The following is a 55,265-nucleotide window of genomic DNA, read 5'->3' on the forward strand; positions in this document are numbered from 1 at the left end:
CATGATCCGCGCGTTGGCGCAGCGACGGCTGGTCAACCTGCACGAAGTGGTCTTCGCGCGCGCCACCGAACCGATCCCCGCGCGGCTGATCGGCGAGATGCTTGCCACCTCCGGCTATGGCATTCAGCGCGGGTTCAACCTGCACGCCACGTTCGGCGAACTCATCAAGGAAGGCGTCTCCCGCGGCGAGGTCAGCACCCGTCACGACGCAGACACCTTGGCCGACATCATCGTTGGCGCACTCTCGGGTGGCATCGTCAACTGGACGCTCGATCGCACCTACTCGCTGGAAACCAACCTGCACAACCTCGGTGTCGCGCTGGCCGACCTGCTCAAAGCCTGATTATTTCGTCGAGCCTGTAAATCCGCAGACAAAGTGCGAGTGAGGGCCTGCAAATTTACAGGCTCGACGAAGCTGGCCGACCTGCTCAAGAAGTAGGGGCGTAGTCACGGCTCCGGCGGCGAGTTGACCGCGCGAAATCTACTCAGGCCAGCTGCAATTCAGGATGTTGTCGACGTAGTCGTCACACACGAACGACGGGTCGTAGTGCTTGAGCACGTCAGCATTGACGGTCCCGAAGGTCGTCGTCGGGCGGTGTTTGGTCCCCTCTGCGAAGGCGAGCAAGATGCGGCGTTTGTAGTCGGGCCGAGGGTGGGCCGCCGTCACCGCGGCCAGCGCGTCCGGGGAGAGTTTGTCGCGCCCGATGGCCAGATTGTCGGTCTCCACACCGGCGGTGATCAGCGCGACTTCCGGATCGAGGTATGCGGGAATCGCCGGAGTGGTGTGCAAAGCGACACCCAGCCAGACCTTGCGGGCATCGCTTTCACTCAATCCGTGCTGCCGCAAGAAATCGCTTGCGGCATTGGCGCTGTCGATCTCGAAACGAATCCTCGAGCTCCGGTACAGTTCGGTCAGGCCGAGGTCGTGGAACATCGCTCCGACGTAGAGTAACTCCAGATCGGGTGTCAGCCCGAGGCGACGGCCATGCAACGCACCAAAGAAAAACACCCGCCGGGAATGGTCGAATAGCAGATCGTTTTCGGTGTCGCGGATGTACTCAGTGGCATCGCTCACCAGCGCCGTGTCGGGGACGGTGACGCCCGCAATCGTGGTGTTGGACGGAATGGTCACGTGGTCGATCTCCTCGGTAATGATGCTGGGTGGATGCTCGGCTCGAGACGGGTGTCATCGCAACCGGCTGGTACCAGCCTGGATTACCGGCGGCTCTCCGCGAATCACTATTCGGCCGTCTAGTCCACAGATACAGACATCACGGCTTCGGCAGGGACTCCCAATCGCGGGACACCCGCGAACCGAACCGCGGCGCACGTCGCTCGACGAACGCGGCCACGCCTTCACGAGCATCGTCGGTACCCATCACGCGGTGGTGCAGCTGCGTTTCCAGCGAGGCGACCTGCCGTGGCGTGTAGCCGTGAATCGCGGTGTCCCACAACAGCCTTTTACTCAATGCCGCCGACATCGGAGCCACGTTGACCGCGATGTCGCGGCCCATCTTCAGCGCGGCGTCGAGCACCTGCGCTGCCGGCAGGGCCCGATTGGCGATGCCGAACGCCACCGCCTCGGGCCCGTCGAACGTGCGCCTGGTCAACAGCACCTCGGCGGCCACTCCGAGATTGGTCAGATGCGCCAGCGTCCAGTGCACCATGCAATCGGGTATCACTCCCCGGCGCACCTGCACCACACCATATTTAGCGTCCTCGGCGAGGATGCGAATATCGGCCTGCAGCGCGATGGTCAGCCCGATTCCGATGGCGTGCCCGTTGACGGCGGCGATCACCGGTTTGCGCAATTCGAACGCCGCCGGGTCGATCGGCGACGCGGAGAAGGCCGCATCATCTTGCGGGCTGTCGAACGGTGTTGCGCCACCGGAGAAGTCGGCGCCCGCGCAAAAGGCCCGGCCCGCCCCGGTAACCACGATGGCCCGAACGTCGTCGTCCTCGTCGCACTCCCGGTACGCCCGGCTCAACAACGCGCCCATCTCCGCCGTATAGACGTTGAGGTGCTCGGGCCGATTGAGCGTGAGCACCGCCACGCCCGCGTCGACGTCGACCACCAGATCGGTGCTCATCGTCGGGCGGGGCTCCGGTGCAGGGCGTCGATCAATGCGGCGAGATCGGTACTCGGCGGCGTGTAGCCCGGGAAATAGCAACACACTTCGTCGGCGCGATCGCCGAATCGCTCCGCGATCTGCCGGGCACACTGCTCGGGAGTTCCGACGATCCCGATCCGGGCCACCATGTCCTCGGTGATCGAGGCCCGCATCTCGGCGAAGCGGCCTTGCTTGGACAGCGCGTTGAGTTCCGGCTGCATCTCCGCCCAGCCCTCGACCTCGAGCACCGGGAGATACGCCGGCGTCGAGCCGTAGAACGAGATCAACGAGGCGACACCGTTGACGGCGGCGCCCAGGTCTTCCTCGTTGCTGCCGACCGCGACCATCGCCTGCGCGATCACCGGAAAATCGTTGGCCTTTCGATCCGAGCGGCGCAGGCCCTCGTCGATCGCGGGGATGGTGCGGTCGGCGAAGTGGCGCGTGCTGTTGAACGGCATCACCAGCAGGCCGTCGGCGACTTCGGCCGCGGTCCGCGTCATGATCGGCCCCAGCGCACCCATCAACACCGGCGGCGGTCCGAACGGGTTGGGGCCCGGGCTGAAGTTGGGCGTCATCAGGGTGTGAGTGAAGAACTCGCCGCGAAAATTGAGGGGAGACTGGCCTTCCCACGCCGCGAATATCGCCTTGATCGCCGCGATGGTTTCGGCCATCCGCGCCGCCGGCCGATCCCACGTGCTGCTGTAGCGCTTTTCGGTGTGGACCTTGATCTGCGAGCCCAGGCCGAGCCGGAATCTGCCGCCACTGAAGACCTGCAGATCGTAGGCGGCGTGCGCCATATGCAACGGGCTACGCGGCGCGGCGATCGCGACGTTGGTCATCACCTCCAGGCCCGTCTCCTTGGCCGCGATGACCAGCGGGAAGAACACGTCGTGCGGGCCCTCGAAGGTGAACAGGCCGTCCGCGCCGGCCTCGGCGATCGCGGCCGCACTCGCCGACGCCATGGTCGGAGATCCGTTAACTTGCAGATGTACTTTCACTCAACCATCCAGTCGCACAATCATTTTCCCTATAGGAAAGCACACCGCTATTGCGACAGTTGGAACTCCACCATCTCGGCGATCGCGTCGACCGCCTCGCCCAGTGCCACGAGCCGGTCGACCGCCGAGGGAGCCGACAGCACGGCGTAGCGGTCGGCCGCGCCGATCGGGATACGCGTGGCCAAGGTGTACAGCCGCTCGCCCGCGTCGGCTTCGGCCGGGCCCAGCAGCACCTCACGTTCCGGCAGGTCGGTGCCGCGCGCTTCCGCGATCCGCTCGAACAGGGCCATCATCCGGTCCTCGACGTCGACCAGCTACGCCTGGGTGACCGGCTGCCCCGCCTCGTCGGGCCACGGCGACACCGAGGCTCGCGGGTAGGGATCGTCTGGTAGCCATTCGCGCACCCGTATCCGCTCGCCGGTCCGGCAGCGCAGCGAGTAGCGGTCCGCGCCCTGTTCGACGCAGTCGTCGATCCTGCACAGCACACCGACGTCGCAGCGCGAGTCGCCGCCACCGACCTCACGCCCCCGCGCGATCAGTACCACGCCGAAGGGTTCACCGGTGTCGACGCAATGCCGCACCAGTGCGACGTAGCGAGGCTCGAAGATGCGCAGCGGCAGATCCTGATTCGGCAGAAATGCCGACTCCAGCGGAAACATCGCCAGCTCCATCAGATCTCCAGTTCGCCCACCAACGCGTCGACGACCGCGCGCAGATCGCCGTCGTGCTCCTCGGCCACCCGCCGCTGCCGCTGATAGGAAGCGCCGTGGCGCCAGATCTCCTCCACCGCCGCGAGTTCGTCGGCGCAGTGCAGCAACTTGGCGACCGGCTCCAGCCGGGTGAGCACATCGACGAGATCGTCGGTGACCAGGCGCTCGTTGCTGTCGGCGTCCTGGATGATCACTGCGTCCAGACCGTAACGCGCCGCGCGCCACTTGTTCTCCTGGTTATGCCATGGCGGCATGGTGGGCAACGACTCGTCGGCTTCCAGCCTGCGATCCAGATCGACCACCAGGCAATGCGTCAGCGCCACCAGCGCGCTCAGCTCGCGCAGGTTGGACACGCCGTCGCAGACCCGCACCTCGATGGTGCCCAGATGCGGCGAGGGCCTGATATCCCAACGGACTTCGTCGACATGGTCGATGATGCCGGTCTTCTTCTGGTCGTAGACGAACCCTTCGAATTCCGGCCAGGTCTGGAACTGGAACGGCAACCCGGCAGTGGGCAACTGCTGGAACATCATGGCCCGGTTACTGGCGTATCCGGTGTCCACGCCGCTCCACCACGGCGACGACGCCGACAGCGCCAGCAGGTGCGGGTAGTACCGCAGCAGCGAGGTCATGATCGGCATCACCTTGTGCGCCGAGGAGATCCCGACGTGCACGTGCACACCCCAGATCAGCATCTGCCGTCCCCACCACTGGGTGCGCTTGATCAGCTCGGCGTAACGCGGTGCGTCCGTAAGCTTCTGGCTGCTCCACTGCGCGAACGGGTGCGCGCCGGCACAGAACAGCTCCATGCCGCGGTCCCGGACGATCCGCCGGGCGGGACCCAGGGTTTCGCGCAGATCCTCGATCGCCTGCCCGGTGCAGTCACAGATGCCGCTGACCACCTCGACGGTGTTGCGCAGCAATTCCTTGTGGACGCGCGGGTTTTCGCCGATCTCGGCGATGACGGAGGTGGCCTCGTTGCTCAGGTCGCGAGTCTGCGCGTCAACGAGCGCGAACTCCCACTCCACGCCGAGCGTCGGTCGTGGCGACCGGGCGAAATCGATGTGCGAGAGGGGCCTGCTAGCCGGCACCAATGACACCGCACGCCACTCGCTTGCCGGCGTCACCAGTGCTCATCGTCATCGCATCCGGGCCCGGCGCTCCGTTGGTCTGGCTGTAGCGCTCCGGCGGGATGTTGCCGAAGTTGTCGGCTCCGGCATGGATCATGATCGCCGTCTTCTCACCGGTCAACAGGTCTTCCATGGTGAAGGCATCGGTGGTGGTCACCAACATCCCGGCGCCGTCTTTGCGAACCTCCAGCGAGGTGAGATCCCCGCTAGCGGGCTCGTTCGAGTGGCCAGGCGCCTGGTAGTGGCCGCAGGCGGAGTTGAAGTCACCGGGTGCGCCGCCGGTAGGAGCAACCGAATTGGCCTCGCACTTGCCGACTTTGTGGATGTGCACGCCATGGAAGCCGGGCGTGATGCCGCCGACGCCGGTCGTCGCGATCGTGATGGTGGCATAGCCGTTGCTGAATTCGAACGTCGCGGTCGCGACCTGGGTGCCGTCGGGCGCCCGCAGATGGGTGATGATGCTTTGCTTGCCCTCACCCGCCGCCTTTCCGGAGGAGGGCGCGGGCGATCCCGTCCAGACGGCCGGCGTGGTACCCGGGACGGACGACGCGTGCTGGGGCGAGGAGCAGCCACTCAGCAAAGCGACACTGGTGGCGGCGGACAGTGCGGACAAGATGGCAACGGCATTGCGGTGACCGGCAAGCGTAGGCATAGCGAGAGCCTAACCCGGCTCAGGACTCTGAGTCAGCCCGCAACCAAGACGATTACGCCGGGCGGTTCTCCGCTGAGCGCGGGGGTGCGGGGCTCGACCGGCGCTCCCAGGTTTTTGCCGACCGCGTCCGCGGTGGCGTGCTCGCCGTCGGCGTCGGTGAAGTACACGGTCGTGACGGTCACTTCGGGTAACGACAGGTTCCCGACGTCGACGACCTTGAAGCCGCCGGCCTTGAGTTGGTCCGCGGCCTTTCCGGCGACGCCTTCTTTGCCGGAGATGTTGTACACGTGGATGTCGGCGTCGGTGGCCGCGGGCTTCGGGCTGGTAGAGGTCGACGCCGGACTGCTGGAGCTGGTCGCACTCGACGCCGCCGAGGCCGAGTCGTCGTCGGACTTGCCGGACGAGCTCAGTGCCTGCCACCCGAGCAGCAAAAAGATGACGCCGAGAAATAACAGCACCATCACCATGGCCCGCAGTGGGAGCCCCGTGGAGTCGGGAACACGCTCTTTCATCGAGCCCTACTGTAGCTAGTCAGGTCACCTCGAAGCCGAGGCGCCGCGCGGCACGCGCCTTTTGACGGCTGGCCCGCAACCGCCGCAACCGCTTCACCAGCATCGGATCGGCGGCCAGCGCCTCGGGCCGATCCACGAGCGCGTTGAGCACTTGGTAGTACCGCGTGGCTGACATTGAGAACAGCTCTTTGATCGCGTCTTCTTTGACACCGGCGAATTTCCACCACTGGCGCTCGAAGGCCAGGATGTCGTGTTCGCGTCGGGTCAGCCCATCGGCGATTTCAGCATCGTCCCCCGATCGATTTGCCCGCGCCATGGCGCTGTCCATATCGCTTCCCCTGGACCCTTCCGCCGAATTCCCTGTAGCTCTAATGACTTGACTTACACCGCGGCATGTTTCGGCGAATATTGAATCACGCCGCGAACCCTCAAGCCCTCATCCAGACCCGCGAGTCGGCGGATTGCCTACATTGCTTACTTCGCGGCCCCTGGTTCGATTGCCCGCCTCCTCCGCCCGCCGCTTTACGCCGCGCATCGTCACCGGGCTTGGTTGAATTGCCCGCCTCCTCCGCCCGCCGCTTTACGCCGCGCATCGTCACCGGGCTTGGTTGAATTGCCCGCCTCCTCCGCCCGCCGCTTTACGCCGCGCATCGTCACCGGGCTTAAGCTAGCCGACCATGGCAGTCGTACCCATCCGCATCGTGGGCGATCCCGTGTTGCACACCCCGACCGAACCGGTGCCCGTCGACGCCGACGGTTCGCTACCGGCAGACCTCGCGGGACTGATCTCCGACATGTACGACACCATGGACGCCGCCCACGGCGTCGGGCTGGCCGCCAATCAGATCGGACGCGGACTGCGGCTGTTCGTCTACGACTGCGCCGACGACCGCGGCATGACCGAGCGCCGCCGCGGGGTGATCATCAATCCGATCCTGGAAACCTCCGAGATACCCGAGACCATGCCCGACCCGAGTGACGACGACGAGGGTTGCCTCTCGGTTCCCGGCGAATCGTTTCCCACCGGGCGCGCGAAATGGGCGCGGGTCACCGGGCTGGACTCCGACGGCAAACCGGTCACGATCGAGGGCAGCGGACTGTTCGCCCGGATGCTGCAACACGAGACCGGGCACCTGGACGGATTCCTCTACCTGGACCGCCTGATCGGCCGGCACGCCCGCGCCGCCAAACGGACCGTCAAATCGAACGGCTGGGGCGTACCCGGGCTGTCCTGGATGCCCGGCGAGGGACCGGATCCGTTCGGTCACTGATGGTCTCGTGGCCGGACCTCGGAACGCGGGTGACGGTTCGCTACCGGCGCCCGCCCGGATCGGCCCCGCCGCTCACGGACGCGGTCGGACGCCTGTTGGCGGTGGAGCCGTTGGTACGGGTGCGGACGAAGACGGGCGCCGTAGTCGAATTCGCGGCTGTCGACGTGGTGGCGGTGCGCGTGCTGACCGACGCACCGGTGCGCACGTCGGCGATCCGCGCGCTCGAGTACGCCGCCGCGGCGGCCCGGCCTGCCACCGAACAGGCGTGGCTGGACGGCTGGCTGCTGCGGGCGGGGAATGAACCCGGCCTTGCCGCCAATTCGGCAGTGCCGCTAGACTTTTCCGCCCGGCTCAGCTCGGTGCCCGAGATCGTCGCCTGGTACGACCACCGGGGCCTGACGCCGGTACTGGCCGTCCCGGACCGCCTGCTGACCCCGCCGCGCGCCGCAGTGGCCGAGCACACCGAGCGGGTGCTGGTGCGCGACGTTCCGAGCGTCACGCCAGAGCAGCGGCCGGCCGATCCGAAAGCACTTGCGGTGGTGACCGATGCACCCGACGGCACTCGGTGGGTGGGACTTTCGGCGCCACGTGAAGCCCTCTTGGCCTGGGGTGCGCACCGCGGCGCCACCCGCGCATACATCGCGATCGCGGAGCACGATGCCGGCCTCGCCGAGAGTCTGGGCTTCCGGCTGCACCACCGCCGTCGCTACTTCGATGCCCGCTCGAGCGCCTGGGATACCGTCTAGCCATGCCCGACCCGACCGTGCGACTGGCGACCTGGAACGTCAACTCCATCCGCACTCGCCTGGACCGCGTCGTCGACTGGCTCGCCCGCGCCGAGGTCGACGTGCTGGCCATGCAGGAGACCAAGTGCACCGACAGCCAGTTCCCGGCCCTGCCGTTCGTGGAACTCGGCTACGAGGTCGCCCACGTCGGCTTCAATCAATGGAACGGCGTGGCGATCGCCTCTCGCGTGGGCCTGGACAACGTGCAGATCGGATTCGACGGCCAGCCCACCTGGAGCAGCAAGCCGGAGGTGGCCGCGGCCACCGAAGCCCGCGCCCTAGGCGCCACCTGCGGCGGCGTCCGGGTGTGGAGCCTGTATGTGCCCAACGGCCGCACCCTGGCCGACCCGCATTACACCTACAAGCTGGAATGGCTTGCGGCCCTGCGTGATACGGCCGCCGGCTGGTTGCACGACGATCCTGCCGCGCAGATCGCGATGGTCGGCGATTGGAACATCGCACCGACCGACGACGACGTGTGGAACATGGAATTCTTTGCCGGCGCCACGCACGTTTCCGAGCCGGAGCGCCAAGCGTTCAACGCCATCGTCGACGCGCAATTCGCGGACGTCGTAAGGCCTTTCACGCCGGGTCCCGGCGTTTATACCTATTGGGATTACACCCAGCTGCGGTTTCCGAAGAAGCAAGGCATGCGCATCGACTTCATCCTCGCCTCACCGGCGCTGGCCGGCCGGGTGGCCGATGCGCAGATCGTCCGGGAGGAACGCAAGGGCAAGGCGCCCAGCGATCACGCACCGGTTTTGATCGACCTGAATCCTGAATAGCCGGGGAAATTCCGGCCCATTACGCGTTGTCTGCGCGTTTGCGACGTGGCAGCATTCCCCACTGTTAGATGCGTGAACAATTTTCGTGGGAGCTGTTAACCGCCTGTTCGGCGGGTATACATGTTGCTACGCGGTTTGCAACGAGAGCGACCGGGGCAGGAACCAGGGAGTCATCATGGGTGTCGTCGGAGGGGCAGTCCGTAACGCGGGGAAAACGGTTAATCGCGCGGCAGATGCGACCACCGCCGCCGCGGGTGCTGTCGGGGGCGCAGCCATCAACGGAATCGTCGGTGGTGTCACCGGCGCGGCGGAGGGCATCAAGCGCGGCATCAGCTCGGGCAGTCATTCGACTCCGGCGGCCGCACTGGCCATCGGCGCGCTGGGCGTGGCCGGGCTGGTCGAGTGGCCGATACTGCTGGCCGTCGGCGGTGGCGCACTCGTGTTGCACCGGCTGAGCCGCACAAACGGTGCGCCTGCGAAAGCGCAACTCAAGCCGGTGCCCAGCGAGTCGGCGCCACCGAAAGCCGCCCCGCGTAAGTCGGCAGCCAAGGCACCCGCCAAGAAGTCGGCGGGGCGTCGGGCCGGCGCCGCCGAGTTGCGCAGCACCAACTGATTCCGGAGCCGACTTACGCCGACGCGCGCCGGGCCCGGCCGTGTGGCCGGCCGGCAGCGTGCGCGGACGGGTCCGGGCAGATCGTCGCCCTAGGCCTCGAAACGATGCGCGACGAAAACCGCGGCGGCCTGCGGTACGTCAGATCGGGCTGAACGATCTCCACAATCCCGACGCGCCAGAGAAGCGCATAAAGTTCGAGCAACGGCACGCGCAGCACCGAAGCAACAGATGAAAATATCGGATCGGCCAGGGAGTCGGTCGTCGACATAGGTCTGACGGTGACCAAGTCACCCGGCGAGTTGGGAAACCCTTCGTTACTGAAAGGCAAATGATGGCGGAAAAGAAAACTCGCCGGTCAACATCTCAGCGCGAAGCAGTGGAGAAAATTCGCGAAGGCGAAACCTTCGTCGTGAAGTTACCCCTGGTCGGTCGCACCGAGATCCCACGGCCCGAACAGCTGGCCTATTACGGCGGTTTGGCCGCCCTGGCCGCCTTCGAACTGATCGACTGGCCGGTCGCGTTGGTTATCGCCGCCGGGCACATCCTGGCCAGCAATCACCACAACCGGCTGCTGGAGGAAATCGGCGAGGCGATGGAAGAGGTCTAGCTGTGATGTCCAGGGCCGTCTTCCGGGGGAATCTGCTCGTGAATCGTCAGCAACAGATGATCGAACTGGCTCTGCACGGCCGCTGACGTCGCCGGCAGATTGCCGACCTCGCGGATCAGTTGCTTGGCCAGCGTGCGCAACTTGATGTTGGTCTCTTGCGAACGCCACTGCAACACCCGAAAGGCCTGGTCAGGGCTGACCCGATAGACCGCCATCATCACGCCCTTGGCCTGTTCGATGGCCGCGCGGTTCTCGAACAGATCGGGCAGCGCCTCGTCGAGCACTTCCTGACGGCTTTCGTGACGGGCTTGGTCGAACGTGCCGGTCAGGTCGATGTAAAAGCCCGACGTCCCCCGCACCGCACCCGACTCGGCGTCCACGATGCGGTCGGCCACCACGATCGCCTCGTGCACACCGCCGGAGGTGTCGACAAAGCGGTGACGACTGGAGAACGACTCGCCCGAGTGCAATGCGTGGTGGAGGAGATCCCGGACGCGCTCCCGGTCGTCGGGATGCTTATGCGACAACATCAGTTTCGTCGTCGGGGCCACCGTCCCGGGTTCGTAGCCGTGCATCCGGGCGACCTCGTCAGACCATTCCCACCGCTCACCGTCGAACCAGAACCGGAAGCTGCCGACGTTCAGATAGGTATGCGCGGCGCCCCCGGTCCCGCTCGCAGGCTGACTCCGCGTCGCGGTGAATGTGGCGCCCGGCTGCTTGGGCTGCTGCACCTGGTCATCATCGCACTACGGGGAATTCACCGTCGAGCAATCCGCGCAATCTGAGCACTTCGTCGTGCCCGTGCGGCGCGGATGGTCCGCAGTGAGGGTAACGTCGCGTGCGGGCGTTCTAGCCACCGAAAAGTAAACAACCGCGGGAGCGCACGCCAGTGCGCTGAGAGGACGGCTCGGGGCCGTCGACCGTACGAACCTGACCGGATAATGCCGGCGTAGGGAGATGAAAAAAATGACCGCAATCGTCGAACCATCCGTGACCACCGGGCCGATCTGGGGCAGCACCAAGGCTTACCGCGAGCTCGCCGAGGTTGCCGGGGCCCGCGTGCCGTTGCGCCGGGTGAATCTGTCCAACGGGGAGCACTTCGACCTGTACGACACCTCCGGGCCGTACACCGACCCGGACGCCGTGATCGACCTGACCGCCGGGCTGCCGCCGCGCCCCGGCGTGATCCGCGACCGCGGCACTCAGTTGCAGCGGGCCCGCGCCGGCGAGATCACCGCCGAGATGGCGTTCATCGCCGTCCGCGAGGGCATGCCCGCGGAGCTGGTGCGCGACGAGGTCGCCCGCGGCCGCGCGGTAATCCCGGCCAACCACAACCATCCCGAGATCGAGCCGATGATCATCGGCAAGACCTTCGCGACCAAGGTCAACGCGAACATCGGCAACTCGGCGGTAACCTCGTCGATCGCCGAGGAGGTCGACAAGATGGTGTGGGCGACGCGCTGGGGCGCGGACACCATCATGGACCTGTCCACCGGCAAGAACATCCACGAGACCCGCGAGTGGATCCTGCGCAACTCGCCGGTCCCGGTCGGCACCGTGCCGATCTACCAGGCGCTGGAAAAGACCAACGGCGACCCCACCGAACTGACCTGGGAGCTCTACCGCGACACCGTGATCGAGCAGTGCGAGCAGGGCGTGGACTACATGACCGTGCACGCCGGAGTGCTACTGCGCTATGTGCCGCTGACGGCCAAGCGGGTCACCGGAATCGTGAGCCGCGGCGGGTCGATCATGGCGGCCTGGTGCCTGGCACATCACCGAGAGTCGTTCCTGTACACCAACTTCGAAGAGCTGTGCGACATCTTCGCCCAATACGACGTCACCTTCTCACTCGGTGACGGACTGCGGCCGGGATCGATCGCCGACGCCAACGACGCCGCGCAGTTCGCCGAGCTGCGCACCCTGGGCGAGCTGACCAAGATCGCGAAATCCCATGGCGTGCAGGTGATGATCGAGGGGCCCGGACACGTCCCGATGCACAAGATCGTCGAGAACGCGCGGCTGGAAGAGGAGCTGTGCGAGGAGGCTCCCTTCTACACCCTGGGGCCGCTGGCCACCGACATCGCGCCGGCCTACGACCACATCACCTCGGCGATCGGCGCGGCCATCATCGCCCAGGCCGGCACCGCGATGCTGTGCTACGTCACCCCGAAGGAGCACCTGGGGCTGCCGGACCGCAAGGACGTCAAGGACGGGGTGATCGCCTACAAGATCGCCGCCCACGCGGGCGATCTCGCCAAGGGTCATCCACACGCCCAGGATCGTGACAACGCACTGAGTCAGGCGCGTTTCGAGTTCCGGTGGAACGACCAGTTCGCGCTGTCGCTGGATCCCGACACCGCGCGGGAGTACCACGACGAGACGCTGCCCGCCGCTCCGGCCAAGGCCGCCCACTTCTGCTCGATGTGCGGGCCGAAGTTCTGCTCGATGCGCATCACGCAGGATGTTCGCGACTACGCCGCCAGACACGGCCTGGAGACCGAAGAGGACATCGAGGCCATGCTCGCCGCCGGCATGGACGAGAAGTCTCGCGAATTCGCCGAGCACGGCAACCGGGCGTATCTGCCGATCACGACCCAGTGACGATCCCGAGCGCGGCGGAGCCGGGCGAATGGGGGCACACCCCCACAAGTGGGAGCTACCCCCACCCGCTTGCGGGGGAGGGTCGTCGCTCATCCCACCCAGTGAGTTTCCTGCCGCTGCCACCGCCCGGGCAGACGCCGCTGCGGGTGTTGTCCATCGCCGGCTCGGACTCCGGCGGCGGCGCCGGTATTGAGGCCGATATGCGCACCATCGCGATGCTGGGTGCGCACGCGTGCATCGCGGTGACCGCGGTGACCGTGCAGAACTCCTTGGGAGTAAAGGGCTTTCATGAGGTCCCCGACGAGGTGGTCGCCGGCCAGATCGAAGCCGTGGTCACCGACATCGGCATCCAGGCCGCCAAGACCGGGATGTTGGCCTCGCCGCGCATCATCGACACCGTGGCCACCACCTGGCGCCGGCTCGGGTTGACGGTTCCGCTCGTCGTCGACCCGGTGGCGGCGTCCATGCACGGCGATGCGCTGATGGCGCCTGCGGCTCTGGATTCGCTTCGCACTCAACTATTTCCGTTGGCCACGCTGGTGACACCGAATCTCGACGAGGTACGACTGCTGGTCGGCATCGACGTGGTGGACGGCGAGTCGCAGCACGCGGCGGCCAAGGCCCTGCACGCGCTGGGCCCGCAGTGGGTGCTGGTCAAGGGCGGCCACCTGCGCTCCTCGCAGCGCAGCAACGACCTGCTCTACGGTGGCTCTTTCGGAGGCGCGCATTTCCACGAGTTCGATGCCGAGCGCATCGCCACCGGCAACGACCACGGAGGCGGTGACACGCTCGCCGCCGCGATCGCCTGCGCGCTCGCCCACGGGTTCACCGTCCCCGAGGCCGTCGAATTCGGTAAGCGCTGGGTTACCGAATGCCTGCGCGCCGCTTACCCACTCGGCCGCGGCCATGGCCCCGTCTCCCCGCTGTTCCGGCTGTCGTGAATCTCGACCAGATCGCCGGCATCGCGCACCAACCCAAGGGCACGGCGCGCGGTGTCGCAGTGCTCACTCATGGTGCCGGGGGGAACCGCGAATCTGAACTGCTGCAGAGGATTTGCGACGAGTGGGCGCGACGCGGCTGGCTGGCGATCCGGTACAACCTGCCCTACCGCCGGCGCCGGACCAAGGGGCCACCGTCCGGCTCCGCTGCCACCGATCGCGCCGGAATCCACGAGGCGATCGCGTTGTGCCGCAGCCTTGCCGACGGTCCGCTGATCGCGGGCGGACATTCCTACGGCGGCCGGCAGACGTCGATGGTGGTCGCCGAATCGAACCCGCCCCAGGTCGACATCCTGACGCTGTTTTCCTACCCGGTCCATCCACCGGGAAAGCCGGAAAAACCGCGCACCGAGCACCTGCCCGACATCCGAGTGCCCACCGTGTTCACGCACGGAACGTCGGACCCGTTCGGCACGCCGGCCGAGGTTCGCGATGCCGCGGCGTTGATCGCGGCACCGACCGAGGTCGTCGAAATCAGCGGCGCGCGACATGACTTGGGCTCCAAGACGCTCGATGTGCCCGCGCTCGCGGTCGACGCGGCGCTGCGACTCTTGCGCTGATCGCGGGCCATTGCGCGGCGGCTTCGCCGAGTCCGGCGAGGTCCGCACCGATCGGCGTCACCTTCGTCCATTCGGCCTGCAGGTCGCGAACGCGGTCGGGATGAATGACGGCCAAGCCGATCAGGAGCATGACCTGACGCGCACCATGATTTAGACAGCCCCAACTGGACAGTCCTAACTGTCTAGTTTATGGTGGGGATATGGATGCCATCGGCGAGTCCGCTGCGACGGCAGCTCGCGATATTCGAGTGGTATTCAGCCGCCTACGACGCCGGCTGAGGGATGTCGAGGTCCGCAACGACCTGACCCCGTCGCAGACAGCGGTACTCACCCGACTCTGGAAGGAAGGGGCGTCGTCGGCCAGCGCGTTGGCCGGCGCCGAGCGGGTTCGGCCCCAGTCGATGGCAACCATCCTGGCCGCCCTGCGCCAACGAGGATTCATCGAACGAGCGCCGGACCCCGAAGATGGCCGACGCCAAGTGGTCTCGTTGACCGAGGCGGGCCGTCAGCGCGCCGAGAGCGATCGCCAGGTGCGGGAAGAGTGGCTGGCACGGGAGTTGCAAGAGCGCTACTCCGAAGCCGAGCGCCGCACCATCGTCGACGCGCTGACACTGCTCGAACGCTTGACCGAATCATGAAAGGGCAATGTTCACAATGGAATTAGGTGTGCACTATATCGACTTTCTGCCCGGCGACACCGCGGCTCTGGGACCGACATTGGCCGACGCGGCCAAAGCCGCCGAGCAGGCGGGCGCAACGATGTTTACCCTGGCCGATCATTTCCTGCAGATGGAAAACACCGGACGACCCGCCGAAGATCCGTTCCTCGAGGGTTATACATCGCTGGGTTTCCTTGCCGGTCAGACGAATACGATCAACCTAACGTTGTTGGTCACCGGGGTCACCTACCGTTATCCGGGCGTGCTGGCCAAGACTGTCACCACGCTCGACGTGCTATCGCAGGGCCGCTCAATGCTGGGCCTGGGTGCGGCATGGTACGACCGCGAGCATGCGGCCCTGGGCATTCCGTATCCGCCGCTGGGCCGGCGATTCGAGATGCTCGAGGAGACACTGCAGATCTGCGCGCAGATGTGGAGCGACGACAACGGCCCGTACCACGGTGCGCATTATCAGCTGGCCGAGACGATCTGTGAGCCGCAACCGATTCGCCGCCCGCCGATCCGATCGGTGGTGACGGCGAGAAGAAGACGCTGCGACTGGTCGCGCAGTACGGCGACATCTGGAACAGCATGTCGCCCGATATCGACGAGCTCAGACACAAGATCGACGTGCTGAACCACCACTGCGACAACGTGGGTCGCGATCCCGGCGAAATCACCAAAACATCCGGAGGCCTTGCCCTGACCGACCCGTTCGAGGACATCGACGGGTACAGTGAAGGCCGTGGAGCGCTTCGCCGAACTGGGGATCGAGCTGATCAACGTCGGCCCCATGCCGGGAAACCCCGACCCGGTGGGCTACATCCGCCGAGTCGGTGACGAACTGGCTCCGCGACTCGCCGAGATCGGTTGAACGCCTGCGTATTTAGGCAGCGATGGCCGACGGCGCCACGTCGTCGACGACGAGTACCACGGCCGGGGCTCCCGAATACCTATCGTGATACCGTTCGCGCTCCACACTCCCGGTAATTGCGCTCAAGATCCCGACGACGATGCCGACCACGATCAGCACCGCACCGATGGCTATCCCGGCAATGGCCAATCCACGGCCACCTTCACCTGTCTGCTTGATTTTGCCCAGCGCGATGATGCCGAAGATGATGCCCAGGATGGGCCCGATGCCGCACAGCCAACCCAACAGCGAACAGACCAACGACGCGATGGCCATGCCATTGGTGCCGACGGCTTGCGGATACATCGGCCCCGGCGGCGCCGCATAACCCGGTCCCGGTGGGGGCGGGTAACTTCCTCCCGGCGGAGGCGGGTAACTGGAACCCGGCGGGGGCGGGTAACTGGGACCCGGCGGAGGCGAATAACCCTGCCCCGGCGGGGGATACCCGGAGTCGCCCGGCGGCGGCGGATAGCTAGGCGGTTCTTCCGTCACGGACGCCTCCTGAGGTCAAGTGGCCCACACTCTACGCCTAGCTCAGGCGGGATAGCGCGAATAGCACGCATCCATGTTGCCTGCCACGCCACCGCGGAACGCCGCTATGCGTGTGAAGCCGGCCGGCACGCTCGTCCCGTCCGCATCGCTGGCGACCATGTGGTTGGTGAGCAGGCCGGAGACGGCCTCGTCGAGATCACCCGCGGTCAGCACCAACTCCTTGTGCGACGGGGTGTCGATCGGTTCGGCCATCTTGCGGTGCACCACTCCGGTCAGGCACGCCGTCCGCAGCGCGGTCCACGGGCTGCGCATCGGGAGACCGCGTTCGTGCTGTACCGCAAGCGCATATCTCGACATCAGGATCGACAGCGCGGTGTCGTCACCTTGCGGCAGGGTGTGTTCCTTCTCGTCGGAGACCTTCGCCATCGCCGCCAGGCCGGCCAGGTCGACCATGATGGTGTTGGTGGCCGGGCAGTACGACGCTGGCGGACTGGGTTTCGCGTCCGGGCAGTCGGTCGTGTGGAAGGACAGCGTCGGCGCACTCTTCGGCGAGAAGATCTTTCCCAACAACTCCATCTGCGTCGACAGCGTGTCTTGGTTGATCGCGACCTCACCGGTCTCCTGGTCGCCGTTGGGATCGGTCTGCAGGGCCTTGGGCAGATCACCACGGCGCTGTGCGATTTCCTGGCGGTTGATTCCCGCGCAAGCCGAAGCGCCGGTGATGAAACCCATCTGGAAGGCGCTGACCCGGTCCAGCGCCGAGCCGTGCTCGTCGTCGTTCTCGGTCTCGGCATCCATCACCGGGTCGCGGGTGACGATGATCCCGGCCAGCACATGGTCGAGGCCGTCGGCGGTGCTCAGGGTGAAGCGCGGCGACTTCCCGGCGGCAACCCAATACAGGTAGACGCCGGCGAAGCAATCGGCCTGCTGCTCACGAACGATCGTAGGGTCTTTTTTCGTCACCAGGCTCGCCATCTGCTGCAAGGCGTGGCCGAACTCATGGGCGAGCACACCGGTGACGGACATGTCACCGAAGTACTTTTGCGCGACGGGCATGAAGACGCCACGGTCCCAGGCGATCAGGTTGCAGCGGGACGTAAAAAAGGCGTTGACAAGCTTGTACGTGCCGTTGTGGCAAACGATCGGACTGCTCGGATCGGTGGAGTCGTAGGAGACCAGTTTGTCGACGGGACGAAACATTCCCTTCAGCGCCTGGCTGTACGTCGATTTCCAGTAGTCCTCGATATCGTTGACCGACAGCAACGACAACTTGTCGATCGCCCCGTTGTCGGTGTTGATCACTGTGCCGGTCGGCGCGGGCCCACCGGAGCGGATCCCGCTGGGACCGTCGGTCGCGGGGAGGTCGCCCACCCGGAATGGGTCGTTGAGCATCGACAGGGCCCGCCCCTCGAGGACCGTCGAACACCCCGCCACCACGAACATCGTCGCTGCGCAGGCAATTGCCACTCTCAGCGAACCACTCCAGGCCCGCCGGCGACCACCGTGGGACCGACGTCGACTTTGCCCGCGGTTCATCATGCCCAACCTCATCCCGACCGGCTGCACGGCAGCATCAAAGGGTTCTCATTCTAGGTGCGCTGGTTGAACAGCGTAACGAAAATGAGGCACCCAGCAAACTTCGCTAAGGTAAACGGGTCCGATGCCGCTTGTCGTGGGACGGGACGCCGTTGACGCCCGAAATCGACATGGCGTAGCTGCCCACCGCGTATGCCACGCCAGAACCCATGACGGCCAACGCTTCCCGGTTGATGTTGTCGATCGTGTCACGGGGACCCTGGAAGTTGGGGTCGAACCCGACACCGGCCTTGCCGCCCCACAGCCGTGCTTGCACAGGGGTTTTCAACTGCGAAGCGCCGGTGCTCATGCCGCCGATCGGTATGCCCGTGACCATGAAGGGGTGGTAGTCGGTCCGGGTACCCAACGGCATGTCGGCGGGCCGCTTCCCGGCCAGGTTGAGATAACCCGACAGCGTGCGCTCGATACCGGCCGACCCCTCGGGTACGTCAGCGGCCGAGATCCCCTGTCCGGGCGGACCGGACTGGTCGCCGTCATCGGTGAAGAAGCCGGCGTTGGGCGAACCGAGCAGGTTGAAGTTCAGGTACATCGCGATGTCGTTGAGCTGCTCGTCGTCCAGGCCGAACACGTAATCCATCACGCCGTTGAGCCCGTCCTCGTCGGCTCCCCAGAACACGAAGCGCACCGCGTTGTTCACCGGCGCCAACGGGCCCAGTTGCAGCGCGGTTTCCAGCACCGCGGCCACCCCGGATCCGTTGTCGTTGATGCCCGGACCGCTGCGCGGCCCGTCGAGATGGGCGCCGACCACGATCACGTCGTTGGTCGAGCCAGTTTTGGTCTGCGCCAGCACATTTCGGGAAGTGATCTTGACGTTCTCGGCGTCCAGCACCAGACGAACCGGTGCGGTGGCGTGGGCCAGCGCACTGCCACCGTAGCTAGTCACGACGGCGACCGGCATCGTCAGCTGCTTGTAGTAGCCCGGGCTGAACAACGTGGACGGAGCGCCCTGGCCGGCGGGCGCACTGACCACGATCAGCGCCGCGGCTCCCCTGGCCCGCGCGCTGTTCTGCTTGTCGACCACCGAGCAGCGCGCGTCGTCGACGACGGCGATCGCGCCCGCGGGCAGCCCGCCAGGGTAGTCGCCCGGAGCGCAGCCCGACGGCTGGGTAGGCGCGACCGGCTGGCCGCTCAGGCCACCGGGCGGCGTGCGCACCAGTAGCGAGGCCTGGTCGACCGAATAGGTGCTGCCGGCGATCGTCAGCGACGGCTTACCCGGGGACACCGCGTACAGGCGGTCGAACTGTGGCGTGACTACATCGAATCCCTTGCCGCGCAGCGCTTTGGCGACCTACTCGACGCTGCCTTCGTATCCCGGCGTCCCCGCGGCCCGGTTTCCCTTGTTGGCGTTGGCGAGATCCTGCAGCGCGCGCAGGTGAACGAACATTCCGTCGGCGGTGACCTTTCCGGCAAGCGCGCGGGCGAGGTCGGGCGCGGCACCCGGCGGAGCCGGCCGCGGCGACGAGCACCCCGCCACCAGCCCGATCAGCACCAACACCGAGCACAGGCGACGGATCATGGCCCCGATCATGGCTTTGCGAGCACGTGGCGGGTGCGGTCTTCCATGACGGGAACCCCGTTGTGTCCGGTGAGGTCTTGGGCGTACAGCGCGACCGCGAAGGCGACGCCGGCACCGTTGATGCCCAGCGAGGTGCGGTCGACGTGATCGAGGGTGTCGGTCTTTTTGTGATAGTTCGGATCGAACGGCTCGTCGGCCGTCCCGCCCCACAACTTGGCTTGGTCGGCGGACTTCTTCGCCTCCGCACCCGAGAACAGACCGCCCGCCGGGATACCGGCCAGGGTGAACCCGTCATAGTCCGACCGGCCGTCGAACTGCGTGTCCTGCGCGGTCTTGCCGGCCGACTTCAGGTAAGCCACCAGCGTGCGCTCGATGCCGGCCGAGCCCTCCGGGACCACGGGTTGGCCGCGGGTTTCCGTCGGCAGCGACTGGTCACCGTCATAGGTGAAGTAACCGGGGTTCGGCGACGCGAGCATGTCGAAATTCAGGTAGAGCGCAATGTTTTTGAGATCGCCGAAATTCAGCGACTCGACGTAGTTGCGCGATCCGATCAATCCGAGTTCCTCGGCACCCCAGAAGGCGAAACGCACCGCGTTGTGTACCGGCGGTGAATTCCCAAGCTGCACTGCGGTTTCCAGGATCGCTGCCACGCCAGAGCCGTTGTCGTTGATCCCCGGCCCCTCGGCCACGCTACCCGCCATCACCACGTCGGTGGGCGAGCCCGTCTTGGTCTGGGCGATGATGTTGCGCGCCTTGAAACTCTGACTGCTGGCGTCCAGCTTGATCGTGACCGGCCCCGGCTGGGCGCGCAGTTGCATTCCACTCGACTTGGTAATGCCGACCGCCGGAATCTTCACCGCGGTATTCGCCCCCAGCGTGCCGCCCATCTGCTCCTCGTCGACGTTGTCGGCGACGATCATCGCGGCGGCGTCCTCCTTCTGCGCGAACGGGCAGGTGCCGCGGTCGACCAGGACCACCGCGCCCTTCACCGGAAGGTTGTCGTAGTCCGAGGCCGCGCACGCTAGTCCGTTGCCCGCCGACACCACCAGCAGCGGGCCGCTCACCCCGTCGGGTCCGGTGCCGAGGCTGAACTCGAGCGCGTGCGCCTCGACCGCCTTACCGCCGACCGTCACCGAGGGCTTCTCGGCGTGAAAAACCCGCGCCGAAAACTCGGGTGTCTGCACATCGAAACCACTGTGGCGCAACGTGTTCACCACATAGTCGACGCTGGCGTCGTAGCCGGGCGTACCCACCGCCCGGGTGCCGTTATTGGCGTTGGCGATGTCTTGAAGCTTGGTCAGGTGCCCCATCATCGCGTCGGCGGTGACCTTGTTGTGGACCGTGGTGGCGAACTCCGCCGCGGCCGGATCGCTCGCCTGCTGGGAGTTCGCCGACCGGTGCGGGCACCCGGTCAACACCGCGGCGAGGGCGACCGCGGCGAGCATCACCGCCGGCGTTCGGGAGTTGTTCACCATCGCGCCCAAGGTTAGACGCCCGACGCTCGTCAGCGCACTCGGCTCACCGCGGCGTGAGGTCAGACATGCAGCCCCGTGAAGGGGGCAAACGGAATGTTGCGCACCACAAACCAAACCGAAACCAACGACAGCGCCACCACGGCCGACCAGCGTTGGTGTTGCCAGCTCCTGATCCGGCGGCCCGTCACCCGCCCGTAGGTCCAGACCAGGTACGCCCAGACCAACAGCACGACCGCCGCCAAGCCCAACGCATTGAACCTGGCGGCGGCCATCACGTTGCCGTGCAAGAGCGAATAGAGCATCCGCAGGCTGCCGCAGCCGGGACAGTCGATACCAAGCAGAGCCTTGGTGGGACAGACCGGCAGCGGGCCACCCGGGGTAGTCGGATCACCCATCCAGGTGGCCGCGCACACCAGCGTCGCCGACGCGGCCACCATCAGCGGGGCGCCGAGACGCAGCGGGAGCGACCGCTGGGGGATCACCGTAAGTGCAACTCCTTTAGAGCATTGCGGCCAGGGCCGCCGGGGCCGACGTGTCGGCGGTCATCGCGATGATCGCCAGCACGATGCCGTAGAGGACGGCGCCGACAACCGCGGCGATGACCGACCACTTCACCCATTTCTTCGCGGCATCGGCTGCGGCCTGTGCCTCGGCGTACTGACCCTGCGCCCACAGTCCACTCACCTGAGTGGATTTGACGATGGCCACGATGCCGAATGGCAGACAGCAGAACAGCGTCGCCAAGATGGACCACACCAAATAGTTGTCCGGCTGTTGCCCGGCAGGCTGCTGCGGCGGGTACCCCGGGGGTGGCGGTTGTGCAGTCATGAATTCTCCAGTCGCGAGAAGTTAGCTGGCGTGAAGCGGTGCCTACCATACCTGAGCTGAGTCGCGAGGGCACTAGGTACGCAAAAATCGGTTCTCCGGCACCCCCGACATCGACGCCGCTGCAGGGGCCCTCCCGATGCCCGGGTCAGCTCGAAAGCCGGCGGACTGACGAAATGCGTTGTGTGGGTCGCATTCCCGCCGACAACGAGAATTGCCCAGGCCAGCAGGGAATAATGCTCAGCAAGACATCGACGGAGCGGAATATATTGCACAGCCAAGACATACCCCACGATTCGGGTGGCCGCACCGCCGCCGCGACCGCCGAAAGGACTCGTTCAATGCCCCCCGGAACCAACCCGCTGCGCGTCGCGACAGCCGCGGTACTCGTGGGCGGTTTTGCGTTTGCGGGCACTGCGGCGGCGGCCGCCGACCCCAACACCGGCAACGCCGCGGATATCAACACACTAGCCAGCGTGCTGTCGAAGGGATACGGCCTGAACAACTGCACCGCCCAGGCGGTTCCCGGCGGCGCGCTGGCCTACCTGCAGTGCGGACAGAGCCCCGACCCCGCCGGGCCGATGCTCGGCAAGTATTTCCTGTTCGGCGATGGCGGCGCTCTGACGAGCTCGTTTCAGCGCCTCATCGCGGGTGATGCCCTGAGCAACTGCGGGGATGCGCCCTCGCCGACGCCGTGGCATCAAGGCAATTCCGGCATCACCGCGGGATCGGTGGCATGCGGGACATTTCAGAGCCATGCCGAGATCATCTGGACCAACGAGGCCAAGGCCATGCTGGGCGTGATCCGCGCCGCCGGCGGCGACGTCCCGGCGCTCTACAAGTGGTGGCGCGACAACGGCTGAGCCTTGCGGTTGGCCGCAACGGGCTCCGTGCACCAGCCACCGAGAATGTTGCCGGTGCAAATGGTATGCGACGGAATGGGTTGCATGACCGCGGTTTAGCCCTACGATCAGTCTGGCAACAATTTGCTGGGACCCCCGGGTTCCGGCGGTCCGACAAACCTCAGGAGTCGAGGATGCTTCACCCGACCAACTTGCTGCGCGCCGCGATGACCGCAGCTCTTACGGCTGCCTTGTGCTGCGTCGGTACTGCCACCGCGACCGCGGACACCACCGGCAGCTCGGCGGATGTCAACACGCTGGCCAAGGGCTACGGCCTCAACAATTGCCAGTCGTCTGCGTTGACGGGTGCCGAGGTGGCGGAACTGCAGTGCGGGCAGAACCCCGACTCCAGTGGGCCGGCTTCCGCGGTCTACCAGCTCTTCAAGAGCGCCAACGACCTCAGCGGCGCCTACGCATCCAGCCTCAAAGACGTGACCCTTTCCTCGTGTAGCGGCAGCGGCAGCAAAGAACCCGGACCCTGGCACCAAGCCAGTTCCGACCAGGCCGGTGGCCAGATGGCGTGCGGGACCTACAAGGGCGTCAGCCTGGTGCTGTGGACCGTCGACGGCAAAAACGTGCTGGGTTCCGTTTTTTCCAAAGCCGACGTCCCCTCGCTGTACAAGTGGTGGCAAGCCAACGCCTGATCGGGCTTGGGCCGCAACGGTTTCCACGCCCGTATCTGGGGGAATGATGACGGTGTAAACGGTATTCGCCGGAATGGGTTGCATAGCCGTGGTTTACCCCTACGATCATTCTGGCAAAGACAAATATCGTCGGCGCAGCCTTCCGGGCGGTTGCCAAATTTTCAGGAGTCGAGGATGTCTCACCCGACCAAGACGCTGCGAGCCGCGACGGCCGCAGCCTTTACAGCGACCTTCTTCTGCGTCGGCACTCCCGCCGCGATGGCCGACAACAACACCACGCTCGTTAGCGCCCTTTCGAAGGGTTACAGCAGCAGCAACTGCTCGTCTCAGGCGGTGTCTGAGGTCCAAGGCTCGTTTACCGCCACGGTGGTCGCGGTTTTGCAGTGCGGACAAAACACCGACTCCAGCGGCCCGATGGGCGGCAAGTACTTCCTGTTCGCCAACAGTGCCGACACGGCCAGCTCGTTCACCAAGCTGACTAGCAGCGACACCCTGGCCAACTGCGGGGACGCCAAGTCGCCGACCACCTGGCACCAGGGCAGCTCCGACTCGGCCGGTCAGGTGGCGTGCGGGACGGATTCGGGCCAGGCCGAGGTGCTCTGGACCGTCGACGCCAAGAACGTGTTGGCCTTCGTCCGCGCGTCCAACGGAGACACGGCGGCCCTGTACAAATGGTGGCAGTCCAACGGCTGAGTTCTAGAGTTGGGCGGCAACGAGTTCGGCCACCGCGCTCATCCCCGCGCCGTTGGGATGTAGCGGGGCCGGCCGACGCGGCAGCGCCACAACATATTTCGCCGGCCTAGTGGTCCACGGCTGCGCAGACCATGCGTGATGTTCGCGGCTGGCCGCGCCGGCGCCGACGACCTCGCAGCCGGTCGCCGCGGCCGCCTCGGCGGTGAGCCGTTCCAGGGTGGCGGCCACGTGGCGGCCCAGGTCGGCATCCGCGTCCGATATCGGCGGTGCGGATACGCCGGCGGGCGGCAGCATCGTCAGGTAGTCGACGAAGAAAACCCGTGCCCGTGGCGCCTGCGCGCACACCGCTTTGCCTACCGCACACAAGGAATCGAACACGTCCGTCAACGCCCGATCGCGCATGCCACGGTCCAGCAATTCGGCGATCCGGGTGCCCAGCAGCGGCAGCCGCCGGGCCGGCCGCGGCAGGGCGGCCGCCATCAGCAGCGGAACGTAACCGACGTCGTTGCCGCCGATCGTGATCGTGACCAGGTCCTCGGAGCCGTCCAGCGCGGCGATCTGGGGCGGCGCTTGGTGCTGACGGTCGGCGAGGATGTGCGCGGTGGTGGCACCGGAAAAGGTGACATCGACAAAGTCCCGGCCCTCCTCGAGGTTCAGCCGCTCGGCGAGCAGATGCGGATAGTTGAGCGCCGATCTGCCCGACCATCGGAGGGCACCCTGAGCGCGCGGCTGAATGCCCGGACCGGCGGCCATCGAACTGCCTAGCGCCACATAGCGTTTCGATGGACTCTTGGCTTCGCTCATCGTCCGGCGGTTTTCATCGCTCAGGCTCGGTGGCCCGCTCCTCGGCAGGCCGGTCCCCGGCCCGCGTCGTCGCCGGGCGTGGACTGGATGCCTGCGCCCAGAAGCGTTTGGGGATCCGCCCGGCGCGCCGCGCCAGATAGCCGGCGGTGACCGCCGCCGACATCGCGGCGGCCATCGCGGGCGGGTCGGTGGCCCGAGTCACCGCGGTGGCCAACAGTACCGCGTCGCAACCCAATTCCATCGCCAGCGCGGCGTCGCTCGCGGTACCGATGCCGGCGTCGAGGATCACCGGAACGCCGGCGCGGGCGACGATCATCTCGATGTTGTGCGGGTTGGTGATGCCCAGGCCGGTTCCGATCGGCGAACCCAGCGGCATCACCGCCGCGCATCCGGTGTCTTCCAGCCGGCGGGCCAGCGCCGGGTCGTCGTTCGTATAGGGCAGAACCACGAATCCGTCGTCAACCAATTGCTCTGCGGCCCGGACTAACTCGACCGCGTCGGGCAACAGTGTGCGCTCGTCGGCGATCACCTCGAGTTTGACCCAGTTGGTGTTCAGCGCCTCGCGGGCCAGCTGTGCGGTAAGCACCGCTTCGGCCGCGCCGCGACACCCCGCCGTGTTGGGCAGCGGCGTGATGCCGAGCCGGTTGAGCAGGTCCAGCAGTCCGGTGCCACCCTCGGCGTCGACCCGGCGCATCGCGACCGTCGTCAGCTCGGTACCCGAAGCCCTGAGCGCCTCCTCGAGCACCGAAAGGCTGGTCGCTCCCCCGGTTCCCATGATCAGCCGGGACGCGAAGCTGCGGTCCGCGATTGTGAGCTTGGAATCAACCACCCTGCACCGCCGTCACTACCTCGAGTCGAGCACCGTCGAAAAGCTTTGTGGTCCAACTGGACCGGGGCAGTACCGTATTGTCCATCGCCACCGCGATACCGCGCTCGGGAAAGCCCAGCGATTCCAACAACCCGGCGACGGTGGTCCGGCCGTCGACCTCCACCGAATTTTCGTTGACTACCACGATCATGAGTGGACCCCAACCGGAACTAGTTCGGACACAATCTGTTCGGCCGTCCACGGCGCCAGCAGAAAACCCGACCGACCGTGCCCGGTTGCGATCAGGGTGCGTTCGTCCAGGCGATGCACAAGGGGCAGGTTATCGGGTGTCATCGGGCGCAGCCCGGCGGCACACTCGGCCAGCTCGTATTCGCCGAGTGCCGGCAGCACCGCGCAGGCGTCGTCGAGCAGGTCGCGCACACCGGACACCGCCGGGGCGGTGTCGCGACCGTGCTCGTACTGCGTCGCGCCCACGACCACTCCGTCCGCGCGCGGCACCACGTACACCTGGCGTCCATGCACGCGCGCGCGAATCACCCTGCTCAGCAACGGCATACAGCCCTTCCGCCAGCGCAGGCGCAGCACCTCACCCTTCACCGGGCGCACCGGAAGGCCGGGCCACAGCGCCGGTGCGTCGATGCCGTTGGCGATCACCACCGCGTCGCCCTCGACCCGCGACAGGTCGTGCGCCGGCGCCGCCCACCCGACGCCGAGACGTTCGCAGTCCGCGGCCAGCGCCTCCACCACGGCCCGGTTGTCGACGGCGAGTTCGGTCGGCGCCCGAAATCCGTGCCGGACGCCTTGCGCCAGAAGGGGTTCGACGTCGCGGGCGGCCGGCTCCCAGAACACCGGATGTCCCTGTTCGGCCAGCCAGTCCGCGACGGTGCGCAGGTCTGCGACGTCGGCCCGATCCACGGCCACCACCAGCGACTCGCGCGCCGTGACCACCTCCGCCGGTAGCCCGTCCAGGTAGCCGCCGTCGCGCCACAGCCGCAGCGACTCCAGGCCCAGCCGCAGCAGGCGTTCCTCGCCCGGCCAGCCCTCGCTGTGTGGGGCCAGCATGCCGCCGGCGACCCAAGACGCGCCGTGGTCGCCCGTACGGTGCACCCGCACCGACCACCCAGCCTGCGCGGCCCGGCGCGCCACCGACAGCCCGATGACGCCGCCGCCGATGACGGCCAGTGTCCCGCTCGGTGCACCTAAAGGCATCTCCGCTCCCTTCGCCGGCATGATCCGGATCAGGTGTGACGGTAAGGACAGCTCCGGTTGCTCCGGCTGTGCCCACTCTCAGCCCCGCAGATCGCCCGGGACTCCCGTGTCTTGGTTGTTCGGGTTCTACGCTAGCGCGCTAGCGTCGCGGTGTGCACGATCGTGTTGCCCGTATTGCCGCTGCCCAGCTCTATTTGTGTACTGACGCACGTCGCGAGCGCGGCGATCTGGCCGAATTCGCCGACGCCGCCCTGGCCGGCGGGGTCGACATCATCCAGCTGCGCGATAAGGGATCGGTCGGTGAACAGCGGTTCGGCCCGCTGGAGGCGCGCGAGGAGCTGGCCGCCTGCGAGATCCTCGCGGACGCGGCGCGCCGGCACGGCGCGCTGTTCGCCGTCAACGACCGGGCCGACATCGCCCGCGCGGCCGGGGCCGACGTGCTGCACCTGGGCCAGGGCGACCTGCCACCGGCGCTGGCCCGCGAATTCGTCGGGCCGGAACCGCTGATCGGCCTGTCCACCCACGACGCCGGCCAGGTCGCCGACGCCGCCGAGTCCTTGGAAACAGGGGAAGTCGACTACTTCTGCGTCGGCCCGTGCTGGCCCACCCCCACCAAGCCCGACCGCGCCGCCCCCGGCCTGGGACTGGTCCGCACCGCCACCGCGCTGGGCACCGGCAAGCCGTGGTTCGCGATCGGCGGCATCGACGCGCGGCGGCTGCCCGAGGTGCTCGAAGCCGGGGCCCGGCGGATCGTGGTGGTGCGTGCGATCACCGCGGCCGACGACCCCGAGGCCGCTGCCCAGCGGCTCAGATCAGCGCTTCAAGCAGCGAGCTGATCCGGGGGCTCAGTTGCGACGGCGCCTGATCGGCATCACCCGGCATACACCAGACGAAGACTCCGGTGTCGATCTCCAGCGTCCGCGGCAGGTGCTGGCGCCGTTGGTCGCCATTCCCCAGCGGAACCAGCGCCTTCGCGGTGCGCAGTCGCTCCCAGCTGGCAGCGAAACCGGGATGCAGCGGCAGGTCGGCCACCTCGTTCTCGGGGACCCAGCGCATTTCGGCGCTTTCCCGGTTGGGCACCGTGTGCAGCAACTCGCCGGCGTCGGCGACGACGGTGGTGTAGGTCCAGTGCGTACCGGCGATGCCGGCCACCTCGGCCGTGACCAGCGTCGCCCGCACCGCCAGCCGCTCTGCGAGCAGACCGGCCTCCTCGTGAGCTTCGCGAACCGCCGTCTCTTCCGGGGTTTCGTGGCTGTCCCGGGCGCCGCCCGGCAACCCCCAGGTCCCGCCCTGATGGCTCCACACCGCTCGATGCTGCAGCAACACCGCGGGGGTTCCGTCAGGCTGGGGCGCCCGCAGCAGCAGACCCGCCGCGCCGAATCGACCCCAGTAGTGGGCGCCGCTGTCGGATATCACCCATCCGTCACCGTCGCCATGCACGCGTTCAGGATATGCAGGCGATCAACGAAATTGGGTCCGCCTCCCCCCCCATCCGCCCTGACATCCTCTTAGAATTCGCTTATACAGGTACGAGCGGCACATTCCGGAGACCGAAAGTCGAGGTCTGAAAACACGTGACGGTTGAGCTGGCGCACCCGTCGACCGAACCGCTGGGGTCGCGGTCGACGGGCGAACCGGCCCACCCCCGGTGGTGGTTCATCTCAACCACCCCGGGCCGCATCCTCACGATCGGCATCGTCCTGGCGGCGCTCGGCGTCTCCAGCGCCTTCGCCACTTCGACGACGATCAACCACCGCCAGCAGGTGCTGTCCACGGTGCTCAACCACACCGAGCCGCTGTCGTTCGCGGCCGGGCGGCTCTACACCACGTTGTCGGTGGCCGACGCCGCGGCGGCCACCGCGTTCATCGCCCAGGCCGAACCGTGGCCGGTGCGGATGCGTTACGAGCAGGCCATCACAGACGCGGCGGTCGCCGTGGCCCGGGCCTCGAGCGGTCTGACCGACGAACCGCTGGTGCAGCTGCTCGGCAAGATCAACGCCGAGCTGGCCGTCTACACCGGCCTGATCGAAATAGCGCGGACCAACAACCGGGAGGGCAACCCGGTCGGTTCGTCGTACCTGTCGGAAGCCTCGGGCCTGATGCAGTCGACGATCCTGCCCGACGCGGCACAGCTCTATCAGGCGACGTCGGAGCGGGTGGACGCGGAAACCACCGCGTCCACGCACTTTCCGGCTCCGGTGGTCCTCGTCATCGCCACCACCGTGGTGTTCGGCGTGTTCTCGCACCGCTGGCTGGCGCGGCGGACTCGGCGCCGGATCAACCCGGGGCTCGTCGTGGGCGCTCTCGGTATTCTCGTGATGGTGGTCTGGGTCGGAACCGCGCTAACAATTTCGACAACCGCCAGCCGTAGCGCCAAGGACACGGCGGCCGAGTCGCTCAAGACCGTGACCAGCGTGGCGATCACCGCGCAGCAGGCCCGGGCCGACGAGACACTGTCGTTGATCCGGCGCGGAGACGAGCAGGTCCGCAAACAGTCGTTCTATCAACGCATCGACTTCATGCATCAGCAGATCGACCAGTACATGGCCCGCAGCGATGCCGTCGACAAACCCGACCTGCAGGGCGCCAACCAGCTGTTGGTCCGCTGGCGGCAGGCCAACGACCGCATCAACTCCTATATCTCGGTCGGCAACTATCGGTCCGCCACCCAGATCGCGCTGGGCAGTGCCGAGGACGACTCGACCCCCGCGTTCGACAAGCTCGAAGATCAGTTGGGCAAGGCGATGACACAGTGCCGGGCGCACCTGCGCAACGACGTGATCAACGCGCGCAGCGGGCTGTCCGGCGCCCAAGTCGGCGGCGTGGTGCTCAGTCTGGGCGCCGCCATCGCGGTCGCCCTGGGCCTGTGGCCGCGGCTCAAAGAGTATCGATAATGAACCTTCTGCCCAGGATCCGCCGGGCGTCCGCCGTGCTGGCCACGGCGATCGTGCTGGCGGGTTGCGGGCACACGGAATCACTGACCGTGGCCACCGCGCCGACGTTGCCGCCGCCCACCCCGGTCGGCATGGAGCAGCTGTCCGCTGAGCCACCGCTGCCGCCCGACGAGACCGGCCAGGATTGCAACGCCACCGCCAGCCTGCGCCCGTTCGCCACCAAGCCCGAGGCCGACGCCGCGGTGGAGTCCATCCGGGCCCGCGGCCGGCTGATCGTCGGGCTCGACATCGGCAGCAACCTGTTCAGCTTCCGCGACCCGATCACCGGTGAGATCACCGGTTTCGACGTCGACATCGCCGGCGAGATCGCGCGCGACATCTTCGGCGCCCCGTCACATGTCGAGTACCGGATCCTGTCGTCCGACGAGCGCATCACCGCGTTGCAGCACTCCGAGGTCGACATCGTCGTCAAGACGATGACCATCACCTGCGAGCGCCGCAAGCAGGTGAACTTCTCCACCGTCTACCTCGACGCCAACCAGCGGATCCTGGCCTCACGCGACTCGCCGATCGCCAAAGTGGCCGACCTGTCCGGCAAGCGGGTCTGCGTGGCCCGCGGCACCACGTCGTTGCACCGCATCCGCCAGATCGATCCGCCCCCGGTGATCGTGTCGGTGGTGAACTGGGCGGATTGCCTGGTGGCCATGCAGCAGCGCGAGATCGACGCCGTCAGCACCGACGACTCGATCCTGGCCGGGCTGGTCGAAGAAGACCCTTATCTGCACATCGTCGGACCGAACATGGCCACCCAGCCGTACGGCATCGGCACCAACCTGGACAACACCGGGCTGGTCCGGTTCGTCAACGGCACGCTGGAGCGCATCCGCCGAGACGGCACCTGGAACACCTTGTACCGCAAGTGGTTAACGGTTCTCGGCCCGGCGCCCGCCCCACCCGTGCCTAGGTATGTGGACTGATGACCGAGGCCGATTACGACGCCGACGCCGAGGACCTGGACCCCGGCACCCAGCCACCGGACACCCAGACCGGGGCGACGACGGGTCGCGCGCATGCCACCCAGGCGCTCTTCCGTCCCGACTGGGACGACGATGACGACGACGACCTGCCGCACATCACCGTAGACACCGAGCCGCAAGAGCGAACGGTCGCGACCCGGGTGCTGACGCCGACCCGGGAGCTCGGTGGCGGACTGGTGAAAATCCCCCGCATCCGCGACATCGACCCGCTCGAAGCCCTGATGACCAACCCGATGGTGCCCGAGGGCAAGCGGTTCTGCTGGAACTGCGGCAAGCCGGTGGGCCGGTCCGGCCCCGAGGGCGAGGGCGCATCGGAGGGCAAGTGCCCGTCCTGTGGAAGCCCGTATTCGTTTCTGCCCCAGCTGAATCCGGGCGATATCGTCGCGAACCAGTACGAAGTCAAGGGCTGCATCGCGCACGGCGGGCTGGGCTGGGTGTACCTGGCCGTCGACCACAACGTCAACGACCGGCCGGTGGTACTCAAGGGCTTGGTCCATTCCGGTGACGCCGAGGCGCAGGCCATCGCGATGGCCGAACGGCAGTTCCTTGCCGAGGTGGTCCATCCGCAGATCGTGCAGATCTTCAACTTCGTCGAGCATGAGGACCGGCACGGGGACCCGGTCGGCTACATCGTCATGGAGTACATCGGCGGGCAGTCGCTCAAGCGGGGCAAGAATGACCCCAAGCTGCCGGTCGCCGAGGCCATCGCCTACATGCTGGAGATCCTGCCCGCGCTGAGCTATCTGCATTCGATCGGCTTGGTCTACAACGACCTCAAGCCAGAGAACATCATGCTCACCGAGGAGCAGCTGGAGTTGATCGACCTCGGCGCGGTGTCGCGGATCAACTCGTTCGGCTACCTCTACGGCACCCCCGGGTATCAGGCGCCGGAGATCGTGCGGACCGGCCCGACGGTCGCCACCGACATCTACACCGTGGGGCGCACGCTGGCGGCGCTGACGTTGAACCTGCGCACCCGCAATGGCCGCTATGTGGACGGGTTGCCCGAGGACGACCCGGTGCTGGCCACCTACGACTCGTTCGGCCGGCTGCTGCGCCGCGCCATCGATCCCGACCCGCGGCGCCGGTTCGGCTCCGCGGAGGAGATATCCGGTCAGTTGATGGGTGTGCTGCGCGAGGTCGTCGCCCAGGACTCCGGGGTGCCGCGGCCCGGGTTGTCGACGCTGTTCAGCCCGAGCCGGTCCACCTTCGGCGTGGACCTGTCGGTGGCGCACACCGACGTCTACCTCGACGGGCAGGTGCATTCGGAGAAGCTGACCGCCCGGGAGATCGTCACCGCGCTGTCGGTGCCGCTGGTCGATCCGACCGACGTCGCGGCGCCGGTGCTGCAGGCGACGGTACTCTCCCAGCCGGTGCAGACCCTGGACTCGTTGCGCGCGGCACGGCACGGCTCGCTGGCCGCCGAGGGTATCGACGTATCGGAGTCCGTCGAGCTGCCGCTGATGGAGGTCCGCGCGCTGCTGGATCTCGGGGATGTTGCCAAGGCGACCCGCAAGCTCGACGACCTGGCCGAGCGGGTGGGCTGGCGTTGGCGGTTGGTCTGGTTCCGGGCCGTCGCCGAGTTGCTCACCGGCGACTACGATTCGGCCATCAAGCATTTCACCGAGGTGCTGGATATCTTCCCCGGCGAGCTGGCGCCGAAATTGGCATTGGCCGCCACCGGCGAACTCGCCGGCCATGTTGACGTGGACAAGTTCTACAAGACGGTGTGGCGCACCAACGACGGCGTGATCTCGGCGGCCTTTGGGTTAGCGAGATCCCTTTCGGCCGCGGGTGATCGAACCCGCGCGGTGCGCACACTCGACGAAGTGCCGCCAACCTCAAGGCATTTCACCACCGCACGGTTGACCAGTGCGGTGACCCTGCTGTCCGGCCGCTCGACGAGTGAGATCACCGAGGAGCAGATTCGCGACGCTGCCCGGCGAGTCGAGGCACTGCCGCCCACCGAGCCGCGGGTGTTGCAGATTCGCGCGCTGGTGCTCGGCGGTGCGATGGACTGGCTTGAATCAAATCAGGCCAGCACCAACCACATCCTCGGCTTCCCGTTCACCTCGCACGGGCTGCGGCTGGGCGTCGAGGCGTCCCTGCGTGCGCTCGCGCGGGTCGCTCCCACTCAGCGGCATCGCTACACGCTGGTCGACCTGGCCAACCGCGTGCGCCCCACCAGCACCTTCTAGCGCCCCACTCTTCGGGCCCCTGTCGTCGAGTGCGCGCCCAGGGCGGGATTTCGGTGGTGGATTCAAGGTTTGGTTGCAACAGTTGTGTCTGTCGGGGTGGACAGTAGCTTGTTGAGGCGGTTGGTGGGGTTGTCCCAGTTGAAGCGTTTTCGGGGTCGTCCGTTGAGTTCGTCGGCGACGTAGGCGAGGTGTTCGGCGTCGTGCACCGAAAGGTCGGTGCCCTTTGGAAAGTATTGCCGTAGTAGGCCGTTGGTGTTCTCATTGCTACCGCGCTGCCAGGGTGAGTGGGGATCGCAGAAGTAAACCTCGATGCCGGTGTCGATGCTGATGCGGGCGTGGTGGGCCATTTCGTGGCCTTGGTCCCAGGTCACGGTGCGGCGCAAGGTGGCGGGCAGGTCTTTGACCGCGGCGATCATGGCCTCGGCGACGGCCTCGGCGCTACGGGTATGGGGTAGGTGCAGCAGTCGGACATATCCGGTGGAACGTTCAACCAGCGTGCCGATTTGAGAGGCCTGGTCCTTGCCGATGATCAGGTCTCCTTCCCAATGGCCTGGCACGGCGCGGTCGTTAGCTTCGGCGGGCCGCTCACTGATGTTGACCATGCCTTGGATACGGCCGCGGCCGTCACCGGCGCGGGCCCGTCGGCGCGGTTTACGCAACGCGCGCCCGGTGCGCAGGCATGTCCTCAGTTCCCGGCGCAGTTCTCCGCGCCCTTGCACGTAAAGCGCCTGGTAGATGGTTTCGTGGGACACCTGCATCTCCGGGCGGTCAGGATAGGTCGCGGTCAATACCCCGGCGATCTGTTCGGGGCTGTACTTGTTGACCAACAACGCTTGCACCTCGGCCCGCAATTGCTCACAGCGGCCCAACTTGCCGGTCTTGGGTCGACGCGCCCGTTGCTCGCTGCGCCGCTGAGCGATGCGCGCCGAGTAGCCCGACTTCGCGTCCCAACCGGCCCGGCGGGCCCGAACCGATACCGGGCGCGATAACGGCCCACATGCCCTCGCATGACACCGTTGTGGGCAATCTCGCGCATGATCGTCGACGGCGCCCGGCCCAACCGGCGCGCCATCGAACGGATCGACTCACCGTGCGCGGTGCCGATCATGATCTGTTCACGCTCATCCGCCGACAGCCGCGGCCGTCGCTGTCCTTGAGGCTTTGACCATCGTGGATTCACACCACCAAACCTGCGAAACCACTTGCTACCGCACGTCGCCGACACGCCGACCGCCACCCCGGCATCCTCCGAGGACCATCCCGCAGCGATCAAATCCCAATACCGCCGCTGCACCACCAACAACTGAGGCTGACCCGTCATCAACACCCCTAACTACGAAGTGTTGCAACCACCCCTTGAACTCAAGGCCGAAATCCCGGCGTGGACGCGCACTGAAAACCGCGAACGCACACTCGACGTCGCGATCGCGGCACGGACCCGGCGCACCACAGCAGCGGGCCGGTCCTCCGCCACAACCCGGACGACGATCCAGCCCATTTCGGCCAGCATCTCGAGCCGCCGAATGTCTTTGATGTATTGCCGCCGATCGGTTCGATGGTGGTCGCCGTCATACTCCACCGCGACCATGCAGTCCTCCCAGCCCAGGTCGAGGTAGGCGACCGGTATCCCGTCCACGCCAAGCACCGGTATCTGCGTCTGCGGCCGCGGCAGACCCGCATCGATCAGCAGCAGCCGCAGGTAGCTCTCCCGCGGCGATTGCGCGCCCGCGTCGACCAGTTTCAGCGCGGCCTCCAGCCGCCGCAGCCCCGGCGTCCGCGGGTGGCACGCGGCAACCCGAAGCACGTCGTCGACCTTGAAACCTGTTGCGCGCGCGAGCGTATCGAGGCGGGCAACAGCGGAATGGACAGCGCCACGACGGCCGATGTCAAACGCGGTGCGCTCGGGCGTGGTGACCGCCCGGCCGTCGACGACCTGTGTCTCGCCGTCGACCAGTCCGTCGCGCCGGGTCAGCACGCCGTCGGGCACGCGCGTGTTGGCGTGGATCAGCTCGACCGGGACATTGTCGGGAATCCATTGGGCGCCGTGTACCGCCGCGGCCGCCGCGCCCGCGATCACCCCACGGCGATTGGACCAGAGCCAAGCCGCGACTATGCGTTGCTGCAGCGATGCCTCGACGTGGTTCGCCAGATAGACGTTGGGAAAGACCGCACGGTAATGCGATCGCAGCTGATGCCTGTTGAGCGCGCCTAGCGCCAACGCCTCGCTGCCGATGAATGGTTGACTCGCTTCCCACATGAGGCGAACCATTGCACGTCCGCGTCCCGGGCGATTTCGCCTATACACAGGGCCGTCGAGTGCGCGTCCTCGGCGGAACATCGGCGGAATTCTCGCCGTGAGCGCGCACTCAAAACCGTCAGCACACACTCGATTCCGAGAATTCGGGGGGCTTGTCACAGCTGATTCATAGCTCCATGTGCACACTCAAAGCATGGGCCAGCCCGCGCAGTGGATGACGGTGGCTCGCGTGCTGCGACGGGCCGGGTTCGGGGTGACCGGGCCAGAGGTCGACGCGGCCCTCGGCCGGGACTGGCCCGGCTACGTCGACGCCATGCTGGCCGGCGACCCCGCCACCGATCCCGGTGCCATCGCCACCCCGGTGCCGCGGCTGGAGCCGCTGCACGCGCCGGGCAAGGGTGCGACACCGGCGGCCCGTCAAGCGTTCAACCATCAAGTCTCCGAACAAGAAGGCGTTCTGTCGAGCTGGTGGCTGCGGCGCATGGTCACCGTCGGGCAGCCGGTGCACGAGAAGCTGACCCTCCTGTGGCACAACCACTTTGCGACCTCCGCGCAGAAGGTCCGGTCCGCCACGCACATGGCCGCACAAAACGAGAAGCTGCGCACCCTGTCGCTGAGTGATTTCCGCACGCTGGCCTATGCGATGCTGACCGACGCCGCGATGCTGCGCTGGCTCGACGGCCAGGCCAACACCGCCAAGGCGCCCAACGAGAATCTCGCCCGCGAATTCATGGAGCTGTTCGCGCTGGGCCATGGCAACGGCTACACCGAGGACGATGTCCGCGCCGGCGCCAGGGCATTGACGGGCTGGATGATCGGCCCCGACGGCCAAACCTCGCTGACCCCCAAACGGCATGATTCCGCCGACAAGACGCTGTTCGGGCTCACCCGCAACTTCGACGCCGCCGGATTCTGCGATACCGTGCTGGCACAACCGAAGTCGGCGGAATACATCGCCGGACGACTGTGGCAACAGTTGGCGTCCGACGAACCGGCCTCGCCTCAGCTGCTCGACCGGCTGGTCTCCGCCTACGGCCCCGAGCGCAATCTACGCGCACTGACAAGGGCGATCCTGACCGACGACGAGTTCACCGCCAACCGCGCCACGGTCGTCAACACCCCGATCGAATGGCTGGTCGGGGTGATGCGGGCACTGCGGGTCCCCGTCGAGAAGCCGGAGGTGCTGAAGATCGCCGACGCGACGTTGAAAGCCCTTGGGCAACGGCCGTTTTACCCGCCGAGCGTCGGCGGCTGGCCGCACGGCCAGGTATGGCTGTCGACCGCAAGCGCCGAGGCACGGCTACGCGCCGCCAGCCGGCTCGCACATCTCGGCGACTTGTCGGGGATCGAGAGTGTGGCCCCCGCCGACCGCATCGACGCGGTCGGTTATTGCCTCGGCATCGGCTCCTGGTCGGATCGATCGGCCGACGCGCTCGAGCCCCTGGTCCGCAAGCCGCCCCAGTTGGCCGTGGCCGCGGTGAACACGCCCGAATACTTGACGTCGTAACGAGATTGCCATGCCCGAGCTCAATCGCCGCAAATTCCTGATCGCCAGCGCCGGCGTGGGCGCGGCCGGCCTGCTCTCCGGGGCGGTCGCGGTCAGCTGGCCCGACCTGATGCGCGCGGCCGAGGATCGACCGCTGGCCGACGGTGCCGGCGTGCTGGTGATCGTCACGCTCTACGGCGGCAACGACGGCATCAACACGCTAATCCCCTACGCCGACAACGCTTACCATGACTCACGTCCTGAGCTCGCCTACGCGCCGGGCGACGTGTTACACCTCGATTCTCAGCTTGGGCTTAATCCCGCGATGAAGGGGATGGCCCAGTTGTGGAACCAACGCCAGCTCGCAATCGTGCGCGGTGTCAGCTATCCGCAGCCCGATCATAGCCACTTCCGGTCAATGGACATCTGGCAGACGGCGTCGCCCGCCGAGCCAGTCTCGACCGGGTGGATCGGCCGCTGGCTGGACGTCACCGGCTACGACCCATTGCGCGCGGTAAACGTCGGACCGGTGCTCCCGCCGCTCGCGGTCGGCGAAACGTACACGGCAGCAGCGCTTTCGACCACGCGGGTGCCGGAGCGACAGGCGGAGCGGTTCGACGCCATCATGAGCGCGCTGGGCGACGACGACCCCGCCGACACCCCGGCGATGGCGGCCGTACGCAAGGCCTACCGCGCCAGCCGCGCCACCGGCAAAGCCTTCGCGGCGATCAAACCTCCCGCCAAGGAAAACAATTCGCTGGCCACGCAACTGAGTATGGTTGCCGCCGCGGTACGCGCCGGCGTTCCGACCCGGGTCTACACCGTTCAGCTGGGCGGCTTCGACACCCACGCCAACGAGCGTGACACGCAACAGCGGCTGCTGCGGGCACTCGACGATGCCGTGACACCGTTCCTGCGGGACATGGCCGCAGATCGCCACGGGCGCAACGTCGTGCTCATGGCCTATTCGGAGTTCGGTCGCCGGGTGGCGGCCAACGCGTCACAGGGGACCGATCACGGCACCGCGGGCCCGGTCTTCGTCGCGGGCGTACCCGTCAAGGGAGACTTCTACGGCGACGAGCCCAGCCTCGCCAATCTCGACCACGGAGATCTCAAGTTCACCACCGACTTTCGCGACGTGTACCACGAGCTGCTCGCGCAAACCGTCGGGACGGACCCGACGCCATCGGTGGGATCTGGCCGCACCAGCCTCGGCTTCCTCTGACGCCCCGTCGCCTCCCGGGCTGAAATTCGGCGGAGACCCAGCCCGGAGTACACACTCGACGGCAAGGGGCTATCCCGCCAGCAGGGCCGCGCAGTCGCGGGCGATCGCCAGTTCCTCGTTGGTCGGGACTACTAGTACAGTGATCGGCGAATCGTCAGCCGAAATCCGCCGCACACCTTTGCTTCCGGACTCGTTTAGGCCGTCGTCGAGCACGATGCCCAGCTCCTCGAGCCCGGCCACCGCGTCACGGCGCACCGCCGCATCGTTCTCGCCGATCCCCGCGGTGAAGGTGATGACGTCGGTGTGCCCCAGCACGGCGAGGTAGGCACCGATGTATTTGCGCAGACGGTGAACGAACACGTCGTATGCCAATTTCGCTGAACTGTCCCCGGATTCGATCATCGCGTGCAGCTTGCGGAAGTCACGCTCACCGGCCAGACCCCAGACGCCGGACCGGTTGTTGAGCATCGACTCGATCGCCTCCACGTCCATGTTCGCGGTGCGCCACAGGTAGCTGACGACGCCGGGGTCGATGTCACCGCTGCGGGTGCCCATCACCAGGCCCTCCAGCGGGGTCAAGCCCATCGACGTGTCGAGGGGCCGGCCGCCGGCGATCGCCGAGGCCGAAGCACCGTTGCCCAGATGGAGCACGATCTGATTCAGCCCGTCCGGCGGCCGCTTCAGAAAAGCCGCGGCTTGCTCACTCACGTACCGGTGCGAGGTGCCGTGAAATCCGTAGCGGCGCACCCGGTATCGCTGTGCCAGCTCCCGGTCCATCGCGTACGTCGCGGCAGCGGCGGGCAGGTGATGAAAGAAGGCCGTGTCGAAGACCGCGATGTGCGCGGTGTCCGGAAGAAGCTTGCGCGCTACCTTGATGCCCTGCACCGCGGGCGGATTGTGCAGCGGCGCAAGCTCTGACAGCTTCTCGAGCTCGGCGACCACGCCGTCGTCGAGCAACGTCGGGCGATAGAAAGTCTGGCCCCCGTGCACAACGCGGTGCCCGACCGCCAACAGCCCGCTCGACTTGAGGTCCACGCCATCCTCGGCCAGCTGGTGAAACGCCAGGCGCAGCGCCTCCTCGTGATCGGCCGCCCGCCCCGACGGCTCGCCGATCTCTCCGACTACGCCACCACTGAGCGGCTCACCCGAATCAGGTTCCACTACTTGGAATTTCAGCGACGAGGAACCCGAGTTTATCACCAACACCGGTCGATCAGCCATGGCCGACGCCCTGCGCCTGGATCGCGGTGATCGCTATGGTGTTGACGATGTCTTCGACCAGCGCGCCGCGGGACAGGTCGTTCACCGGCTTCCGCAAGCCCTGCAGCACCGGGCCGATCGCGATGGCCCCGGCGCTACGCTGTACGGCCTTGTAGGTGTTGTTGCCGGTATTCAGGTCGGGGAATATCAGCACGGTGGCATGACCAGCCACTGGCGAATCGCGCAGCTTGGTCGCGGCCACCGAGGGCTCTATCGCGGCGTCATACTGGATTGGCCCCTCGACCAAGAGCTGCGGATCGCGGGCGCGAACCAATTCCGTTGCCTTCCAGACCTTGTCGACGTCAGCCCCGGTTCCGGAATCACCGGTGGAATAGGACAGCATCGCCACCTTCGGCTCGATGCCGAACTGCGTGGCAGTGCGCGCCGAGCTGATCGCGATGTCGGCGAGCTGTTCGGGCGTCGGGTCCGGGATGATCGCACAGTCACCGTAGGCCAGCACCCGATCGGGCAGGCACATCAGGAAAATGCTGGACACCGTCGAGACGTCCGGTACGGTCCTGATGATCTCGAGCGCCGGGCGGACCGTGTGTGCCGTGGTGTGGGCCGCGCCGGACACCATGCCGTCAACCATGCCGTTATGCACCAGCATGGTCCCGAAATACGAGACATCGTGCATGATCTCGTGCGCCTGCTCGACGGTGATTCCTTTCGACTTGCGCAATTCGGCGTACTGCTTTGCGAACTGGTCGCAGAGTTCCTCGTTGCGCGGGTCGATAATTGTCGCATCGTCCAGCTCGACACCCAGTTCTGCGGAACGCAAGCGGATTTGGGCCTCGTCGCCCAGAATCGTCAGGTCGGCGACACAGCGTTTCAGCACCCGGCCCGCGGCCTTGAGGATCCGGTCGTCGTTCCCTTCGGGCAAGACGATGTGCTTGCGATCCGCACGAGCCTGCTGGGTGAGCCGGTGGGTGAACATCTGGGGGGTGGTGACGGTCGGGATCGGAATAGCAAGCTGCGCAAGCAGATCCGAGATATCGACTCGCCGCTCCATCAGCCCGACCGCTGTGTCGATCTTACGCTGGGATGCTGCCGTGATTCGGCCCCGGGCCGAGGCCGCCGCGCTGGCCGTCTCGTAGGTCCCCAGATCGTTCCCAATGATCGGCAGCCGCAGCCGCAGCCCGGAAACCAGCGCCGCGATCGACGGATGCAGGTCGAAACCGCCGTTGAGCACGATGCAGGATAGTGACGGAAACCCCTCGGCCGCATGGGCACTCGCGGCGGCCAGCACCACATCGGAGCGGTCTCCGGGGGTGATGACCGCCATGCCGTCGCGCAGCCGCTCCAGTACATGGTCCGCGGTCATGCCGGCCACCAGCACTCCCATCACTTCGCGCTCGACCAGCTCGGCGTCACCGCTGACCAGGGTCCCGTGCACGGCGTGCTGTAGTTCGGCCACCGTCGGCGCCGAGAGCAGCGGCTCGTCGGGCAGCACGTAGCTGGGTACGGTGAACTTGCCGAGAGCTTCTGCGACCATGCCCATTTCGGCGGGATCACACCGGCTGGCCACCACCGCCGCGGTGTGCGCGCGCTGCGCGGCCAGCTCGGCCAGACACACCTCGACGACACTGGCAACCTGGTCGGCAGAACGGCTTTTCGCGCGCACCGCCAACAGCACGGGCGCGCCGAGGTTGACTGCAACCCGGGCGTTTACCGCCAGCTCGGCGGGCGTCGTGACATCGGTGTAGTCGCTGCCGACGATCACCACGGCATCGCATGCCTGCGCCATCGCGTGGTACCGGTCGACGATGCTGGCGATCGCCGCGTCGGTGTCGGCGTGGATATCCTGGTAGGTGACGCCCACGCACTGCTCGTAGGACAGGCCCGCGGTGGTACGCGTCAGCAGCAGCTCCAGGATGTAGTCACGATCCTCCCCGAGCCGGGTGATCGGCCGGAACACACCGACTTTGGCGACCGTCGCCGTCAGTCGGTTCAGCAGCCCCAGCGCGATCGTCGACTTGCCGGTCTCGGGCTCGGGCGCCGCGACATAAATCGCGGAGGTATCAGCCAAGTCGCCGCAGCCTGGGCGCCAGGTCCTTTTCGAACAGCTCCAGGAAGCGGCGCTGATCATGACCGGGCGCGTGAAACACCAAATGGTTCAGGCCCCACGTCACGTACTGACCGACCTTTTCGACGGCCTCGTCGGGATCTGACGCCACGATCCAGCGCTTGGTGATCTGCTCGATCGGCAGCGCGTCGGCGGCCTTCTCCATCTCGATCGGGTCGTCGATGCTATGCTTCTGCTCGGCGGTCAGCGACAGCGGCGCCCAGAACCGGGTGTTCTCCCGGGCCAATTCGGGGTCGGTGTCGTAGGAGATCTTGATCTCGATCATCCGGTCGATGTCGTCCGGGTTCTTACCCGCCGCCTCGGCGCCCTCCCGCATCGCGGGGATGAGCTTGTCCTGGTAGAGCTCCTCGCCCTTGCCGGACGTGCAGATGAACCCGTCGCCAGCGCGACCGGCGTACTTGGCCACCTGCGGGCCGCCCGCGGCGACGTAGATCGGGATGCCGCCCTCGGGCACGTCATAGATCGAGGCGCCCTTGGTCTTGTAGTACTCGCCGTTGAAGTCGACGCGGTCGCCGAGCCATAGTTCGCGCATCAGCTTCACCGACTCGCGCAGCCGCGCGTAGCGCTCCTTGAACTCCGGCCATTCGCCCTCGTATCCGGTGGCGATCTCGTTGAGGGCCTCGCCGGTGCCGACGCCGAGGAAGATGCGGTTCGGGTACAGGCAGCCCATCGTCGCGAAGGCCTGGGCGATGACCGCGGGGTTGCACCGGAAGGTCGGGGTGAGCACCGACGTGCCCAGGACGAGCCGCTCGGTGCGCTCGCCGACCGCGGTCATCCAGGCCAGCGAGAACGGGGCGTGTCCGCCCTTGTGCCGCCACGGTTGGAAGTGGTCACTGACGGTGGCGCTGTCCATACCGTGTGCTTCGGCGGCCACAGCCAGTTCGACGAGCTCGCGCGGTGCGAATTGTTCAGCAGACGCTTTGTATCCAAGTTTCAGCTCAGCCACTCGTTCTTTCTACTCCTACCCTCCTGGTCACGACCCGCTGCGTCCGGCTTCGCCGCCCTTGCGATCGCTCCTACAGTGTTGGGCATGGCATCAGCGCCAACACTTGTCCAAGTCACCGACACCGTGCACCTCGCCCAGGGTGAGGCCGTCAACTGGACGCTGGTCACCGACGACACCGGCGTGATGCTGATCGACGCCGGCTATCCGGGCGATCGCGCAGCCGTGCTGGCCTCGCTGAAAGCGCTCGGCTACGGCGCCGGCGACGTGCGCGCGATCCTGCTGACGCATGCTCACATCGACCATCTGGGCTCGGCGATCTGGTTCGCCGCCGAGCACGGTACTCCCGTCTACTGCCACGCCGACGAGGTCGGCCACGCCAAGCGCGAATACCTCGAACAGGTCTCGATCGTCGATCTCGCGCTGCGCATCTGGCGGCCCACCTGGGCGGTGTGGACCGCGCATGTGGTGCGCAGCGGCGGCCTGATTCGCGACGCGATTCCGACCACCCAGCCGCTGACGCCCGAAATTGCGGCGGGGCTGCCGGGCCACCCGCGGCCCGTTTTCAGCCCCGGGCATACAGGAGGTCACTGCTCGTATCTGGTCGACGGCGTGCTGGCCAGCGGCGACGCGCTGATCACCGGGCATCCACTGATCCGTCACGACGGTCCCCAACTGCTGCCGGCGATCTTCAGCTACAGCCAGCAGGACTGCATCCGAACCCTTTCGGCACTGGCCCTGCTGGAGACCGAGGTCCTGGCACCCGGTCACGGCCCGCTGTGGCGCGGCCCCATCCGCGAAGCGACCAATGCGGCACTGGAAAAAGCGGGCGCGCTGTGACGGTTGCCAAGTCGATCGCGCTGTTCGTGCTCGCGGCGCTGTTCGAAATCGGCGGCGCCTGGTTGGTGTGGCAGGGGGTTCGCGAACACCGCGGCTGGATGTGGGTGGGCTGGGGCGTGATCGCGCTGGGCGCCTACGGATTTGTCGCCACCCTGCAGCCCTCGCTTGGTTCCGGGGCCCACTTCGGTCGCATCCTGGCCGCGTATGGCGGCATCTTCGTGGCCGGTTCGCTGTTGTGGGGCATGGGTTTTGACGGCTTTCGCCCCGATCGGTGGGATGTAACCGGCGCGCTGATCTGCCTGCTGGGGGTGGCCATCATTATGCATGCGCCGCGAACTCGCTGAGCCCCAAATGATCTCGCAGCGTCTCGCCGGTGTATTCGGCGCGGAACGCCCCGCGCTCTTGTAAGAGTGGTACCACCCGATCGACGAATTCGTCGAGACCGTGCGGTGTCAGATGCGGCACCAGGATGAACCCGTCGCAGGCGTCGGCCTGGATGTATCTGTCGATCTCGTCCGCGATCCCGGCTGCGGTGCCGACGAACTGCTCCCGGGTGGTGACCGCGATGATCAGCTCACGGATCGACAATTTCTCGGCTTCGGAGCGTTCGCGCCATCTGCCCGCGACCGCGACCGGGTCGACATGGCGGACCCGGCCCTGGGTGATGTCGCTGTCGACGACCGGATCGAATTCGGGCAGTGGCCCGTCCGGGTCGAATTCGGAGAGCTCACGGCCCCACACCTGTTCGAGCATCGCGATCGCCGTGGCGCCGCTGACCTGTTGGTAGCGGATGTGGCGCGCCTTGTCCTGCGCCTCGGCATCGGTGTCACCGAGAACAAAGGTCGCGGCGGGAAAAACCTTGAGCTGGTTGGGGTCTCGGCCAGACGACACGGCACGGCCCTTGACGTCGGCGTAGTAGCGCTGACCGTCCTCCAGGGAGCCGTGCAGCGTGAACAACGCGTCGGCGTAGCGGGCGCCGAACGCCCGTCCTTCGTCGGAGTCGCCGGCCTGCAGCAGGATCGGGTGGCCTTGCGGCCCCACCGGCAGCGTCGCGAACCCGCGTACGTCGAAGTCGGGGCCCCGGTGCTCGACGCTGCGGATCCGCGCAGGGTCGACGTAGGTGCCGCTTTCGACATCGGCCAGCACCGCGCCGTCTTCCCAGCTGTCCCAGAATTGGCGTGCGGTGACGAGGAACTCCTCGGCCCGCCGGTACCGGTCGGCATGCTTCAGGAAGCCGCCGCGCCGGAAGTTTTCGCCGGTGAAGGCGTCCGACGAGGTGACGATGTTCCAGCCGGCGCGGCCGCCGGACAGATGATCGAGTGTGGCGAATTGCCGGGCAACCTCGAATGGTTCGTTGAAGGTGGTGTTAATCGTCCCGGTCAGCCCGATCCGGTCGGTGACCCCCGCCAGTGCCGCCAGCACCGTGAAGGTGTCCGGCCCTCCGACGACGTCGAGATCGTAGATGCGGCCGCGATGCTCACGCAGCCGCAGCCCCTCGGCCAGGAAGAAGAAGTCGAACAGTCCACGTTCGGCGGTGCGGGCGAGATGCACGAACGAGTCGAATTCGATCTGGCTGCCCGCGGTGGGATCGGTCCACACCGTGGTGTTGTTGACGCCCGGGAAGTGGGCGGCCAGGTGAATCGGCTTGCGGTGCTTGCCGTTTCTGATGTTCATTCCGTCAGTCCCCAGCGCTTGGCGATCAGCTCATGCGACCGCAGCCGGTCGGAGTGCCGGTGTGTCACCGAGGTGATCACCAGTTCGTCGGCCTGGGTCACCCGCTGCAGCGCCTGCAACCGCTCGGCCACTTCGTCCGCATTGCCCACGAATTGCGTTGCCAATCGGTCTTTTACGAGCTCGTATTGCGCTTCGGTCAGCGGCGGGCAGCTTCCGGGTTCGGGGTAGGGCATGGCACCGACCCCGCTCCGGATCGAGTACACCCAATGGCCGTAGCCGCTGGCCAGGTGCCGGGCGGTGTCGGAGTCGTCGGCGACGACGATGTCGGCCGACACCACCACGTAAGGCTTCGCCAATGCCGACGAGGGCACGAACGCGTCGCGGTAGGCCTCGACGGCTTCCAGCGCGGTGGCCGGGGTGATGTGATAGCTGGCGACGAACGGCAGCCCCAGTGCGCCGGCCACCCGTGCGCTTTGCCCGCGGGTGCTGCCGAACACCCACGGCCGCAAGCCGCTTCGCTCGCCCGGCACGGCGTGCACGTCGTACTTGCCGACGTGGTAGGTGCCGTCGAGCAGGGCGAGGATGTCGTCGATCTGCTCGGCGAAGTCCGGCGACAACGCTTCGGGTTGCTGCAGGATCCCCATCGTGGCTTGGAGCTGGTCGAGATCGAGCAGCCCGCGCAGGTCGAACGGGGTTGGAACGACGACGCCGTCCACCTCGTGCCACACCCGCGGCGGCCGCGGTTCCTTGGGCTTCTTCGGATTGTGTTCCTCGGAGCGGCGCTGTCCGGACCGGCCGACACCGAGGTCAATGCGCCCGGGGTGGAAGGCTTCCAGCATGCCGAAGCTTTCGACAACCGCGACGGCTGTGGTGTAGCCCAGCTGCACGGCCGCGGCGCCCACCCGAATCCTGTTGGTAGCAGCAGCGATTTGTCCGATCAACACCGCCGGTGCGGCACTGGCGACCCCGACGAAGTGATGTTCGGCCACCCAGTAGCGGCGAAAACCCCAGTCTTCGGCGCGCTGGGCCAGCTCGATCGTGTTGCGCAGCGCCGTCGCGGGATCGCTCCCTGCGCTGATCGGCGCGAGGTCGAGGACGGAGAGTGGAACGTTCATTGCCGCACCGCCGCGTATCGATTAGGTGCGACCGGCAATCCGAGTCGGGCCCGCAACGTCTCGCCGTCCTGGTAGGCGGTGCGGAAACACCGCGCCCGCTGCAGCAGCGGAACCACCTCGTCGACGATCACCGGCAGATCGGTGGCGTTGACGGCCGGCCGCAACCGGGCACCGTCGATGCCGAGGCGTTGCCATTCCAGCAGCAGCTCCACCAATTCGGTTGCGGTGCCGGTGAAGTTGAGCGCATCAGAGCGAGGGTCGCCTGGGCCGCCGAACGAGACCACCACGTCGGCATAGACCTTCAGCCGGGTGCCGCCGGCTTGGGCCACCTCGGCGAGGATACGGCGCAGCGATGCCTCATCGGAAGGCGTGATGAACACGAGATCCGCACTGGCAGCGGCAAATTCGTAGACTGGAAGTTGGTGGGCCAGCACCGCGACGACCGGTTGGCCCTGCGGCGGGCGGGGCGTGATCGACGGTCCCTTGACCGAAAAATACTTTCCGCTGAAGTCGATGTAATGCAGTTTGTCGATGTCGACGTAGCGGCCGGTCGTCGCATCGCGAATGATCGCGTCGTCCTCCCAGCTGTCCCAGAGCCGGCGCACCACGTCGACGTAGTCGGCGGCCTCTGGAAAAAGATCCGACAAGCCGTCCGGGCCCGCGTCGCGGCGGCCGAACAACGCCGCCTCATGCGGGGTCGAGCTGACGCGTGGCTGCCAGCCCGCCCGGCCGTGCGAGACATAGTCAAGCGTGGCAATGGATTTGGAGATGTGAAACGGCTCGGTGTGCGTCACCGTCGCCACCGGGATCAGCCCGATGTGCCGCGTCGTGGGTGCGATGCGCGCCGCCACCAACGCCGCGTCGCCACGGCCGGCAAGGCGTCGCGGTGAAATCTGCTCACGGCGCCCGGGCTGCGCCATCAGGGTGTCGTCGATGGTGAGGAAGTCGAGCAGCCCGCGTTCGGCGGTGGCCGCGAGATCAGCCCAGTAGCGGCCGCTCAGCGGCGACAAAGTGTCCGGGTCGGCCGCCAAGGTGGCCCGCCAGGCCTGCGGGTCCCAGCCGTATCCGTCCAGCGCGACGGCGAGATGAAACGGGCCGCTCATGTGAGCCGCTTCTCGAATGCGATCGGGAAGACCGGGCCTTCGGACGGCAGCGGCTCGTCCAGCCGGCGGTATCCGGTGGCCTGATACAGCTCCTCGGCCTCGGGCTGACGATTGCCGGTCACCAGGTAGACCTTCCGGTAGCCGCGCGCCGCGATCTCGGCCTCCAGCTCAGCCAGCAGCGCCATCGCGTACCCGCGGCGGCGATGCGCGCTGTCCGTCCAGATTCTCTTGAGCTCGGCCGTCTCCGCGTCGAACCGGCGAAATCCGCCGCCGGTCACCGGGCGGCCATCCAATAGGCCGATCAACATGCCCCCGTCCGGTGGTGCGAACTCGTCGGAGGGGTTGTCCTTGAGCCACGCCAGCACCGTTGGTTCCGTGCTGTCGTAGCGCTGCGCGTACTCCACCGCCAGTTCGGCCAGCAACGGCTCTGCCAATGCGTCGTCCAACGCCGCAGGTACGAAGCGGAGCTGCGTCTTGGACATCACCTCACCTCTAACGTCTATCAAGCGGATGCATTCCGGCCGGGTGTCGCCGCGGGCCCGGCCGATCGCGTCGCTGTGACGTATCGGGGCGTAATCGCGTCATCGTCGGGGGTGCCTCGCCAGCGGGTCCTCATTCCAATCGCACTGAACAAATCGGCGACATTTCGTTCGACGGTCTGCCAGCCATGATCGGCCAGAAACCGCGGGACAGCATGATATTGGCCGGGATACGTCAGCCCCTCCAGATCCACGTCGAGACCGAATTGCCGCCAGGTGTTGACGAACGTCCGGGCGGCCACCAGCTGAAATGAGGACCAGCTGGGCAGGTGGTCGCCGGCGAAACGGCTGCCCGGCGCACTGACCGCCGAGAGGTCTTCGAGCAACCGGTTCTGGCCGTCGGGGGGCAGGAACCCGATCAGAAACGTCTCGGCGATCCACGCCGTGGGTTGGGCGGCGTCAAAACCGGCCCGCCGCATGGCCGTCAACCAATCGTGTCGCAGGTCGACGCCGACCGCACGGCGGTGCGCGGTGAGCTCGGCGCCCAGCCCGCGCAGCACCGCGGTCTTGAAGTCGATGACGTCGGGCTGATCGATTTCGTAGACCGTTGTCCCCGGCGGCCACCACAGCCGGTACGGCCGGGTGTCCAGGCCGGACCCCACGATCACGACCTGTCGGAGGCCCGCCCGTCCGGCGTCGGCGAGGAATTCATCCAGGAAACGGGTGTGTGCTCCGAGCAGGGTAATGAGCCCGGTCATGATCGGGTTGTTGCCGTCGTCTTCGGTGTACCGCTGGTCGTCGACCATCCGGGTGAAGTACTGCACCCCCGCGGCACGCACCAACTGTTCGGCAAACGGGTCGTTGACCAGCCCCTTGGTGGTTGCCAGCGCCCGCGCGACCGCGCCGAACGTCGCGGTCATTCCGACGCCGCCGTCGGGACCCCACGTGTCGTCGTCGGTCCGGGCCATCAGACCTTCGAGCGGCGCCGCAACGCTAGTCCGACCCCCGCCCGCCAGCCGAGCAGTAACAGCGCGGTGGCCGTGGCGGCGACCACGACGAAACTCGCGGCCACGCCCGCGGAACTTACTTTGCGCAACACCATGCCAACGGCCACGGTCGACAGCCAGACCACCACCCCGGTCGGCGCCACGGCGGTGGGCCGCTGCCAGCCCCGGGAGAGCAGCCACCCGATCAGCGTGCCGGTGAGAAACGGCCAGGCCGTCGTCGCGATGCCGGTGAGATTGAGGCCTTCGTCGTGGCTGCGGCGTCCCACGGCGCAGAACACCAAAACGCAGACCACATCCAGGCCCAGCCACCCCAGCCGCCGCATAGGGCGAGACTACCGGGCAGGCCCGGAGGCTGTTCTTCGCGATGGACGCGGTGGCAGACTGACTGCTATGAGCACACACAGGCCACCCGCGTTCAACCGAGAAGACCCCCTTGGCATCGACGCGTCGCTGTCCAGCGACGAGATCGCGGTTCGCGACACGGTCCGAAAATTCTGCGCCGAGCACGTCATCCCGTACATCGCGGAGTGGTTCGAGATCGGCGACCTGCCGGTGCGCCAGTTGGGTAAGCAGTTCGGCCAGCTTGGGTTGCTCGGCATGCATCTGGAGGGCTATGGCTGCGGTGGGTCCTCGTCGGTGCACTACGGGCTGGCATGTACCGAGCTGGAGGCGGCCGACTCCGGGATCCGGTCGATGGTCTCGGTGCAGGGTTCGCTGGCGATGTTCGCAATCTGGAACTTCGGGTCCGAGGAACAAAAGCAGCAATGGCTTCCCGGCATGGCCGCCGGCGAACTGCTCGGCTGCTTCGGGCTCACCGAACCCGATGCCGGATCCGACCCCGCGGCGATGAAAACCCATGCGCGACGCGATGGTTCGGACTGGGTGCTCAACGGCCGCAAGATGTGGATCACCAACGGTTCGGTCGCCGACGTGGCGGTGGTGTGGGCTGACACCGAAGACGGGATCCGCGGCTTCATCGTCGAAGCCCGTACCGCGGGCTTCACCGCCAACACGATTCACCACAAGCTGTCGCTGCGTGCCTCGATCACCAGCGAGCTGGTGCTCGACGACGTGCGGTTGCCCGCCGACGCGATGCTGCCCGACGCCACGGGGTTGCGCGGGCCGCTGTCCTGCTTGTCCGAAGCGCGCTACGGCATCGTCTGGGGATCGATGGGAGCGGCGCGCACGGCGTGGCAGGCGGCACTCGAATACGCGACGCAGCGAACCCAATTCGGCCGACCGATCGCCGGATTTCAGTTGACCCAGGCGAAACTCGTCGACATGGCGGTCGAATTGCACAAGGGCCAGCTACTGTCGCTGCATCTGGGCCGTCTCAAGGACACCGTCGGGCTGCGCCCCGAGCAGGTCAGCTTCGGCAAACTCAACAACACCCGCGAGGCCCTCAAGATCTGCCGGACCGCTCGAACCATATTGGGCGGCAACGGGATATCGCTCGAGTACCCGGTGATCCGGCACATGGTCAACCTGGAGTCGGTGCTGACCTACGAAGGCACTCCCGAGATGCATCAATTGGTGCTCGGCCAGGCCTTCACCGGTAGCGACGCCTTCCGCTGATGGGTACCCGCCGTCGCATCGCATCGCTGGTCCTCGCGGGCCTGCTCGCGGCGGCCTGCGGACCCACACCGACACCGGCGCCCCCGCAGACGGGATCCGCCGACAAGACCAAGGCCGATGCCGTGCTGCGGGTGGTGCACAACTTCATGACGCAGGCACATCTCAAGGCCGTGATCGTCCGCGTCACGGTAGACGGCAAGGAGGTGGTCACCCAGGCCGTCGGCGACTCGATGACCGGGGTGCCGGCCACCCCCGATATGCACTTCCGTAACGGCGCGGTCGCGATCTCCTACGTGTCGACGTTGCTGCTCAAGCTGGTCGACCAGAAAAAGCTTGAGCCTCGAGGACCGGCTGTCGAAATGGCTGCCCGACTTCCCCAACGCCGGGCGCGTCACGCTGGGACAACTGGCGCAGATGACGTCCGGTTACCCGGACTACATCCTCGGCAACGATCAGTTCGACAATGAGTCGTGCGCAAATCCCTTCCAGCAGTGGACAACTCACGACATGCTCGCGCAGATCTCGGGGCGCCCGCTGCTCTACGAGCCGGGAACCAACTGGAACTACGCGCACACCAATTACGTGCTGCTGGGGCTGGCGCTGGAGAAGGCCACCGGTCAGGACATGTCAACACTGCTGGGCAACGAGGTGCTGGGCCCGCTGGGGCTGAAACACACCGCGAACTCCGATACCGCCGAAATCCCCTGGCCCGTCCTGCACACGTTCACCTCCGAGCGGCGCCAGGCACTCAAAATCCCCGCGGGCACACCGTTTTATGAGGAGTCCACGTACTGGAACCCGTCCTGGACGATTACCCATGGCGCCATTCAGACCACCAACATCGACGATATGGAAGCCACCGCGGTGGGCATTGGCTCGGGCAAGCTGCTCTCGGATGACTCGTACAAGAAAATGGTGTCGACCGCGCTGCGCGGCAAGACACACGCGCAACCGGGCTGCCCGACCTGCTTTGACCAAAGCGAGGGCTACACCTACGGCCTGGGCATCATCATCTCCGGCGATTGGCTGATGCAGAACCCGTTGTTCTCCGGGTGCGCCGGTGTCGAGGCCTATCTGCCGGCCCAAAAGATCGCGATCGCGGTGGCGGTCACATACGCCCCGGAGGCATTCGATGACCAGGGCAACTACAGTAATCAGGCCGACATACTGTTCCGCAAGATCGGCGCGGTGATGGCTCCGAACGCAGCCCCACCGATGCCGCCGGGGAGATAAAGGAGTTCAGGTATGCGGATCCGCACTATCGCCGCGTGCACGCTGGCCCTGGGAGCGTTGGTGGTGCCCACCGCCGTCGCCGATCCCACCGGCACACTGCCCCCGATGACACCCACCAACGGCGGGCCGATCATCGGCGGCGGGGGTGCCGCGTCGACGATGTCGCAGCAACTCAAGGGCCTGGGCGATCCGAACGTGCAAGAGGTCGACGGCCCGGACGCGGCTCAATTCATCGCCGCCGCAGCCGGTATCAGCGATCGCGACCTCGCCCTGCCGTTCATGGCGCTGCAACGCGCGTTGGGATGCCAGAAGAACAACGCCGGGTTCGGAGCGCGCGCTTACCGCCGCAACGACGGAAAGTGGGGCGGCGCCATACTGGTCATCCCGAAGAGCGCCTATCCGGACGTCGCCGCGATGAAGGCATGCGAGATGTCCAATTGGCGCCGCCCGTCGATGGGCAGCCCCACTTCGATGTGTAACAGCGGATGGGCTTATCCCCCACCGACATTCAACGACAAGGGCGGCGACTACATCGTATTGCTCGCCGGCACGAACTCCGACTTCTGCACCGCGCTCAACGGGAACTACAAGGGCACCGCGGCCGCGTGGCCGTGAGGCGCGCGAGAAAGATCCGGCGAGCTACGGCGTCAGATCACCGTTGACGTAGTGCTGCAGGTTGGGGGCGACCGCGGCGACCACCTCGTCGTCGGTCATGGACGCGACCGGCTCGATCTTCCAGACGTAGCGCATCAGCGCGAAGCCCATCATCTGGGACGAAACCAGCCCGCTGCGGATCAGCCGGTCACGCTCGTCGACGCCTAAGTGCGATACGCCCATCAGGCTGCCCTCGACGATCCGTCGCAGCTTCTCGCGGGTCGCCGGTTCGTGCGCGGCGGTCTGCACGATGGCCCGCAGGGTGGGCGCCACCTCGTTGGCGGCCCAGGCGTCCAGCAGGACGGAAATCAGTGCGGCGCCAAGCTGGTCGACGGGTGTGGTCCACACCTTGGCGACGTTGTCCAGGAACTTCTGCGGCGGGTTCGTCGCCGCGTCCAGCAGACCTTCCTTGGACCCGAAGTAGTGATAGACCAGCGCGGGATCGACGTCGGCCTCGCGGGCGACCGCGCGGATCGTGGTGCCGGCCCAGCCGTGTTGGGCGAACTCGTTGCGAGCGGCCGCCGTGATGCGCGCCGCGAGCACCCCGCGTTCATCCCGGGGCCCCGGTGTCATCGATTTCTTCGGCATTTGTTTCATAGTAGCGTGAATTTCACATTACGTTGAAACTTGTTTCAACGTAATGTGAGATTAGTTTCAAGGTCACGTGATAAACGAGCAGACGGCTACGACAGCGTCCGGGCCGCTGCGGGCCGAGAGCGACGGTGGCGTGGCCAGGCGGAGGACCCCGGGCCCGCCCCGCGCGCATCGCCACCCTCGGACCGTCGGCATTGTGCAGCGACTACCGACGAATGGCTTGAGCGTGACGAGAAGAGCCTGGCCGCGGCGCTAGTCGTCGATGTGCGTCGGCGGGTCGGTGAAGGCCGCGCCCCACGGGTGTTGGTCGGGGCCCAACGTCTGGCAATTCGTGTTGGTGACGTAAATGGGCGTGCCGTCGCGCCCGCCGGTGGGCGGAAACACGACGCAACGTTGCCAGGTGCCGTCGGGCTGGATTTGTCCATCGCACTTGCTGATGACGATGCCGCCCAATTGGCAGCCGGCACTGGCCGGGGGGGCCGCGACGATCAACGCACTGGCGGACAGCACGGTGGCAAGCCCCGCGACGACGAATTGCCTCATGCTGTAAGGACTCTACTCAGTGCGAAGGCCGGAGGCCCGTCAGTACACGCTCGGTCGGCGCGGGCGAGTCTGTATCGAATGTGTTTCCGATTCCGTGCGCACCCGCCGACAATTGAACGTTCACCTCGCCGAAGTCGTACGGTGGACTTGCGCTGCGGAGACTGTAGAGGCCAGACGGACAGCAGACCTGAAGGAGAATCATGTCGCGCCATCGCGTCGTCATCATCGGAAGCGGGTTCGGCGGGTTGAATGCGGCCAAGGCGCTCAAGCGCGCCGACGTCGATGTCACCCTCATCTCGAAGACGACCACTCACCTGTTCCAGCCGCTGCTGTACCAGGTGGCGACCGGCATCCTGTCCGAGGGCGAGATCGCGCCGGCCACCCGACTGATTCTGCAAAGACAGAAAAACGTGCGGGTGCTGCTGGGCGAGGTCTACGACATCGACCTGACTGCGGGCACGGTGACGTCGAAGCTGATGGGCATGGAGACGGTGACACCGTTCGACAGCCTGATCGTGGCGGCCGGTGCTCAGCAGTCCTACTTCGGCAACGACCAGTTCGCGACGTACGCGCCCGGCATGAAGACCATCGACGATGCCTTGGAGCTGCGCGGCCGGATCCTCGGCGCGTTCGAGGCCGCCGAGGTCACCGACGATCCAGCCGAACGGCAACGCCGGCTGACCTTCGTCGTGGTCGGAGCCGGACCCACCGGTGTCGAGGTGGCGGGGCAGATCAAAGAACTCGCCCACCGCACCCTCAAGGACGCGTTCCGGACCATCGAGCCCCGCGATTGCCACGTCATCCTGCTCGACGCGGCGCCCGCGGTGCTGCCGCCGATGGGCGAGAAGCTGGGCCTCAAGGCCCAACAGCGGCTGGAAAAGATGGGCGTCGAGGTCCAGCTGAACGCGATGGTCGACGACGTCGACTACATGGGTCTCACGATCAAGGAGAAGGACGGCACCAAACGCCGCATCGAATGCGCGTGCAAGGTGTGGGCGGCCGGCGTGCAGGCCAGCTCGCTGGGCAAGATCATCGCCGACCAGTCCGACGGCACCGAGGTCGACCGCGCCGGACGGGTGATCGTCGAGCCCGACCTGACCGTCAAGGGCCACCCGAATGTCTTCGTCGTCGGTGACCTGATGTCGGTACCCGATGTGCCCGGGATGGCCCAGGGCGCGATTCAGGGCGCACGCTATGCCACCGCCCGAATCAAAGACATGATCAAAGGCACCGACGACCCGGCGAATCGCAAGCCCTTCGCCTACTTTGACAAGGGCAGCATGGCGACGATTTCCCGATTCAGCGCCGTCGCCCAGGTCGGCAAGGTGGAGTTCGGCGGCTTCATCGCCTGGCTGGCGTGGCTGGGGCTGCACCTGCTGTACCTCGTCGGCTTCAAGAACCGGTTCACCACCGTGATCGCCTGGTTCATCACCTTCCTGGGCGACGGGCGGAGCCAGATGGCGATCACCACGCAGATGATCTACGCCAGGGTGGTGACGCAGAACTGGATGGAGGCGCAAAACCAGGCGGCGGCAGCCGGCGAGAGAGCCGAGCAGAGGGCCGGTTAGCTCAGGGCCTGGTCGATATCGGCGATCAGATCGTCGGTGTTCTCCAGGCCGACCGAAATCCGGACCACGCCGTCACCGAGCCCGATCGCGGCGCGACCTTCGGGCCCCATCGCCCGGTGTGTCGTCGTAGCCGGGTGTGTGACAAGCGATTTCGCGTCACCGAGATTGTTCGAGATGTCGATCAGCCGCAGCTTGTCCAGCACCTCGAAGGCACGCTCCTTGGCGGCGTCGGCCTCCAGCTCGAAGGTGAGCACCGTGCCGCCGCCGGACATCTGGCGCTTGGCCAGGTCGTACTGCGGGTGTGACGCCAGGAACGGGTAGCGCACCCAGCGCACCGCCGGGTGGCCTTCCAGGAACTCCGCGATCCGATGTGCCGAGGAGTTGCTGTAGTCGACTCGAACGGCCAGTGTCTCAAGGCCTTTCAGCAACACCCAGGCGTTGAATGCGCTCATCGCCGGGCCGGTGTGGCGCATCAGCTTCTGCACCGGGCCATCGATGTACTCCTGGTCGCCGAGGATGGCACCGCCCAGCACCCGGCCCTGACCGTCGATGTGCTTGGTGCCGGAATACACCACCACGTCGACCCCGAGCGGAAGGCCTT

At 66.6% G+C, this 55,265-nt stretch carries 56 protein-coding genes, 5 pseudogenes and 1 riboswitch (2 of these 62 running past the window's edge); of the genes and pseudogenes, 26 read left to right on the forward strand and 35 right to left on the reverse strand.

Translation table 11 applies throughout. The annotated features are described in order from the left end of the window. Positions 1–343, forward strand: partial view of a TetR/AcrR family transcriptional regulator gene (locus G6N54_RS15385; RefSeq protein ID WP_163790878.1) — the 3' portion only. Its footprint begins 167 nt before the window's first position; the window shows 343 of its 510 coding nt (coding positions 168–510); the start codon falls outside the window, past its left edge; the stop codon is at positions 341–343. A gap of 138 nt (positions 344–481) precedes the next feature. Here G6N54_RS15385 and G6N54_RS15390 read toward each other — a convergent pair whose 3' ends face one another. The 8 genes and pseudogenes from G6N54_RS15390 to G6N54_RS15425 all read right to left on the reverse strand — a co-directional run bounded on the left by G6N54_RS15390 (position 482) and on the right by G6N54_RS15425 (position 6,441). Next, positions 482–1,132: an HD domain-containing protein gene (locus G6N54_RS15390; protein ID WP_163790879.1), complete on the reverse strand. Its 651-nt coding sequence runs from the start codon at positions 1,130–1,132 to the stop codon at positions 482–484. Positions 1,133–1,271: 139 nt separating this feature from the next. After that, on the reverse strand, positions 1,272–2,090 hold the full coding sequence (locus tag G6N54_RS15395) for an enoyl-CoA hydratase-related protein (protein WP_163790880.1): 819 nt from the start codon (positions 2,088–2,090) through the stop codon (positions 1,272–1,274). Beyond that, positions 2,087–3,109: a TIGR03617 family F420-dependent LLM class oxidoreductase gene (locus G6N54_RS15400; RefSeq protein WP_163790881.1), complete on the reverse strand. Its 1,023-nt coding sequence runs from the start codon at positions 3,107–3,109 to the stop codon at positions 2,087–2,089. The genes G6N54_RS15395 and G6N54_RS15400 overlap by 4 nt, the downstream gene beginning before the upstream one ends. A 47-nt stretch (positions 3,110–3,156) precedes the next feature. After that, positions 3,157–3,780: pseudogene (locus tag G6N54_RS15405) on the reverse strand (LON peptidase substrate-binding domain-containing protein). Next, on the reverse strand, positions 3,780–4,919 hold the full coding sequence (locus G6N54_RS15410; RefSeq protein ID WP_372513213.1) for a glutamate--cysteine ligase: 1,140 nt from the start codon (positions 4,917–4,919) through the stop codon (positions 3,780–3,782). Before G6N54_RS15410 ends, G6N54_RS15405 begins: the two are co-directional and overlap by 1 nt. After that, positions 4,900–5,601 (reverse strand): superoxide dismutase[Cu-Zn], encoded by a 702-nt coding sequence (gene sodC / locus G6N54_RS15415; protein WP_163790882.1) that lies wholly within the window; start codon positions 5,599–5,601, stop codon positions 4,900–4,902. The genes G6N54_RS15410 and sodC overlap by 20 nt, the downstream gene beginning before the upstream one ends. Before the next feature lie 32 nt (positions 5,602–5,633). Further along, on the reverse strand, positions 5,634–6,113 hold the full coding sequence (locus G6N54_RS15420; RefSeq protein WP_163790883.1) for a LytR C-terminal domain-containing protein: 480 nt from the start codon (positions 6,111–6,113) through the stop codon (positions 5,634–5,636). Between the two features lie 19 nt (positions 6,114–6,132). Further along, entirely contained in the window at positions 6,133–6,441 is a 309-nt protein-coding gene (locus tag G6N54_RS15425) for a DUF3263 domain-containing protein (RefSeq protein WP_003873790.1), read from the reverse strand. 349 nt (positions 6,442–6,790) lie between these two features. On the opposite strand from G6N54_RS15425, the gene G6N54_RS15430 reads away from it, so the two are divergent. From G6N54_RS15430 to G6N54_RS15445, 4 genes are all read left to right on the forward strand, one after another. Next, entirely contained in the window at positions 6,791–7,384 is a 594-nt protein-coding gene (locus G6N54_RS15430; RefSeq protein WP_163790884.1) for a peptide deformylase, read from the forward strand. Next, positions 7,384–8,130 carry a GNAT family N-acetyltransferase, cg3035/Rv0428c family gene (locus G6N54_RS15435; protein WP_163790885.1) on the forward strand — a complete coding sequence of 249 codons (747 nt, stop codon included), beginning with the start codon at positions 7,384–7,386 and terminating at the stop codon, positions 8,128–8,130. The genes G6N54_RS15430 and G6N54_RS15435 overlap by 1 nt, the downstream gene beginning before the upstream one ends. 17 nt (positions 8,131–8,147) lie before the next feature. Next, entirely contained in the window at positions 8,148–8,954 is an 807-nt protein-coding gene (locus tag G6N54_RS15440) for an exodeoxyribonuclease III (protein WP_179969240.1), read from the forward strand. Positions 8,955–9,129: 175 nt separating this feature from the next. After that, a complete protein-coding gene (locus G6N54_RS15445; RefSeq protein ID WP_163790887.1) occupies positions 9,130–9,567 on the forward strand; it encodes a hypothetical protein in 438 nt (145 codons plus the stop codon). A gap of 13 nt (positions 9,568–9,580) precedes the next feature. On the opposite strand, the gene G6N54_RS31120 is transcribed toward G6N54_RS15445, so the two are convergent. After that, positions 9,581–9,835 (reverse strand): Rv1535 domain-containing protein, encoded by a 255-nt coding sequence (locus G6N54_RS31120; protein ID WP_264078220.1) that lies wholly within the window; start codon positions 9,833–9,835, stop codon positions 9,581–9,583. A 63-nt stretch (positions 9,836–9,898) separates the two neighbouring features. Here G6N54_RS31120 and G6N54_RS15450 point away from each other — a divergent pair, with 63 nt between their 5' ends. Next, positions 9,899–10,174, forward strand: a complete 276-nt coding sequence (locus tag G6N54_RS15450; protein ID WP_163794752.1) for a hypothetical protein — start codon at positions 9,899–9,901, stop codon at positions 10,172–10,174. Here G6N54_RS15450 and G6N54_RS15455 read toward each other — a convergent pair. Beyond that, positions 10,171–10,818: a PAS and ANTAR domain-containing protein gene (locus G6N54_RS15455; RefSeq protein ID WP_232073789.1), complete on the reverse strand. Its 648-nt coding sequence runs from the start codon at positions 10,816–10,818 to the stop codon at positions 10,171–10,173. The genes G6N54_RS15450 and G6N54_RS15455 overlap by 4 nt on opposite strands. Before the next feature lie 219 nt (positions 10,819–11,037). Continuing rightward, positions 11,038–11,147, forward strand: a riboswitch (TPP riboswitch). Here G6N54_RS15455 and thiC point away from each other — a divergent pair. The 5 genes and pseudogenes from thiC to G6N54_RS15480 all read left to right on the forward strand — a co-directional run bounded on the left by thiC (position 11,141) and on the right by G6N54_RS15480 (position 15,869). After that, entirely contained in the window at positions 11,141–12,778 is a 1,638-nt protein-coding gene (gene thiC / locus G6N54_RS15460; RefSeq protein WP_163790889.1) for a phosphomethylpyrimidine synthase ThiC, read from the forward strand. (Overlaps the previous riboswitch by 7 nt.) A gap of 101 nt (positions 12,779–12,879) precedes the next feature. Continuing rightward, entirely contained in the window at positions 12,880–13,719 is an 840-nt protein-coding gene (gene thiD / locus G6N54_RS15465; RefSeq protein ID WP_163790890.1) for a bifunctional hydroxymethylpyrimidine kinase/phosphomethylpyrimidine kinase, read from the forward strand. Next, positions 13,716–14,336, forward strand: a complete 621-nt coding sequence (locus G6N54_RS15470) for an alpha/beta hydrolase family protein (protein WP_163790891.1) — start codon at positions 13,716–13,718, stop codon at positions 14,334–14,336. Before thiD ends, G6N54_RS15470 begins: the two co-directional genes overlap by 4 nt. Before the next feature lie 200 nt (positions 14,337–14,536). Continuing rightward, a complete protein-coding gene (locus tag G6N54_RS15475) occupies positions 14,537–14,974 on the forward strand; it encodes a MarR family winged helix-turn-helix transcriptional regulator (RefSeq protein ID WP_163790892.1) in 438 nt (145 codons plus the stop codon). A gap of 16 nt (positions 14,975–14,990) precedes the next feature. Beyond that, positions 14,991–15,869: pseudogene (locus G6N54_RS15480) on the forward strand (LLM class F420-dependent oxidoreductase). Positions 15,870–15,881: 12 nt separating this feature from the next. Here the strand turns inward: G6N54_RS15480 and G6N54_RS30570 are convergent. From G6N54_RS30570 to G6N54_RS15510, 6 genes and pseudogenes are all read right to left on the reverse strand, one after another. Continuing rightward, entirely contained in the window at positions 15,882–16,400 is a 519-nt protein-coding gene (locus tag G6N54_RS30570; RefSeq protein WP_163790893.1) for a DUF4190 domain-containing protein, read from the reverse strand. A 42-nt stretch (positions 16,401–16,442) separates the two neighbouring features. Then, the gene (locus tag G6N54_RS15490; protein ID WP_163790894.1) at positions 16,443–17,939 is read right to left on the reverse strand and encodes a neutral zinc metallopeptidase; all 1,497 of its coding nucleotides are present in this window, start codon (positions 17,937–17,939) and stop codon (positions 16,443–16,445) included. 103 nt (positions 17,940–18,042) lie between these two features. Continuing rightward, positions 18,043–19,512: pseudogene (locus G6N54_RS15495) on the reverse strand (M28 family peptidase). Between the two features lie 8 nt (positions 19,513–19,520). Further along, complete coding sequence (locus G6N54_RS15500; protein ID WP_163790895.1) at positions 19,521–20,987, reverse strand: M28 family metallopeptidase; 1,467 nt, start codon at positions 20,985–20,987, stop codon at positions 19,521–19,523. Between the two features lie 59 nt (positions 20,988–21,046). Continuing rightward, positions 21,047–21,424: a DUF2752 domain-containing protein gene (locus tag G6N54_RS15505; protein WP_163794753.1), complete on the reverse strand. Its 378-nt coding sequence runs from the start codon at positions 21,422–21,424 to the stop codon at positions 21,047–21,049. A gap of 61 nt (positions 21,425–21,485) precedes the next feature. Continuing rightward, the gene (locus tag G6N54_RS15510) at positions 21,486–21,815 is read right to left on the reverse strand and encodes a CD225/dispanin family protein (protein ID WP_163790896.1); all 330 of its coding nucleotides are present in this window, start codon (positions 21,813–21,815) and stop codon (positions 21,486–21,488) included. Between the two features lie 338 nt (positions 21,816–22,153). Between G6N54_RS15510 and G6N54_RS15515 the strand changes: the two genes are divergently transcribed. The 3 genes from G6N54_RS15515 to G6N54_RS15525 all read left to right on the forward strand — a co-directional run bounded on the left by G6N54_RS15515 (position 22,154) and on the right by G6N54_RS15525 (position 24,051). Further along, positions 22,154–22,675 (forward strand): serine/threonine protein kinase, encoded by a 522-nt coding sequence (locus tag G6N54_RS15515; RefSeq protein WP_163790897.1) that lies wholly within the window; start codon positions 22,154–22,156, stop codon positions 22,673–22,675. Between the two features lie 173 nt (positions 22,676–22,848). Beyond that, a complete protein-coding gene (locus G6N54_RS15520; protein WP_163790898.1) occupies positions 22,849–23,358 on the forward strand; it encodes a serine/threonine protein kinase in 510 nt (169 codons plus the stop codon). 174 nt (positions 23,359–23,532) lie between these two features. Then, positions 23,533–24,051 (forward strand): serine/threonine protein kinase, encoded by a 519-nt coding sequence (locus tag G6N54_RS15525; RefSeq protein WP_163790899.1) that lies wholly within the window; start codon positions 23,533–23,535, stop codon positions 24,049–24,051. 3 nt (positions 24,052–24,054) lie between these two features. On the opposite strand, the gene G6N54_RS15530 is transcribed toward G6N54_RS15525, so the two are convergent. The 4 genes from G6N54_RS15530 to thiO are packed head-to-tail and all read right to left on the reverse strand — an operon-like array spanning position 24,055 to position 26,893. Then, the gene (locus G6N54_RS15530; RefSeq protein WP_232072845.1) at positions 24,055–24,855 is read right to left on the reverse strand and encodes an SGNH/GDSL hydrolase family protein; all 801 of its coding nucleotides are present in this window, start codon (positions 24,853–24,855) and stop codon (positions 24,055–24,057) included. A gap of 13 nt (positions 24,856–24,868) precedes the next feature. Beyond that, complete coding sequence (thiG, locus tag G6N54_RS15535) at positions 24,869–25,684, reverse strand: thiazole synthase (protein WP_163790900.1); 816 nt, start codon at positions 25,682–25,684, stop codon at positions 24,869–24,871. After that, complete coding sequence (thiS, locus tag G6N54_RS15540) at positions 25,677–25,874, reverse strand: sulfur carrier protein ThiS (protein WP_163790901.1); 198 nt, start codon at positions 25,872–25,874, stop codon at positions 25,677–25,679. The genes thiG and thiS overlap by 8 nt, the downstream gene beginning before the upstream one ends. Beyond that, the gene (thiO, locus tag G6N54_RS15545; RefSeq protein ID WP_163790902.1) at positions 25,871–26,893 is read right to left on the reverse strand and encodes a glycine oxidase ThiO; all 1,023 of its coding nucleotides are present in this window, start codon (positions 26,891–26,893) and stop codon (positions 25,871–25,873) included. The genes thiS and thiO overlap by 4 nt, the downstream gene beginning before the upstream one ends. Before the next feature lie 152 nt (positions 26,894–27,045). On the opposite strand from thiO, the gene thiE reads away from it, so the two are divergent. Continuing rightward, positions 27,046–27,729: a thiamine phosphate synthase gene (gene thiE, locus G6N54_RS15550; protein WP_163790903.1), complete on the forward strand. Its 684-nt coding sequence runs from the start codon at positions 27,046–27,048 to the stop codon at positions 27,727–27,729. Here thiE and G6N54_RS15555 read toward each other — a convergent pair. Beyond that, the gene (locus G6N54_RS15555; RefSeq protein WP_163790904.1) at positions 27,701–28,333 is read right to left on the reverse strand and encodes an NUDIX hydrolase; all 633 of its coding nucleotides are present in this window, start codon (positions 28,331–28,333) and stop codon (positions 27,701–27,703) included. The two genes, thiE and G6N54_RS15555, sit on opposite strands and share 29 nt — an antisense overlap. A 134-nt stretch (positions 28,334–28,467) precedes the next feature. Here G6N54_RS15555 and glnX point away from each other — a divergent pair, with 134 nt between their 5' ends. Genes glnX through G6N54_RS15570 form a run of 3 tightly spaced genes read left to right on the forward strand, consistent with a single transcriptional unit; the run spans position 28,468 to position 33,022 of the window. Further along, positions 28,468–29,787 (forward strand): protein kinase G-activating protein GlnX, encoded by a 1,320-nt coding sequence (gene glnX, locus G6N54_RS15560; RefSeq protein WP_163790905.1) that lies wholly within the window; start codon positions 28,468–28,470, stop codon positions 29,785–29,787. Next, on the forward strand, positions 29,787–30,764 hold the full coding sequence (locus G6N54_RS15565; RefSeq protein WP_163790906.1) for a glutamate ABC transporter substrate-binding protein: 978 nt from the start codon (positions 29,787–29,789) through the stop codon (positions 30,762–30,764). Before glnX ends, G6N54_RS15565 begins: the two co-directional genes overlap by 1 nt. Further along, positions 30,764–33,022, forward strand: a complete 2,259-nt coding sequence (locus G6N54_RS15570) for a serine/threonine-protein kinase PknG (RefSeq protein ID WP_163790907.1) — start codon at positions 30,764–30,766, stop codon at positions 33,020–33,022. Before G6N54_RS15565 ends, G6N54_RS15570 begins: the two co-directional genes overlap by 1 nt. 62 nt (positions 33,023–33,084) lie before the next feature. Here G6N54_RS15570 and G6N54_RS15575 read toward each other — a convergent pair. Next, positions 33,085–34,343, reverse strand: a pseudogene (locus G6N54_RS15575) (IS30 family transposase). Positions 34,344–34,355: 12 nt separating this feature from the next. Further along, on the reverse strand, positions 34,356–35,279 hold the full coding sequence (locus tag G6N54_RS15580) for a hypothetical protein (RefSeq protein ID WP_163790908.1): 924 nt from the start codon (positions 35,277–35,279) through the stop codon (positions 34,356–34,358). 193 nt (positions 35,280–35,472) lie between these two features. Here G6N54_RS15580 and G6N54_RS15585 point away from each other — a divergent pair, with 193 nt between their 5' ends. Together G6N54_RS15585 and G6N54_RS15590 are read left to right on the forward strand one after the other, a co-directional pair. After that, positions 35,473–36,786 (forward strand): DUF1800 domain-containing protein, encoded by a 1,314-nt coding sequence (locus G6N54_RS15585; RefSeq protein WP_163790909.1) that lies wholly within the window; start codon positions 35,473–35,475, stop codon positions 36,784–36,786. A 10-nt stretch (positions 36,787–36,796) separates the two neighbouring features. Next, entirely contained in the window at positions 36,797–37,990 is a 1,194-nt protein-coding gene (locus G6N54_RS15590; RefSeq protein ID WP_163790910.1) for a DUF1501 domain-containing protein, read from the forward strand. Between the two features lie 69 nt (positions 37,991–38,059). Here G6N54_RS15590 and G6N54_RS15595 read toward each other — a convergent pair whose 3' ends face one another. From G6N54_RS15595 to fgd, 3 genes are read right to left on the reverse strand one after another with little or no spacing between them, the layout of a single operon-like run. Beyond that, a complete protein-coding gene (locus G6N54_RS15595; protein WP_163790911.1) occupies positions 38,060–39,211 on the reverse strand; it encodes an acetate kinase in 1,152 nt (383 codons plus the stop codon). Then, the gene (pta, locus tag G6N54_RS15600; RefSeq protein ID WP_163790912.1) at positions 39,204–41,279 is read right to left on the reverse strand and encodes a phosphate acetyltransferase; all 2,076 of its coding nucleotides are present in this window, start codon (positions 41,277–41,279) and stop codon (positions 39,204–39,206) included. Before pta ends, G6N54_RS15595 begins: the two co-directional genes overlap by 8 nt. Then, positions 41,272–42,282 (reverse strand): glucose-6-phosphate dehydrogenase (coenzyme-F420), encoded by a 1,011-nt coding sequence (gene fgd, locus G6N54_RS15605; protein WP_163790913.1) that lies wholly within the window; start codon positions 42,280–42,282, stop codon positions 41,272–41,274. Before fgd ends, pta begins: the two co-directional genes overlap by 8 nt. An 84-nt stretch (positions 42,283–42,366) precedes the next feature. Between fgd and G6N54_RS15610 the strand changes: the two genes are divergently transcribed. Next, positions 42,367–43,119: an MBL fold metallo-hydrolase gene (locus G6N54_RS15610; protein ID WP_163790914.1), complete on the forward strand. Its 753-nt coding sequence runs from the start codon at positions 42,367–42,369 to the stop codon at positions 43,117–43,119. Further along, the gene (locus tag G6N54_RS15615) at positions 43,116–43,463 is read left to right on the forward strand and encodes a YnfA family protein (protein ID WP_163790915.1); all 348 of its coding nucleotides are present in this window, start codon (positions 43,116–43,118) and stop codon (positions 43,461–43,463) included. The genes G6N54_RS15610 and G6N54_RS15615 overlap by 4 nt, the downstream gene beginning before the upstream one ends. On the opposite strand, the gene G6N54_RS15620 is transcribed toward G6N54_RS15615, so the two are convergent. Genes G6N54_RS15620 through G6N54_RS15645 form a run of 6 tightly spaced genes read right to left on the reverse strand, consistent with a single transcriptional unit; the run spans position 43,438 to position 48,820 of the window. After that, positions 43,438–44,793, reverse strand: coding sequence for an NtaA/DmoA family FMN-dependent monooxygenase (locus G6N54_RS15620; RefSeq protein ID WP_163790916.1), 1,356 nt, complete (start codon positions 44,791–44,793; stop codon positions 43,438–43,440). The genes G6N54_RS15615 and G6N54_RS15620 overlap by 26 nt on opposite strands. Beyond that, positions 44,790–45,908, reverse strand: a complete 1,119-nt coding sequence (locus G6N54_RS15625; RefSeq protein ID WP_163790917.1) for an LLM class flavin-dependent oxidoreductase — start codon at positions 45,906–45,908, stop codon at positions 44,790–44,792. Before G6N54_RS15625 ends, G6N54_RS15620 begins: the two co-directional genes overlap by 4 nt. Beyond that, positions 45,905–47,011: an LLM class flavin-dependent oxidoreductase gene (locus G6N54_RS15630; protein ID WP_163790918.1), complete on the reverse strand. Its 1,107-nt coding sequence runs from the start codon at positions 47,009–47,011 to the stop codon at positions 45,905–45,907. The genes G6N54_RS15625 and G6N54_RS15630 overlap by 4 nt, the downstream gene beginning before the upstream one ends. Beyond that, positions 47,008–47,493, reverse strand: a complete 486-nt coding sequence (locus G6N54_RS15635; protein ID WP_163790919.1) for a GNAT family N-acetyltransferase — start codon at positions 47,491–47,493, stop codon at positions 47,008–47,010. Before G6N54_RS15635 ends, G6N54_RS15630 begins: the two co-directional genes overlap by 4 nt. A 20-nt stretch (positions 47,494–47,513) precedes the next feature. Beyond that, positions 47,514–48,458, reverse strand: a complete 945-nt coding sequence (locus G6N54_RS15640) for an SAM-dependent methyltransferase (protein ID WP_163790920.1) — start codon at positions 48,456–48,458, stop codon at positions 47,514–47,516. Continuing rightward, positions 48,458–48,820 (reverse strand): DUF3054 domain-containing protein, encoded by a 363-nt coding sequence (locus G6N54_RS15645; protein WP_163790921.1) that lies wholly within the window; start codon positions 48,818–48,820, stop codon positions 48,458–48,460. Before G6N54_RS15645 ends, G6N54_RS15640 begins: the two co-directional genes overlap by 1 nt. Positions 48,821–48,887: 67 nt before the next feature. Here G6N54_RS15645 and G6N54_RS15650 point away from each other — a divergent pair, with 67 nt between their 5' ends. The 3 genes and pseudogenes from G6N54_RS15650 (at position 48,888) to G6N54_RS15660 (ending at position 51,920) form a co-directional block, all read left to right on the forward strand. Beyond that, on the forward strand, positions 48,888–50,072 hold the full coding sequence (locus G6N54_RS15650; RefSeq protein ID WP_163790922.1) for an acyl-CoA dehydrogenase: 1,185 nt from the start codon (positions 48,888–48,890) through the stop codon (positions 50,070–50,072). Further along, positions 50,072–51,305, forward strand: a pseudogene (locus G6N54_RS15655) (serine hydrolase domain-containing protein). Before G6N54_RS15650 ends, G6N54_RS15655 begins: the two are co-directional and overlap by 1 nt. Positions 51,306–51,317: 12 nt before the next feature. Beyond that, positions 51,318–51,920: a hypothetical protein gene (locus G6N54_RS15660; RefSeq protein WP_163790923.1), complete on the forward strand. Its 603-nt coding sequence runs from the start codon at positions 51,318–51,320 to the stop codon at positions 51,918–51,920. 24 nt (positions 51,921–51,944) lie between these two features. Here G6N54_RS15660 and G6N54_RS15665 read toward each other — a convergent pair whose 3' ends face one another. Together G6N54_RS15665 and G6N54_RS15670 are read right to left on the reverse strand one after the other, a co-directional pair. Then, the gene (locus G6N54_RS15665) at positions 51,945–52,547 is read right to left on the reverse strand and encodes a TetR/AcrR family transcriptional regulator (RefSeq protein WP_179969070.1); all 603 of its coding nucleotides are present in this window, start codon (positions 52,545–52,547) and stop codon (positions 51,945–51,947) included. Between the two features lie 258 nt (positions 52,548–52,805). Then, positions 52,806–53,096 (reverse strand): CDGP domain-containing protein, encoded by a 291-nt coding sequence (locus G6N54_RS15670; RefSeq protein WP_163790924.1) that lies wholly within the window; start codon positions 53,094–53,096, stop codon positions 52,806–52,808. 200 nt (positions 53,097–53,296) lie between these two features. Between G6N54_RS15670 and G6N54_RS15675 the strand changes: the two genes are divergently transcribed. Continuing rightward, on the forward strand, positions 53,297–54,664 hold the full coding sequence (locus G6N54_RS15675) for an NAD(P)/FAD-dependent oxidoreductase (protein ID WP_163790925.1): 1,368 nt from the start codon (positions 53,297–53,299) through the stop codon (positions 54,662–54,664). On the opposite strand, the gene G6N54_RS15680 is transcribed toward G6N54_RS15675, so the two are convergent. After that, on the reverse strand, positions 54,661–55,265 hold the 3' end of the coding sequence (locus G6N54_RS15680; protein ID WP_163790926.1) for an O-succinylhomoserine sulfhydrylase. It continues 610 nt past the right edge of the window; the window shows 605 of its 1,215 coding nt (coding positions 611–1,215); the start codon falls outside the window, past its right edge; it ends in the stop codon at positions 54,661–54,663. The two genes, G6N54_RS15675 and G6N54_RS15680, sit on opposite strands and share 4 nt — an antisense overlap.

The organism is Mycobacterium stomatepiae (assembly GCF_010731715.1).
Classification (GTDB): domain Bacteria; phylum Actinomycetota; class Actinomycetes; order Mycobacteriales; family Mycobacteriaceae; genus Mycobacterium; species Mycobacterium stomatepiae.

What these genes read in the sequence shown, in the direction of transcription:
- G6N54_RS15395 (WP_163790880.1), bottom strand. Translation starts at nt 2,090, where the DNA reads ATGAGCACCGATCTGGTGGTCGACGTCGACGCGGGCGTGGCGGTGCTC.
- sodC (WP_163790882.1), bottom strand. Translation starts at nt 5,601, where the DNA reads ATGCCTACGCTTGCCGGTCACCGCAATGCCGTTGCCATCTTGTCCGCA.
- G6N54_RS15420 (WP_163790883.1), bottom strand. Translation starts at nt 6,113, where the DNA reads ATGAAAGAGCGTGTTCCCGACTCCACGGGGCTCCCACTGCGGGCCATG.
- G6N54_RS15425 (WP_003873790.1), bottom strand. Translation starts at nt 6,441, where the DNA reads ATGGACAGCGCCATGGCGCGGGCAAATCGATCGGGGGACGATGCTGAA.
- G6N54_RS15430 (WP_163790884.1), top strand. Translation starts at nt 6,791, where the DNA reads ATGGCAGTCGTACCCATCCGCATCGTGGGCGATCCCGTGTTGCACACC.
- G6N54_RS15435 (WP_163790885.1), top strand. Translation starts at nt 7,384, where the DNA reads ATGGTCTCGTGGCCGGACCTCGGAACGCGGGTGACGGTTCGCTACCGG.
- G6N54_RS15445 (WP_163790887.1), top strand. Translation starts at nt 9,130, where the DNA reads ATGGGTGTCGTCGGAGGGGCAGTCCGTAACGCGGGGAAAACGGTTAAT.
- G6N54_RS31120 (WP_264078220.1), bottom strand. Translation starts at nt 9,835, where the DNA reads ATGTCGACGACCGACTCCCTGGCCGATCCGATATTTTCATCTGTTGCT.
- G6N54_RS15450 (WP_163794752.1), top strand. Translation starts at nt 9,899, where the DNA reads ATGGCGGAAAAGAAAACTCGCCGGTCAACATCTCAGCGCGAAGCAGTG.
- thiC (WP_163790889.1), top strand. Translation starts at nt 11,141, where the DNA reads ATGACCGCAATCGTCGAACCATCCGTGACCACCGGGCCGATCTGGGGC.
- G6N54_RS15475 (WP_163790892.1), top strand. Translation starts at nt 14,537, where the DNA reads ATGGATGCCATCGGCGAGTCCGCTGCGACGGCAGCTCGCGATATTCGA.
- G6N54_RS15490 (WP_163790894.1), bottom strand. Translation starts at nt 17,939, where the DNA reads ATGATGAACCGCGGGCAAAGTCGACGTCGGTCCCACGGTGGTCGCCGG.
- G6N54_RS15500 (WP_163790895.1), bottom strand. Translation starts at nt 20,987, where the DNA reads ATGGTGAACAACTCCCGAACGCCGGCGGTGATGCTCGCCGCGGTCGCC.
- G6N54_RS15505 (WP_163794753.1), bottom strand. Translation starts at nt 21,424, where the DNA reads ATGGTGGCCGCGTCGGCGACGCTGGTGTGCGCGGCCACCTGGATGGGT.
- G6N54_RS15510 (WP_163790896.1), bottom strand. Translation starts at nt 21,815, where the DNA reads ATGACTGCACAACCGCCACCCCCGGGGTACCCGCCGCAGCAGCCTGCC.
- G6N54_RS15515 (WP_163790897.1), top strand. Translation starts at nt 22,154, where the DNA reads ATGCCCCCCGGAACCAACCCGCTGCGCGTCGCGACAGCCGCGGTACTC.
- G6N54_RS15520 (WP_163790898.1), top strand. Translation starts at nt 22,849, where the DNA reads ATGCTTCACCCGACCAACTTGCTGCGCGCCGCGATGACCGCAGCTCTT.
- G6N54_RS15525 (WP_163790899.1), top strand. Translation starts at nt 23,533, where the DNA reads ATGTCTCACCCGACCAAGACGCTGCGAGCCGCGACGGCCGCAGCCTTT.
- G6N54_RS15530 (WP_232072845.1), bottom strand. Translation starts at nt 24,855, where the DNA reads ATGAGCGAAGCCAAGAGTCCATCGAAACGCTATGTGGCGCTAGGCAGT.
- thiS (WP_163790901.1), bottom strand. Translation starts at nt 25,874, where the DNA reads ATGATCGTGGTAGTCAACGAAAATTCGGTGGAGGTCGACGGCCGGACC.
- thiO (WP_163790902.1), bottom strand. Translation starts at nt 26,893, where the DNA reads ATGCCTTTAGGTGCACCGAGCGGGACACTGGCCGTCATCGGCGGCGGC.
- G6N54_RS15565 (WP_163790906.1), top strand. Translation starts at nt 29,787, where the DNA reads ATGAACCTTCTGCCCAGGATCCGCCGGGCGTCCGCCGTGCTGGCCACG.
- G6N54_RS15570 (WP_163790907.1), top strand. Translation starts at nt 30,764, where the DNA reads ATGACCGAGGCCGATTACGACGCCGACGCCGAGGACCTGGACCCCGGC.
- G6N54_RS15580 (WP_163790908.1), bottom strand. Translation starts at nt 35,279, where the DNA reads ATGTGGGAAGCGAGTCAACCATTCATCGGCAGCGAGGCGTTGGCGCTA.
- G6N54_RS15585 (WP_163790909.1), top strand. Translation starts at nt 35,473, where the DNA reads ATGGGCCAGCCCGCGCAGTGGATGACGGTGGCTCGCGTGCTGCGACGG.
- G6N54_RS15590 (WP_163790910.1), top strand. Translation starts at nt 36,797, where the DNA reads ATGCCCGAGCTCAATCGCCGCAAATTCCTGATCGCCAGCGCCGGCGTG.
- G6N54_RS15595 (WP_163790911.1), bottom strand. Translation starts at nt 39,211, where the DNA reads ATGGCTGATCGACCGGTGTTGGTGATAAACTCGGGTTCCTCGTCGCTG.
- G6N54_RS15610 (WP_163790914.1), top strand. Translation starts at nt 42,367, where the DNA reads ATGGCATCAGCGCCAACACTTGTCCAAGTCACCGACACCGTGCACCTC.
- G6N54_RS15620 (WP_163790916.1), bottom strand. Translation starts at nt 44,793, where the DNA reads ATGAACATCAGAAACGGCAAGCACCGCAAGCCGATTCACCTGGCCGCC.
- G6N54_RS15625 (WP_163790917.1), bottom strand. Translation starts at nt 45,908, where the DNA reads ATGAACGTTCCACTCTCCGTCCTCGACCTCGCGCCGATCAGCGCAGGG.
- G6N54_RS15630 (WP_163790918.1), bottom strand. Translation starts at nt 47,011, where the DNA reads ATGAGCGGCCCGTTTCATCTCGCCGTCGCGCTGGACGGATACGGCTGG.
- G6N54_RS15635 (WP_163790919.1), bottom strand. Translation starts at nt 47,493, where the DNA reads ATGTCCAAGACGCAGCTCCGCTTCGTACCTGCGGCGTTGGACGACGCA.
- G6N54_RS15640 (WP_163790920.1), bottom strand. Translation starts at nt 48,458, where the DNA reads ATGGCCCGGACCGACGACGACACGTGGGGTCCCGACGGCGGCGTCGGA.
- G6N54_RS15645 (WP_163790921.1), bottom strand. Translation starts at nt 48,820, where the DNA reads ATGCGGCGGCTGGGGTGGCTGGGCCTGGATGTGGTCTGCGTTTTGGTG.
- G6N54_RS15650 (WP_163790922.1), top strand. Translation starts at nt 48,888, where the DNA reads ATGAGCACACACAGGCCACCCGCGTTCAACCGAGAAGACCCCCTTGGC.
- G6N54_RS15660 (WP_163790923.1), top strand. Translation starts at nt 51,318, where the DNA reads ATGCGGATCCGCACTATCGCCGCGTGCACGCTGGCCCTGGGAGCGTTG.
- G6N54_RS15665 (WP_179969070.1), bottom strand. Translation starts at nt 52,547, where the DNA reads ATGCCGAAGAAATCGATGACACCGGGGCCCCGGGATGAACGCGGGGTG.
- G6N54_RS15670 (WP_163790924.1), bottom strand. Translation starts at nt 53,096, where the DNA reads ATGAGGCAATTCGTCGTCGCGGGGCTTGCCACCGTGCTGTCCGCCAGT.
- G6N54_RS15675 (WP_163790925.1), top strand. Translation starts at nt 53,297, where the DNA reads ATGTCGCGCCATCGCGTCGTCATCATCGGAAGCGGGTTCGGCGGGTTG.